This is a genomic window from Micrococcus sp. H39-S4, assembly GCF_027158145.1.
In the GTDB taxonomy this organism is placed as follows: Bacteria; Actinomycetota; Actinomycetes; order Actinomycetales; family Micrococcaceae; genus Micrococcus; species Micrococcus luteus.
This window is the reverse complement of the sequence record NZ_JAPVLT010000014.1, coordinates 1-46,741: the sequence shown is the minus strand read 5'-3', so window position 1 is coordinate 46,741 and position 46,741 is coordinate 1. Positions and strand designations below refer to the sequence as shown.

43 protein-coding genes, 4 tRNA genes and 1 riboswitch are annotated in these 46,741 nt (G+C 72.6%); of the genes, 17 read left to right on the top strand and 30 right to left on the bottom strand.

The features are described 5' to 3' along the window. Positions 1-112 precede the first annotated feature (112 nt). From O3T09_RS11220 to O3T09_RS11165, 12 genes are all read right to left on the bottom strand, one after another. The gene (locus O3T09_RS11220; RefSeq protein WP_122054294.1) at positions 113-397 is read right to left on the bottom strand and encodes a hypothetical protein; all 285 of its coding nucleotides are present in this window, start codon (positions 395-397) and stop codon (positions 113-115) included. Next, positions 394-525 carry a hypothetical protein gene (locus O3T09_RS11215; protein ID WP_020624531.1) on the bottom strand — a complete coding sequence of 44 codons (132 nt, stop codon included), beginning with the start codon at positions 523-525 and terminating at the stop codon, positions 394-396. Before O3T09_RS11215 ends, O3T09_RS11220 begins: the two co-directional genes overlap by 4 nt. A 418-nt stretch (positions 526-943) precedes the next feature. Continuing rightward, positions 944-1,426 carry a 6,7-dimethyl-8-ribityllumazine synthase gene (ribH, locus tag O3T09_RS11210; protein ID WP_144818466.1) on the bottom strand — a complete coding sequence of 161 codons (483 nt, stop codon included), beginning with the start codon at positions 1,424-1,426 and terminating at the stop codon, positions 944-946. Then, complete coding sequence (gene ribB / locus O3T09_RS11205; RefSeq protein ID WP_144818464.1) at positions 1,423-2,736, bottom strand: 3,4-dihydroxy-2-butanone-4-phosphate synthase; 1,314 nt, start codon at positions 2,734-2,736, stop codon at positions 1,423-1,425. Before ribB ends, ribH begins: the two co-directional genes overlap by 4 nt. After that, positions 2,733-3,389: a riboflavin synthase gene (locus O3T09_RS11200; protein WP_010078770.1), complete on the bottom strand. Its 657-nt coding sequence runs from the start codon at positions 3,387-3,389 to the stop codon at positions 2,733-2,735. Before O3T09_RS11200 ends, ribB begins: the two co-directional genes overlap by 4 nt. Beyond that, the gene (gene ribD / locus O3T09_RS11195) at positions 3,390-4,526 is read right to left on the bottom strand and encodes a bifunctional diaminohydroxyphosphoribosylaminopyrimidine deaminase/5-amino-6-(5-phosphoribosylamino)uracil reductase RibD (protein WP_144818462.1); all 1,137 of its coding nucleotides are present in this window, start codon (positions 4,524-4,526) and stop codon (positions 3,390-3,392) included. Next, entirely contained in the window at positions 4,523-5,227 is a 705-nt protein-coding gene (gene pnuC, locus O3T09_RS11190; RefSeq protein WP_004167571.1) for a nicotinamide riboside transporter PnuC, read from the bottom strand. Before pnuC ends, ribD begins: the two co-directional genes overlap by 4 nt. An 82-nt stretch (positions 5,228-5,309) precedes the next feature. Then, a riboswitch (FMN riboswitch) is annotated at positions 5,310-5,454 on the bottom strand. Positions 5,455-5,535: 81 nt separating this feature from the next. Continuing rightward, the gene (rpe, locus tag O3T09_RS11185) at positions 5,536-6,207 is read right to left on the bottom strand and encodes a ribulose-phosphate 3-epimerase (protein ID WP_036340795.1); all 672 of its coding nucleotides are present in this window, start codon (positions 6,205-6,207) and stop codon (positions 5,536-5,538) included. A 16-nt stretch (positions 6,208-6,223) separates the two neighbouring features. After that, positions 6,224-7,855, bottom strand: a complete 1,632-nt coding sequence (locus O3T09_RS11180; RefSeq protein WP_144818460.1) for an RsmB/NOP family class I SAM-dependent RNA methyltransferase — start codon at positions 7,853-7,855, stop codon at positions 6,224-6,226. After that, positions 7,852-8,952, bottom strand: coding sequence for a methionyl-tRNA formyltransferase (locus O3T09_RS11175; RefSeq protein WP_144818458.1), 1,101 nt, complete (start codon positions 8,950-8,952; stop codon positions 7,852-7,854). The genes O3T09_RS11180 and O3T09_RS11175 overlap by 4 nt, the downstream gene beginning before the upstream one ends. Next, positions 8,949-9,533: a peptide deformylase gene (gene def, locus O3T09_RS11170; RefSeq protein WP_073115354.1), complete on the bottom strand. Its 585-nt coding sequence runs from the start codon at positions 9,531-9,533 to the stop codon at positions 8,949-8,951. The genes O3T09_RS11175 and def overlap by 4 nt, the downstream gene beginning before the upstream one ends. Next, entirely contained in the window at positions 9,530-10,519 is a 990-nt protein-coding gene (locus O3T09_RS11165; RefSeq protein ID WP_073115356.1) for a cytochrome, read from the bottom strand. The genes def and O3T09_RS11165 overlap by 4 nt, the downstream gene beginning before the upstream one ends. A gap of 158 nt (positions 10,520-10,677) precedes the next feature. On the opposite strand from O3T09_RS11165, the gene O3T09_RS11160 reads away from it, so the two are divergent. From O3T09_RS11160 to O3T09_RS11145, 4 genes are all read left to right on the top strand, one after another. After that, a tRNA-Gly gene (locus O3T09_RS11160) sits at positions 10,678-10,751 on the top strand. Positions 10,752-10,769: 18 nt separating this feature from the next. Beyond that, positions 10,770-10,840 (top strand) — tRNA-Cys (locus tag O3T09_RS11155). 58 nt (positions 10,841-10,898) lie between these two features. Then, positions 10,899-10,970 (top strand) — tRNA-Val (locus O3T09_RS11150). A 28-nt stretch (positions 10,971-10,998) separates the two neighbouring features. Further along, positions 10,999-11,075 (top strand) — tRNA-Gly (locus O3T09_RS11145). Positions 11,076-11,172: 97 nt separating this feature from the next. Here the strand turns inward: O3T09_RS11145 and O3T09_RS11140 are convergent. Further along, positions 11,173-12,063 (bottom strand): siderophore-interacting protein, encoded by an 891-nt coding sequence (locus tag O3T09_RS11140; RefSeq protein ID WP_049147987.1) that lies wholly within the window; start codon positions 12,061-12,063, stop codon positions 11,173-11,175. A gap of 161 nt (positions 12,064-12,224) precedes the next feature. Between O3T09_RS11140 and O3T09_RS11135 the strand changes: the two genes are divergently transcribed. Genes O3T09_RS11135 through O3T09_RS11115 form a run of 5 tightly spaced genes read left to right on the top strand, consistent with a single transcriptional unit; the run spans position 12,225 to position 20,326 of the window. Then, positions 12,225-13,820, top strand: coding sequence for a pyridoxal phosphate-dependent decarboxylase family protein (locus O3T09_RS11135; RefSeq protein ID WP_051995184.1), 1,596 nt, complete (start codon positions 12,225-12,227; stop codon positions 13,818-13,820). Continuing rightward, the gene (locus O3T09_RS11130; protein WP_036313286.1) at positions 13,817-15,142 is read left to right on the top strand and encodes a lysine N(6)-hydroxylase/L-ornithine N(5)-oxygenase family protein; all 1,326 of its coding nucleotides are present in this window, start codon (positions 13,817-13,819) and stop codon (positions 15,140-15,142) included. The genes O3T09_RS11135 and O3T09_RS11130 overlap by 4 nt, the downstream gene beginning before the upstream one ends. Before the next feature lie 5 nt (positions 15,143-15,147). Further along, positions 15,148-15,792, top strand: a complete 645-nt coding sequence (locus O3T09_RS11125) for a GNAT family N-acetyltransferase (protein WP_227717895.1) — start codon at positions 15,148-15,150, stop codon at positions 15,790-15,792. Then, positions 15,789-17,624 carry an IucA/IucC family protein gene (locus O3T09_RS11120; RefSeq protein ID WP_144818456.1) on the top strand — a complete coding sequence of 612 codons (1,836 nt, stop codon included), beginning with the start codon at positions 15,789-15,791 and terminating at the stop codon, positions 17,622-17,624. Before O3T09_RS11125 ends, O3T09_RS11120 begins: the two co-directional genes overlap by 4 nt. Further along, complete coding sequence (locus tag O3T09_RS11115) at positions 17,621-20,326, top strand: GNAT family N-acetyltransferase (protein WP_269295550.1); 2,706 nt, start codon at positions 17,621-17,623, stop codon at positions 20,324-20,326. The genes O3T09_RS11120 and O3T09_RS11115 overlap by 4 nt, the downstream gene beginning before the upstream one ends. Positions 20,327-20,400: 74 nt before the next feature. Here O3T09_RS11115 and zapE read toward each other — a convergent pair whose 3' ends face one another. Beyond that, positions 20,401-21,456 (bottom strand): cell division protein ZapE, encoded by a 1,056-nt coding sequence (gene zapE, locus O3T09_RS11110; protein WP_036340820.1) that lies wholly within the window; start codon positions 21,454-21,456, stop codon positions 20,401-20,403. Between the two features lie 223 nt (positions 21,457-21,679). Between zapE and O3T09_RS11105 the strand changes: the two genes are divergently transcribed. From O3T09_RS11105 to O3T09_RS11095, 3 genes are read left to right on the top strand one after another with little or no spacing between them, the layout of a single operon-like run. Further along, positions 21,680-22,573, top strand: coding sequence for a sulfurtransferase (locus O3T09_RS11105; RefSeq protein WP_144818452.1), 894 nt, complete (start codon positions 21,680-21,682; stop codon positions 22,571-22,573). A 37-nt stretch (positions 22,574-22,610) separates the two neighbouring features. After that, positions 22,611-23,069 (top strand): SufE family protein, encoded by a 459-nt coding sequence (locus O3T09_RS11100; RefSeq protein ID WP_020624761.1) that lies wholly within the window; start codon positions 22,611-22,613, stop codon positions 23,067-23,069. Between the two features lie 7 nt (positions 23,070-23,076). Then, complete coding sequence (locus O3T09_RS11095; RefSeq protein ID WP_269295549.1) at positions 23,077-23,595, top strand: aminoacyl-tRNA deacylase; 519 nt, start codon at positions 23,077-23,079, stop codon at positions 23,593-23,595. Between the two features lie 25 nt (positions 23,596-23,620). Here O3T09_RS11095 and pgsA read toward each other — a convergent pair whose 3' ends face one another. The 5 genes from pgsA to O3T09_RS11070 all read right to left on the bottom strand — a co-directional run bounded on the left by pgsA (position 23,621) and on the right by O3T09_RS11070 (position 31,058). Beyond that, a complete protein-coding gene (pgsA, locus tag O3T09_RS11090; RefSeq protein WP_144825979.1) occupies positions 23,621-24,232 on the bottom strand; it encodes a phosphatidylinositol phosphate synthase in 612 nt (203 codons plus the stop codon). Further along, positions 24,232-24,912, bottom strand: coding sequence for an HIT family protein (locus tag O3T09_RS11085; protein WP_144919265.1), 681 nt, complete (start codon positions 24,910-24,912; stop codon positions 24,232-24,234). Before O3T09_RS11085 ends, pgsA begins: the two co-directional genes overlap by 1 nt. Beyond that, positions 24,909-26,927 carry a threonine--tRNA ligase gene (gene thrS / locus O3T09_RS11080; RefSeq protein WP_036340809.1) on the bottom strand — a complete coding sequence of 673 codons (2,019 nt, stop codon included), beginning with the start codon at positions 26,925-26,927 and terminating at the stop codon, positions 24,909-24,911. Before thrS ends, O3T09_RS11085 begins: the two co-directional genes overlap by 4 nt. 109 nt (positions 26,928-27,036) lie before the next feature. Further along, entirely contained in the window at positions 27,037-30,735 is a 3,699-nt protein-coding gene (locus tag O3T09_RS11075; protein WP_144818450.1) for a DNA polymerase III subunit alpha, read from the bottom strand. After that, positions 30,732-31,058, bottom strand: coding sequence for a DUF6504 family protein (locus O3T09_RS11070; protein WP_036338972.1), 327 nt, complete (start codon positions 31,056-31,058; stop codon positions 30,732-30,734). Before O3T09_RS11070 ends, O3T09_RS11075 begins: the two co-directional genes overlap by 4 nt. A gap of 474 nt (positions 31,059-31,532) precedes the next feature. On the opposite strand from O3T09_RS11070, the gene O3T09_RS11065 reads away from it, so the two are divergent. Together O3T09_RS11065 and O3T09_RS11060 are read left to right on the top strand one after the other, a co-directional pair. Beyond that, positions 31,533-32,252, top strand: a complete 720-nt coding sequence (locus O3T09_RS11065; protein ID WP_095353990.1) for a DUF6318 family protein — start codon at positions 31,533-31,535, stop codon at positions 32,250-32,252. A 464-nt stretch (positions 32,253-32,716) separates the two neighbouring features. Then, on the top strand, positions 32,717-33,217 hold the full coding sequence (locus O3T09_RS11060) for a PKD domain-containing protein (protein WP_230260529.1): 501 nt from the start codon (positions 32,717-32,719) through the stop codon (positions 33,215-33,217). A gap of 68 nt (positions 33,218-33,285) precedes the next feature. Here the strand turns inward: O3T09_RS11060 and O3T09_RS11055 are convergent, their stop codons facing one another. The 3 genes from O3T09_RS11055 to O3T09_RS11045 all read right to left on the bottom strand — a co-directional run bounded on the left by O3T09_RS11055 (position 33,286) and on the right by O3T09_RS11045 (position 35,296). Next, complete coding sequence (locus O3T09_RS11055; RefSeq protein ID WP_260849645.1) at positions 33,286-34,002, bottom strand: hypothetical protein; 717 nt, start codon at positions 34,000-34,002, stop codon at positions 33,286-33,288. Between the two features lie 213 nt (positions 34,003-34,215). Continuing rightward, a complete protein-coding gene (locus O3T09_RS11050) occupies positions 34,216-35,037 on the bottom strand; it encodes an SOS response-associated peptidase (protein WP_119217919.1) in 822 nt (273 codons plus the stop codon). A gap of 1 nt (position 35,038) precedes the next feature. Continuing rightward, entirely contained in the window at positions 35,039-35,296 is a 258-nt protein-coding gene (locus tag O3T09_RS11045) for a hypothetical protein (RefSeq protein ID WP_119217323.1), read from the bottom strand. Between the two features lie 205 nt (positions 35,297-35,501). On the opposite strand from O3T09_RS11045, the gene O3T09_RS11040 reads away from it, so the two are divergent. From O3T09_RS11040 to O3T09_RS11030, 3 genes are read left to right on the top strand one after another with little or no spacing between them, the layout of a single operon-like run. After that, complete coding sequence (locus tag O3T09_RS11040) at positions 35,502-36,596, top strand: S-(hydroxymethyl)mycothiol dehydrogenase (RefSeq protein ID WP_269295548.1); 1,095 nt, start codon at positions 35,502-35,504, stop codon at positions 36,594-36,596. Further along, a complete protein-coding gene (locus tag O3T09_RS11035; protein ID WP_036338953.1) occupies positions 36,596-37,252 on the top strand; it encodes an MBL fold metallo-hydrolase in 657 nt (218 codons plus the stop codon). The genes O3T09_RS11040 and O3T09_RS11035 overlap by 1 nt, the downstream gene beginning before the upstream one ends. 32 nt (positions 37,253-37,284) lie before the next feature. Continuing rightward, entirely contained in the window at positions 37,285-37,905 is a 621-nt protein-coding gene (locus O3T09_RS11030) for a uridine kinase family protein (RefSeq protein ID WP_113914437.1), read from the top strand. Positions 37,906-37,936: 31 nt separating this feature from the next. Here the strand turns inward: O3T09_RS11030 and O3T09_RS11025 are convergent, their stop codons facing one another. The 8 genes from O3T09_RS11025 to O3T09_RS10990 form a co-directional block, all read right to left on the bottom strand. After that, the gene (locus O3T09_RS11025) at positions 37,937-38,707 is read right to left on the bottom strand and encodes a lipoate--protein ligase family protein (RefSeq protein WP_269295547.1); all 771 of its coding nucleotides are present in this window, start codon (positions 38,705-38,707) and stop codon (positions 37,937-37,939) included. Then, the gene (locus tag O3T09_RS11020) at positions 38,704-39,570 is read right to left on the bottom strand and encodes a thioesterase family protein (RefSeq protein ID WP_036313183.1); all 867 of its coding nucleotides are present in this window, start codon (positions 39,568-39,570) and stop codon (positions 38,704-38,706) included. The genes O3T09_RS11025 and O3T09_RS11020 overlap by 4 nt, the downstream gene beginning before the upstream one ends. 87 nt (positions 39,571-39,657) lie before the next feature. Further along, positions 39,658-40,335 carry a methionine ABC transporter permease gene (locus O3T09_RS11015; RefSeq protein WP_036313181.1) on the bottom strand — a complete coding sequence of 226 codons (678 nt, stop codon included), beginning with the start codon at positions 40,333-40,335 and terminating at the stop codon, positions 39,658-39,660. Continuing rightward, positions 40,332-41,426 (bottom strand): methionine ABC transporter ATP-binding protein, encoded by a 1,095-nt coding sequence (locus O3T09_RS11010; protein WP_083325258.1) that lies wholly within the window; start codon positions 41,424-41,426, stop codon positions 40,332-40,334. Before O3T09_RS11010 ends, O3T09_RS11015 begins: the two co-directional genes overlap by 4 nt. 3 nt (positions 41,427-41,429) lie before the next feature. Further along, positions 41,430-42,335, bottom strand: coding sequence for a MetQ/NlpA family ABC transporter substrate-binding protein (locus O3T09_RS11005; protein WP_144818442.1), 906 nt, complete (start codon positions 42,333-42,335; stop codon positions 41,430-41,432). A 508-nt stretch (positions 42,336-42,843) separates the two neighbouring features. Next, the gene (nrdF, locus tag O3T09_RS11000; RefSeq protein WP_205810588.1) at positions 42,844-43,827 is read right to left on the bottom strand and encodes a class 1b ribonucleoside-diphosphate reductase subunit beta; all 984 of its coding nucleotides are present in this window, start codon (positions 43,825-43,827) and stop codon (positions 42,844-42,846) included. 192 nt (positions 43,828-44,019) lie between these two features. Further along, positions 44,020-44,769: a hypothetical protein gene (locus O3T09_RS10995; protein ID WP_136939769.1), complete on the bottom strand. Its 750-nt coding sequence runs from the start codon at positions 44,767-44,769 to the stop codon at positions 44,020-44,022. Continuing rightward, positions 44,769-45,947: a type ISP restriction/modification enzyme gene (locus O3T09_RS10990; RefSeq protein WP_269295551.1), complete on the bottom strand. Its 1,179-nt coding sequence runs from the start codon at positions 45,945-45,947 to the stop codon at positions 44,769-44,771. The genes O3T09_RS10995 and O3T09_RS10990 overlap by 1 nt, the downstream gene beginning before the upstream one ends. Between the last annotated feature and the right edge of the window lie 794 nt (positions 45,948-46,741).

The window sequence follows — 46,741 nt, the reverse complement described above, 5'->3', positions numbered from 1 at the left end:
GCGCGGCCGGTCCGGGTCGGGAGCATCGGGGCGATCAACTCCCATTGGGTGTCAGAGAGCATCTGGAACCGGGACATGTCCCCAGGGTCTCAGCTGACTCGTGCATCTATTCTCAGACACGCCCTAGGGCTTCGATGACCGCGGCCTGGCTGGGCGTTGCCGGGTTCGTGGCGGCCTCTCGACGCACCGCGTCGCGGATCGCTTCGGGCACTCGCACGTTCAGGGCCACGGTCGGCGCCCCACGCCGCGCCAGGGGCGCATACCCACCGGCCGGGTCCGAGGTCGTTGCCGGTTCTGCGGGGATCACCGCTCCGGGAGCCGGGGTCTGGGGGGCCGGGGTGGGCTTGCGTCGCTGTGCTCGCAGACTCAGGTCGGGCTCAAGCTGCTTCTCGTTCATGCGGTGATCCTTTCGAAGATGAGGCCGGCCAGGTCGGCGTAGGCGGAGGCGACGGGTTCGCGCTTCTCATAGTGGCCCAGCCAGTCGCAGGCCAGACGTGCACCGGGGACGATGGAGCGGGCCGGCACCAGGGGGGTGAGCAGCAGCCCGGTCTCGCGCAGCTCCCAGCAGGGCCATGGACTGTTTGAACGCGGCCACGCTGCGGCAGGCTCCGTGCACCCCGACGCAGTCGTCCGAGGCGGGGCGGGCCGCATAGATCACCCGTCTGCGGCGGTGAACGCGTTGGGGGTCAACGGCCCGCCCTGACGGTCGGGGCAGTGGACGACGAGCTGTGGATGCCGCGAGCGAGACGAAGGGCGGGGGCTTCGCGTCTCCGCCTCTATCGTCGGGTCCCCGCGCCCTCCGGCCGACCCCATCCATGACGGCGCGGGGCTGCCGGCGTTCCGGACGGGCCCGGTTGACCGGCCTGCGATCACCCCACCGGCCCCGGGGACAGGGTCCACGTCGAGAGCAGCCGACCCAGCAGGCAGCCCCGCCCGGCCACCCTCAGTCCCGCGGCGTGACCGAGCGCAGCGCGAGCTCGGTGAGCACCGCCGCCTCGAGGGCCTCGCGGCCCTTGTCCTCGCGGGATCCGGGCAGGCCCGCCCGGTCGCGGGCCTGCTGCTCGGTGTCCACGGTGAGCACGCCGAAGCCCACGGGAACGCCTGTGCGCACCGAGACCTCCGTCACGCCCTGGGTCACGGACTGGCACACGTAGTCGAAGTGCGGGGTGTCCCCGCGCACCACGACGCCCAGGACCACGACGACGTCGAATCGCTCCGCCAGCCGCGCCGCGGCGACGGTGAGCTCGACGGTGCCGGGCACGCGCACGAGCACGGTTTCCAGGCCCAAATCCGCCGCGGCGGCCTGCGCCCCGGCGATCAGCCCGTCCATGATCTCCGTGTGCCACTGGGCGGCGACGATCGCCACGTTCAGGCCGCTCGCAGCGGCGGGGTCGGGGGTGAAGGTCGGGGCTCCGGCGCCGCTCATGGGGTGTCCTCCTGGTGGGTGGGGTGGGTCGGGTCGGTGGTCGGGTCATCGGCCGGCGTGGCGGGGCCGCCGGTGGCCGTCGGCGGTTCGAGCACGCGGTCCGCCAGGGCGTGGGCCATGCGGTCCCGCTTGGTGCGCAGGTAGACCACGTTGTGCTCGGTGACGGGCGTGGGGGCCGGGACACGCTCGACGACGTCGATGCCGGCCGCCCGCAGCCCCGCGACCTTCGCGGGGTTGTTGGTGACGAGGCGGATGCGCCGATGGCCGGCGGCCGTGAGGACGGCGGCGGCCCCGGCCCAGTCGCGCGCCTCGGCGGGCAGACCGAGGGCGAGGTTGGCCTCGACGGTGTCCATCCCCTCCTCCTGGAGCCGGTAGGCGCGGATCTTGTTGGCCAGGCCGATGCCGCGTCCTTCGTGGCCCCGGAGGTAGAGGACGGCGCCGCCCTCGGTCGCCGCGCGGGCCAGGGCGTCCTCGAGCTGGGGGCCGCAGTCGCAGCGCAGGGAGCCGAGGACGTCGCCGGTGAGGCACTCCGAGTGCACGCGGACGGTGAGGGGACGCTCCGGGTCGGTCTCCCCCGCCACGAGCAGCAGGTGTTCGGCCCCGGTCTCGGCGTCCACGTGCACGCTCACGCGGAACAGGCCGTGCCGGGTCGGCAGGGTGGCCTCGGCGGGCACGGCGGTCAGAGCCGGCGTCGTCTCCTCCAGGTGGGCCACGAGGTCCTCGATGGAGATCAGCACGAGGCCGTGCTCGTCGGAGAACTCCCGCAGGGCGGGCAGGCGCATCATGGTGCCGTCGTCGTGGACGAGCTCGGCGATGGCGGCCACGGGCGCGACGCCGGCCAGGCGGCACAGCTCGACGCCGGCCTCGGTGTGGCCGCGGCGGGCCCGGACGCCGCCGGGGACGGCGCGCAGGGGGAACACGTGACCGGGCCGGGTCAGGTCGCCGGGGGCGGCACCGGGGTCGGCGAGCACGCGGAGGGTGCGGGTGCGGTCGGCGGCGGAGATGCCGGTGGTGACGCCGGCGGCGGCGTCGACGGACACGGTGTAGGCGGTGCCCTTGGGGTCCTCGTTGACGGTGGTCATGGGCGGCAGGGCCAGGCGGTCGGCCAGGCCGGCCGGCAGGGGCGCGCAGATGACGCCCGAGGTGTGGCGGACGGTGAAGGCGGTGACCTCGTCGGTGGCCAGGGCGGCGGCGTAGATCAGGTCGCCCTCGTTCTCGCGGTCGGCGTCGTCCACGACGACGACCGGCCGGCCGGCGGCGATCGCGGCGATCGCCGCGGGGACGGGGTCCAGACGGATGTGCTCGCTCACGGGCGGGCCTCCTCGGTGGGTGCGGCGGGGGCGGACGGGATGAGCGCGAGACGCTCGGCGTACCGGGCGAGCACGTCGGTCTCGAGGTTGACGCGGTCGCCCGGCCGCAGGGCGCCCAGGGTGGTGGCCTCGAGCGTGGCCGGGATGATGCCGACCTCGAACCAGTGCGCGGCCGCGCCCGGGTCGGAGACGGCGGTGACGGTGAGGGAGACGCCCTGCAGGGCGATGGCCCCCTGCGCGGGGACGTAGCGGGCCAGGCGGGCGGGCAGGCCGATGCGCAGAGTGGTCCAGGCCCCGTGCGGGGTGACCGCGAGGACCTCGCCGGTCCCGTCCACGTGGCCCTGGACCACGTGCCCGTCCAGGTGGTCGGTGGGGCGCAGGCAGCGCTCGAGGTTGACCCGGTCCCCCGGGGCGCGGTCGCCGAGGCTGGTCATGCGCAGCGTCTGGCCCATGAGGTCGGCACGGAACACGCCGGGGCGCTCCGTGGGCTCGTCGAGGGCCGTGAGGCACACGCCGTCGACGGCGAGCGAGCCGCCGGCGGGCAGCCCGTCGAGGGCGCCGCCGGCGTCGAGGGTCAGCAGGGCGGTGTCGGCGGCCGCGTCGTGCTCGAGGGCGACGACGGTGCCGAGATGGGTGACGATGCCGGTGAACACTCAGTCCTCCTGGAAACGGGTCGGGGCGGGGGCGGTGGGCAGGCGCGGGGCCGGCACCGGGCTCAGGTGGGTCCAGACGTCGTCGCCGAGGGCACGGACGGGGCCGCCCTCCGCGGGGTCGGGGTGCCAGCGCAGTGCCTCGGACAGCGTGGCGACGTCCAGGCCCGCGACGGCGGCGCGGCCCGGGCCGAGCAGCAGGGGCGCGGTGTAGACCATGAGCTCGTCCACGAGGCCGGCGCGCAGCCACGCGCCGAGCACGCGCGGCCCGCCCTCGATGAGCACGTGTGCCGGGCGGTCCCCGCTGCGGGGCCAGGGCCCGGGATGGGCGGCGAGCGCGGCGAGGACGGCGTGCGGGTCGTGGTCCGGCACGTGCAGCAGGACCGGGTGGGTGCGCAGGGCGGCGCCGTCGGGCACGGGCCGGTGACCCTGGACGACGGGCACGGGCTGGTGCGCGAGTTCGGCGCCGGCGGCGTCACGGGCGGTGAGGCGGGGGTCGTCGGCCAGGACGGTCCCCGTGCCGACGACGATGGCGTCGACGCGGGAGCGCACCTCGTGGGCGTGGACGCGGGAGTCCGGGCCGGTGATCCACTGGCTCGTGCCGTCGGCGGCCGCGGCGTGGCCGTCGAGGGACTGGGCGAGGTGTCCGGTCACCCACGGACGGCCTGCGTCGCGGACCTCGCGCCAGCGGGCGGTGAGCGTGAGGGCGGCCGCCTCGCCGGTGGGGCCGGTGACGTGCACCCCGTGCGCGGCGAGGCGGGCCGCGCCGCCGCCGTCGTGGCCGGTGGGGTCCGCGACGGCGTAGCGCAGTGCGCCGATCCCCGCGTCCAGGACGGCCTGCGAGCAGGGGCCGGTGCTGCCGGTGTGGTCACAGGGCTCGAGGGTGACGTGCAGCGTCAGGCCGGCGGGGTCGAGGGCAGCCAGGGCCGGATCCGCGGCGCGGGCGGCCCGCCAGCGGGTCAGGGCGTCGACCTCGGCGTGGGCGGTCCCCCGTCCGCGGTGGTGCCCGACGGCCAGGATGCGGCCGGCCGCGTCGGTCAGGACGGCCCCGACGAGGGGGTTGGCGCCGCGCACGCCGCGCAGCGCGGCGCCGACGGCGAGGTCCATGGGGTCGGCGGACGGGGTCTCGGCGGCGTTCATCGGGCGACGTCCCCCTCGGGGCCGTCCGGCAGCAGCGTCTCCACGGCGGGCTTGTCCCGGTCTGTGGCGCGCAGCCACACGAAGAAGCCGATCAGGGTGAAGGCGCCGTAGAAGGCGTACATCACGGCCGAGGCGTAGTAGCCGGTGCTCCACAGCAGGGGCACGCCGACGACGTCCACGGCCACCCAGATCAGCCAGAACTCCACCCAGCCGCGCGCCATGCCGTAGGTCGCCAGCAGCGATCCCACGAACGTCCAGGCGTCCGCCCACACCGGCTCCCACGAACCCAGCGCGCGGAACACGGGGGTGAGGGCGACGGTGCCGACCGCCATGGCCGTCACGAGGAACACGCGCCCGCGCCAGCCGGCCCACTCCGGGGTGATGGCGGGAGCGTCCTCGGCGTGGCCCCGGCGGGCCTGACGCCAGCGCGCCCAGCCGTAGACGGAGACGGCGATGAACATGACCTGTCGGCCGGCCTGACCGAGCAGGGTGGCGTGATCGGCCCCCGTGAACAGGGAGGCGAGGAAGACCGTCAGCAGGATGAGGTTGCCGAGGATGCCCACGGGCCAGGCCCAGACCCTGCGCGCCATGCCGCCCAGGGCGGAGGCGAGGCCGAAGACGTTGCCCAGCACCTCGCGCATGAGCAGGCCGCCGCCGGCGACCGGGATGGTCCAGTTGAACGCGTCCACCAGCCAGTCCATGACCGTGACGCCACCTCCTCGGATCGGGACTCCGAGGGGTGCGCTCCGCAGCCCTCCCGCGCAGGGCGCGGAACGGCTCCGCCGCGTGCCTCTCCCATCCCGACTGTACGGTCGGCACCGGAATTCCACCGGTCAGGCCGCTCGGCACCGCCTCGGATGAGGACGGGCCGCGCGGTTAGCGGGCTGTCACCGCCGGTGCGGACTTCCACCGCATCTCGGAGCACGTTGCTGTCCAGCAGTATCGCACGCCCGGCCGGCCGCGCATGCCGGACGTCGCCGGACGACGCCGGGCGACCGCGTCGCCGGGCTCAGTGGCAGGCGCGGGCGGCGGCGGTGCGCAGGCCGACGAGCGCGGCGTCGGGGTCCTCGGCGCCGAACACGGCGGAGCCGGCCACGAACACGTCGGCCCCGGCCTCGGCCGCGCGTTCGATGGTCTCCCGGTTCACGCCGCCGTCGACCTGGAGGGCCAGCGGGGCGGGCCCGCCGTCGAGGGCGCGGCGGGCCCGGCGGATCTTCGGCAGCACGACGTCGAGGAACGCCTGCCCCCCGAAACCGGGCTCCACGGTCATCAGCAGGAGCATGTCCAGCTCCGGGAGCATGTCCAGGTAGGGCTCGACCGCGGTCGTCGGCCGCAGCGCCATGCCGGCCTTCGCTCCGGCCGCGCGCAGCTCGCGGGCCAGTCGGACGGGCGCCGCCGACGCCTCGGCGTGGAAGGTCACGGACTCGGCCCCCGCCTCCGCGTAGCCGGGCGCCCAGCGGTCGGCGTCCTCGATCATCAGGTGGAGGTCCAGCGGCAGGTCCGTGGCGCGTCGGATCGCCTCGACCACGGGCAGGCCGAGGGTGAGGTTCGGGACGAAGTGGTTGTCCATGACGTCCACGTGCACCGCGTCTGCGCTGGGGATGCGGGCCAGCTCGTCGGCGAGGCGGGCGAAGTCCGCGGACAGGATCGAGGGGTGCAGGCGCGGGGCGCGGGCGGTCATGGGCGGGTCCTCTCGGTCAGGCGCCGGGGGCGCGCAGCAGGGCCAGGAACATGGCGTCGGTGCCGTGCCGGTGCGGCCAGAGCTGGGCCGTGCGGGCGACCACATCGGCCGGCTCCGGCGCGCCGGCGGGTTCGGCCTCGTCCAGGCGCAGGTCGTCGAGCGCGACGGTGTCGAGGGCGGTGCGGGCGTCGAGCACCTCCAGCTCGGGGTGGCGGCGCACGAGGTCCTGGACCTGGACGACGGTCTCCGCGACGTGCGGGGAGCAGGTGACATAGGCGAGCACGCCGCCGGGGGCGAGGACGGAGACCGCCGCGTCGAGCAGCTCGGCCTGCAGGCCGGTGAGCTCGGCGAGGTCGGCCGGGGTGCGGCGCCAGCGCGACTCGGGTCGGCGGCGCAGCGCACCGAGGCCGGTGCAGGGGGCGTCCACGAGGACGCGGTCGAACGCCGGGGCCGCCTCGGGGGCGTCGGCGATCGTGCGGCCGTCCCCGGCCCGGACGGTCCAGGCTCCGGCGGGCACGGCGGCGAGTGCCTGCCGGACGAGGTCGGCGCGGTGCGGGGCGACCTCGTTGGCCACGAGCGTCGCACCCCGCTCGGCGGCGAGGGCGGCCAGCAGGGCCGCCTTGCCGCCGGGGCCGGCGCACAGGTCGAGCCAGCGCTCGGCCCGCCCCTCGGCCGCGGGGACGGGTGCCTGGGCCAGGGCGCGGGCGGTGAGCTGGGAGCCGGCGTCCTGGACGCGGAGCACGCCCTCGCGCACCCCGGGCAGGCGGCCGGCGTCGCCGCCGGAGTGCAGGGCGGAGTCCGGGGCCAGCGGCCCGGGTTCGGCGCCGTCGTCGAGGGCCGCGGCGAGCGCTTCGGCCCCGCCGGCCACGGGCAGGGCGACGAGGTTGACCACGGGCGGGGCGTTGTTCGCCTCGAGCAGGGCGGCCAGCTCGGCGTCGCGGTCGGCGATGTGGCGGGTGCCGCGGTGGGCGGCCAGGGCCTGGCGCAGCGCGCGGACGATCCACACCGGGTGCGAGGTGCGGACGGCCAGGGCGGCGTCGCCGCCGTCGGCGGGGGCGACGTCGGCCAGCCACTCTTCGAGGGGGCGTTCGGCGACCCGACGCAGCACCGCGTTCACGAACCCGGAGGCGCCGGCCCCGATCTCGGCGCGCACGAGGGAGACGGTGGCGTCGAGGGCGGCGTGGGCGGGCACGCGCATGCCCAGCAGCTGGTGGGCGCCGAGCCGCAGGGCGTCGAGCACGGGTGGGTCGATCTTCTCGAGCGGGCGGTCCACGCAGCGGGTCAGGATCGCGTCGTACAGGCCGAGCCCGCGCAGGGTGCCGTAGGCGAGTTCGGTGGCGAAGCCCGCGTCGCGCCGGTCGAGGCGGGCCTGGCGGATGCGCGCCGGGAGGACCAGGTTCGCGTACGCGTCCTCGGCGTGGACGGAGCGGACCACCCCGAAGGCGACGCGGCGCGCCGGGTCGGCGGTGCGGGAGCGCTGCGACGGCGCCTGCGCCGAGTACTTCCGTCCGGCGCCGGAGCGACCCCGGTTGCGGGTGCGCCCCTGCGCGTCGCGGCGGTCCTGGGAGTCCGCCCGGGGTGCGCGGCCGCGTTCTCCGCGGGCCCCTCGCTCGCCCCGGCCCTGTCCTGGCTGTCTCTCGCGGCTCATGCGCGCGCCTCCTCGTCCTGTGCCGTGGCGTTCCGCGCGGCCTCGCGTGCCGCCGCCCGGGCGGCGGCCTCCCGGCGGGCCTGTTCTTCGTGGTGGGCGAGCGCCTCCCCGGCCAGCAGCGCGGCCCCGGCGGCGGCGCCGCGCGCCCAGTCGGCGGCCGGCATCAGCTTCCTGCCCGCCGGCTGGACTCGGGAGAGCCGGACGGCCCCGCCGGCGGTGCGCAGCCAGGCGGCCTTCGCGGCCACCAGGATCTGCCCGGGAGCCGCGGCATCGAGGGCGGAGGGCCAGCCGTCGTCGCCGGCGCTGACCGGGGCGACGCCGTCGAGCTTGAAACGGGCCGGGGCGGCGCCGTCGTCGGCGGTCAGCCAGCCCCAGGCGCCGGGCTCGGGGGTGACGCCGTTGATCCGGGCGGCCACCTCGGCCGCCGGGCGGGCGGGGTCCACCAGGCCGTCTGCGGCCGTGAGCTTCGGCGCGTGGGTGGGTTCGCCGCGCTGGGGCGTGGCCGTCGCGGTGCCGTCCGCCAGGCGGTCGAGCACGTCGATCACGAGCGGGCCGCCGCGCTCGGCGAGGTCGGTGAGCACGGTCCCGGCGGTCTCGTCGGCCGCGACGGGGCGGGTGAGTCGGGCGAAGACGGGTCCGGTGTCCAGGCCCTCTTCGAGCTGGAACACGTCGGCGGCGATCTCGGTCTCCCCTGCCATCACGGCGCGCTGGACGGGGGCGGCGCCGCGGTAGGCCGGCAGCGCGGAGAAGTGCAGGTTGAGCCAGCCGTGGCGGGGGGTCTGCAGGGCCTCGGCGGGCACGAGCGCCCCGTAGGCGACGACGACGGCCACGTCCGCCTCGAGGGCGCGGATCGCCTGGAGGGCATCGGCGCCCTCGGGTCCGCGGAGTCGGTCGGCCTTGAGCACGGGCAGGCGGGCCTCCTCGGCCACGACCGCGACCGGCGACGGGGTCAGCACCCGCCGGCGCCCGACCGGGGCGTCCGGCCGGGTGAGCACGCCGACGACCTCGTGGGGTGAGTCGAGCAGGGCGCGCAGCACGGGCACGGCGGTCTCGGGCGTGCCGGCGTAGAGCACGCGCAGGGGCGTCGGGGCGGTCATCGGGCGGCTCCTGTTCCGGCGGCGGGGGCGGCGGGGGCGCCGAAGACCGAGCTGACGGCGGCCGCGCGCGCGGCCCCGATGCGGCGAGCGGCGCGGTCCACCTCGCCGGCGCGCATGCGGCGGCGGGCCTCACGGCGTTCCTCGCCGTCGAGGCGGTCGACGTAGAGGATCCCGTCGAGGTGGTCGGTCTCGTGCTGGAGGCAGCGGGCGAGCAGGCCGGTCCCCCGGTGCTCCACCGGGTTCCCGTCCACGTCGGTGCCGCGGACGACGGCCTCCGCGGCGCGCGCCGGGTGGTAGCGCAGCCCGGGCACGGACAGACACCCCTCGCCCGGCTCCCGCAGCGCCTGCCCGGCGGTCTCGAGCACGGGATTGACCACATGCCCGGCGACGCCGGCAACGTCGAACACGAAGACCCGCAGGCCCACGCCCACCTGGGGCGCGGCCAGGCCCACGCCCCCGACGGCGTGCATCGTCTCGATCATGTCCGCCATCAGGGCGCGCACGTCCGCCCCCGCGGGCACGGGCGACGCGGCGGTGCGCAGGACGGGGTCGGGGACGGTGCGGACGGGCAGGACGGTCACGCCGTCACCCTATCGCCGCCCTCGGCGGCGGACGCCGGGCGCGACGACGACCCGTCGGGCGCCGCGTCCGGGGCGGCGTGGGAGCCGCCGCCGAACGCCGCGGCGCGCACGGCCTGCAGGCCGGTGGCCGCCGACGCCGGGACCGACGGCGGAGGCGGGCCGATGAGGCGGAGCGCGGGGCCGGCGTCGTCCACGGCCTGCGCGTGCTTCCAGACCTGGCGCAGGGCCCAGAACTTGTGCCAGTGGCGGGGCAGCACGCCAGGGTTGGCCTGGTGCACGGCGACCTCGGTCTCCCCCAGGGCGACGCCGAGCAGCATCTCGGCCTGGCCGTGTCGCCACTCCTCCCAGGTGCCGGCCTCGGGGTCCACGAGGGACTCCTCCGCCTTCAGGCCGGCGGTCAGCTGCATGACCACCTTGGGGTCGAGCGCCTTGACCCGTCCGTCCCGCCCCGTGCCCTTCGTCTTGTAGTCGATCAGACACAGCCGGCCGCCGATCCGGGCGACGAGGTCCAGGGTGCCCGCGTAGCCCACCGTGTGGTTCCAGACGGTGATCTCGGCCGCGATCGGCCGGACGTCGTAGAGGTCCCACCACTCGTCGAAGCGGTCCGCGTAGGCACCCTCACCGTGCTCGATCAGGCGCGCGCGGGCCTCCGCCATGGTGTGGGGACGGCCGAGGGCGCGCTGGGCGACCTGCTCGGCATAGTCGTGCACGCGGTCCCCGCGCTCGGCCGCGGCGTCCCGGTAGCGGGCCGCGGCGTCGGCGGACTGCCGGGCCACCTGTTTCAGGCGGGCAGCGGAGCCCACCGATTCCGCCAGGCGCGGATCCTGGGTCACGGACTGGGCCGCCATCCACCCGACCCAGCCGTCCAGGTCCGTCTTCTCCATGCCGATCACGGTGGTGATGGACGGGACCTCGGGCAGGCCCGAGAGGGAGCGCGCGTACATGCGTCCGTGGGGGGTCTGATGCGCGAGGCGTGGCTGGGTCATGGTCAGCCATTCTGGCAGGGTCCGCGGACCCCCGACGGGGTGGCCCGACACGCCTCCGGACGCCGATTTTGCATCCGGGCGGAGATGGCCTAGAGTTCTTTCTCGTTGGAAAACGCAGGTGAGCGGCTCGGACGAGCGGATCCCGGCGGCACCGACACGCGGATGTAGCTCAGTTGGCTAGAGCGCCACCTTGCCAAGGTGGAGGTCGCGAGTTCGAATCTCGTCATCCGCTCGCTCAACCTTCACCCCTGGTCGGGTGGCCGAGAGGCGAGGCAGCGGCCTGCAAAGCCGTATACGCGGGTTCGAATCCCGTCCCGACCTCGCAGGCTTCTCCGACCGGGAGTGGCGGCATGTTCACCACCTCCTCGGAGGTGGACGAGCGCGATTGGCGCAGCGGTAGCGCGCTTCCCTGACACGGAAGAGGTCACTGGTTCGAACCCAGTATCGCGCACGGAGACGATCCGTGAGGATCGACTCAGGCGGATGTAGCTCAGTTGGCTAGAGCGCCACCTTGCCAAGGTGGAGGTCGCGAGTTCGAATCTCGTCATCCGCTCCACACACGAAGGGCCCCTCCTGGCGGAGGGGCCCTTCGTCGTTCCGGGGCGTGCGGTCGGCCTCGTGCTCGGAGCACGGACGCCGACCGTCGGACGGGATCAGAGCCGCGGGCCGTCCACCCGCCAGTAGCCGCTGAACATGATCGCGCGCTTCGGTGCGATGCCGCGGCGGACGATCACCCGCCGCGCCGCCGTCGCGAGCGACTGCTCGCCGCACGCCCACACGTGGTCGCGGGGCGCGGCGGGGAGGTCCTCGAGGTGCGGCGTGAGCAGGGCGCCCGGCACGGCGTCTCCGCGGTGCAGGACCGTGAGCGTGGCGCCCTCCGGGACCTCGAGGGCGGGGACGTGGTCACGGCCGGGCACCTCCAGGACGACGTCCATCCGGCCCCCGCGCGGCGTGCGACGCTGCGCGGCGAGGGCGGCGGCGATGCTCGGGACTGCGGTCTCGTCCCCCACCACGAGGTGCGACTCCCCCGCCGCCGGCAGACGATAGGCGCCCGTCCCGGTGCGGAAGCCGGCGACGTCGCCCGGACGTGCGGTGCGCGCCCACGTGCCGGCGGGGCCCGCATGGTCGTGCACGACGACGTCGACGTCGATCTCACCGACGGAGGGCCGGTGCTCGGCGACCGTGTACCACCGCAGATCCGGCCGCACGTCCTCGGGGATCCGCCCGACCGCTCGCCGCGCATTGAGCGCCGCGGGATCGGGCATCACGAGCGCCCGCCCCGGGGGCGGGGTGAGCAGCCCGAAGTACTCGTCGCAGCCCTGCGGGGTGAACGTGCGGAACTCCTCCGCGGCGAACGTGAGACGACGCAGCCGGGGGGCGAGCAGCCACGTGGCGCGGACCGTCATGGTCCACTGCGGATACTCGTCGCGGTCAACGGGCATCGCCTGGCCGAGGGCCGCGAGCCCGCGGTAGGCCTTCATCTGCAGGGCCTCGACACGCGAGGGACGGGCGGCAGGCGGGGGGAGGACGGAGGAGCTCGTCATCCGGTCAGCATAGGTGAGCCTCACCTTTGCTGGAGTCCTCCCTTTGAATACGTCACGTCATTGTTGCGTATTTGCTTTCTTAGGTAAGGCTTCCCTACTGTGCGGGACGTCCGTGGCGCACGCCGCCCGGAGCCGACGACCCCCTCACGGAAGGCCCTCCCATGCTCCCTCGCCTGTTCGGACTCGGCGATCCCGCCGCCTACCTCGACGCCACCGGCAGGGCGGCCCGGGTGGCCGTCGACACCGCCTACGACCGCGCGGGGGTCCACCCGGACACCCCGTCGACGCACCTGGCCGACGCCGTCGGCGCCGTCGACTTCTCGCAGCCGACGGGCAGCCTCGACGACGCCCTCGCCGAGGTCGCGGAGCTCTACGCCCACCAGACCACCGCCTACCACCACCCGCGCTATGCCGCTCACCTCAACTGCCCGGTTCTGCTCTCCAGCACCGCAGCGGACACCGTGCTCGGGGCGCTCAACACGGCGGTCGAGTCCTGGGACCAGGCCCGCTCCGCGGCGCTCATGGAGCAGCGGCTCCTGGCCGAGGTCGGACGCTGGTGCGGGTTCGCCGCGGGCGACGGCGTCTTCACCTCCGGAGGGTCGGCCTCCAACCTGCAGGCCATGACGCTGGCCCGCGGCCGCGCCGTGCAGCGTCTCACCGGCCACGCCGGGCTCGCCGACCTGCCCGCCGAGGTGCTCGGCTCGCTGCGCGTCTTCGTCAGCGCGGCCACGCACTACAGCATCGCCAAGGCAGCCGGCCTGCTCGGGCTGGGCCGCCACGCCGTGGTCGTCGTCCCCACCGACGCCGCCGGGCGCCTGGACCCCGGGGCCCTGGCCGCGGCGGTCGAGCGTGAGGTGGCCGCCGGTGCCGTGCCGATGGCCGTCGTCGCGACGCTGGGGACCACCGACCGCGGCGCCATCGACCGGCTGCCGGCCATCGCCGACGTCGCCGAACGCCACGGGATGTGGGTCCATGCGGACGCGGCCGTGGGCGGGATCCTCGCCGCGAGCGCGGCGACGCGCCACGAGCTGCCGGCACTGCACCGTGCGGACTCGGTGACGATGGACTTCCACAAGACGTTCTACGTGGGGCTGGCCTGCAGCGCGCTGGTGGTGCGGGATGCCGAGAGCCTGCGCCATGTGACGGTGCACGCGGATTACCTGAACCCGGAGGACAGCGTCCATCCGAACTTGGCGGATCGGTCGCTGCAGACGAGCCGCCGGTTCGATTCGCTCAAGCTGTGGCTGACGCTGCGTGAGCATGGGGCCGAGGCGGTGGCGTCCCTGTTCGCGGGGGCGCGCGAGCGCACGCGGCAGGCGTGCGGGATCCTGCGGGCCCGGCCGATGTTCGCGGTGCTGGAGGATCCGACGCTGGTGACGGTGCTGTTCCGGGTGCGGGCCGAGGGACTGTCGGAGGAGGAGTGCACGGCGGTGCAGGCGGCGATGCACCGGGAGCTGGTGGCCGGCGGGCGCGCGCTGATCGCGACGACGGTGGTGGACGGGGTGCCCCATCTGAAGTTCACGATCCTGAACCCCGCGGTCACCTCGGGCGAGCTGGAGGCGCTGGTCGACGTCGTGGAGGAGGCGGCGCTGCGGCACGCCGACGCGGTGCGGGCCGGCCGTCACCGGAGGCGCGGGGCGGGGCGGAACCGTCCGCATGCCCCGTCGGCCTCCGTGTCCTGCACGCTTCCCTCGTCGGCGGGACCCCGTCCGTCCGCGGCGCGCGTGGTTGAGCACGGAGAGCAGGTGTGCGCATGAGCCCGGCGTCCACGTCCCCCCGCCGCGTGCTCGCGATCGGGCTGGGCCCGTTCGACCTGAGCCTGGCCGCGCTGGCCCACCCGCTGCCCGACGTCGAGGTGGAGGTGGTGGAGAGCCGCGACGCGTTCGTGTGGCACCCGGGCATGATGCTGCCGGGCGCGCAGATCCAGGTGCCGTTCCTCGCTGACCTGGTGACGTTCGCGGACCCGACCTCCCCGTACTCGTTCCTGGCGTATCTCAAGGCGATGGGCCGGCTTCACCGCTTCTACATCCGGGGTTCCTGGTACCCGCTGCGGCGGGAGTTCTCGGACTACTGCGCGTGGGTGGCAGCCCAGCTGCCCGGCATCGCCTACGGGACCACGGTGACGGCGGTGCGGTGGGACGAGCAGGCGGACGAGTTCGTGGTGGAGGCGGCCTCCGCGGCCGGGACCAGCACGCACCGGGCCGACCACGTGGTGGTGGGCACGGGCACGGTGCCATCCCTGCCCGCGCCGCTCGCGCGCGTCGCGGAGGAGGCGGTCCGGGTCGGCGCGTCCCCCGTGGTGCACACGGGCGAGTACATGGGCCGTCGCGAGGACATCGTTGAGGCCGGGTCGGTCCTGGTGGTGGGCAGCGGTCAGTCGGCGGCGGAGTGCGCCCTGGACCTGCTGAACGCGGGCCACCCGGACCTCACGTGGGTCACGCGCTCACCCCGGTTCTTCGGCATGGAGGTCGGCCAGCTGACGCTCGAGCTGACCTCGCTGGACTATGAGCGGCACTTCGCCACTCTGCCCCGGGCGCGGCGGGATGAGATCAACGCGTCCCACCGGTCCCTGTACAAGGGGATCAGCGAGCACACGATCGAGGACGTCTACCACGCGCTGTACGAACGCCAGGTGGGTCCGCTGGACCCGGCCCGGCTGTGGCCGGGCACGTCGGTGGCGGACGCCCGCCTGGTCGCGGGCCAGGGCGCGCCCCGGGTGGAGGTCACCCTGCGCGATGAGGAGACCGGGGTGACCGCGCGGCACGTGGTGGACCGCGTCGTCGCGGGCACGGGCTACCGCCACCCGGACCATCCGTTCCTGGAGCCGGTGCGGCACCTGCTGCGCGTGGAGGACGGTCGGACGACGGCGAACGCGGACCACGCGATCGACGTGAGCGGCCGCCGGATCTTCGTGCACAACACCGCCGAACAGCCCCTGGGGCTCACCGGCCCGGACCTGGGCATGGCGGCGGAGCACAGCGGCCGCATCCTCAGCACGATCGCCGGCCGCGAGGTCTACGCGCAGGCCGAGTCGATCGCGTTCCAGGACTTCGGTGCCGTCGCGGCGGGCGTCCGGTGAGCGCCGTGACGCCGCCGCAGACCACCGTGGACGGTGCGGCCGCGAGCGCGGCCCGTCGTGTGGAGCTCCGTCCCGTGGGCGCGCAGGACCATCCGCTGCTGCACCGGTGGGTGACGTCCCCGCACGCCGTGTACTGGGAGATGACGGAGGCGGGCCTGGCCGACGTCGTGGCCGAGTACGAGGCGATCGCCGCGCACCCGCACCACCACGCGCACGTGGGGCTCGTGGACGGGACCGCGACCTTCCTGGTGGAGGTCTACGACCCGGCCCACTCGGAGCTGGCCGGACGGTATGCGGGCGCGCCCGGCGACATCGGCCTGCACGTGCTCGTCGCCCCGACGGACACCCCGGTGCCCGGGACCACGGACCTGGTGATGGCCGCGGTGGTGCGCTGGTGCCTGGCCCAGCCGGGGGCGCGGCGCGTCGTCGTCGAGCCGGACGAGCGCAACGCCGCCATCCGGGCGAAGAACCTGGCCGCCGGGTTCACGGAGCTCGGTCCCGTGGCGCTGGGATCCAAGACGGCGATGCTCTCGATCGCCACGCCCGAGTCCTTCACTGCCAGCCGGATCGGCGTCCTCGCCGCCGGGCTGGACCTCACCCTCCCCGAGCCCCCGCTCCTCCTCACCCCCGACAGGCAGGTGTCCGCATGACCCCCGTCCCCCCGTCCTCCCCGTCCCGCCTGGACGCGCTGACGGCGCCGACCGCCCGGCACGCCCACCGGCTGCTCGTCGCCAAGGCGATCCGCGAGTTCACCCATGAGCGGCTCCTGACGCCGGTGCGCGGCGAGCGGGTCGACGACGCCGGCCGCCACGCCTACACGCTCACCCTGGGCGGGGTGCGGTGGACGTTCACCGCGCGTGCCCTCCCGCTCGAGCACCTCGGCGTGGATCCGGACTCGGTGTGCCGTGCCGGGGATCCGGACGCGGTGGCCGTCGACCGCTTCGTCCTCGACGCGGCCGAGGTGCTCGGGCTGGCCGGCGAGGCGCTGGACGTCTATCTCGAGGAGCTCGCCTCCACCTTCGCCGCCCGGTGCCACACCCTGGCCGGCGAGCGCCCGTCCGCCGCCGACCTGGTGGACGCGGACTACACGGCGGTGGAGGCCGCCATGAGCGAGGGACACCCGGGCTTCGTGGCCACCAACGGCCGCATCGGCTGGGGGGCCACGGAGTACGCGATGTTCGCCCCCGAGGGCGGGCGGGCGCTGCACCCGGTGTGGCTCGCGTTCCCCTCCGAGCTCGGGGGACGGTGGACCTGGCCCAAGACCGCGAGCGCGGGCGCCGCCGTGCCGGCGCCGCCCCCGCCGATCACCGAGGCGGTGGCGGGCCTGTGGGCGGAGCGGGCGGCGGCGCTCGACGTCGATCCGGAGGCGTACACGCTGATCCCGGTGCACCCGTGGCAGTGGGAGCACCGGATCCAGGTGGCGTTCGCCCCCGACCTCGCCGCGGGGCGGCTGGTGCACGTGGGCGAAGACCCGGACGCGTTCACGGCCATGCAGGCGGTGCGCACCCTGTTCAACGCGAGCGACCCGCACGCCCCGCAGCTGAAGACGGCGTTGTCCGTGCAGAACATGGGGTTCGTGCGCGGCCTCTCCCCCGCGTACATGTCCGTCACCCCGGCGATCAACGCGGTGGTGGCCGACCTCGTGGACTCCGACCCCCTGCTCGCGAGGTGGGGCTTCGGGGTGCTGCGGGAGTACGCCTCGGCCGGGTACACCGGGGACGCCTTCCATGCCGTGGGCTCGAAGGGCCCTCGCACGAAGATGCTCGCCGCCCTGTGGCGGGAGAGTCCGCTGCCGCGCCTGGCGGAGGGCGAGCGGGTCATGACCATGGCGGCGCTGCTGCACCGGGACGGCGGGGGCCGCTCCGTGGCGGGGGCGCTCGTGGAGCGCTCGGGGCTGACGGCGGCGCAGTGGCTGCACGGGGTGGTGACGGCCTACGTGACCCCGCTGGTGCATCTGGCCGCCGCCTACTCGACCGTGTTCATGCCCCACGGGGAGAACATCGTGCTCCGCCTGCGGGAGGGACGGGTCACCGGCGCCTTCCTCAAGGACATCGGGGAGGAGGTGGTGGTCGGCGCGGACGGCGTCCCGCTCACGGAGCAGACCCGGCGCATCCGCATCGACCTCACCGACGAGGACCTCTCCCTCTCCTTCTTCACGGACATGCTGGACGGCGTGCTGCGCCATCTGGCCGACGTGATGGACGCGGACGCCCTGCTGCCGGCGGAGGAGTTCTACGCCGTGGTGGGGCGGGTCCTCGCCGAGTACACGGCCCTGGGGCTCGCGGATGTGGAGCGCCTCGGCCTGGACGCGGAGGACTTCGCGCACTCGTGCCTGAACCGGTTGCAGCTGCGGAACGCCACGCAGATGGTGGACCTGACGGACCCGTCGGGCTCGCTGCTCTACGCCGGTCGCCTGGCCAACCCGGTGGCCGCGCCGCTGCGCCGCGCGCTGGCGGAGCTCCGGCAGGACGCCGCGGCATGAGCGCGGACGCGTGGACCGGGACGGCGACGGGTGACGTGGCGGGCCGTTGCCACCGGGACGCGCACGGCGTGCCGACGCTCGTGGCCGCGTCCCTGCCCGAGCTGGCCTACCTCCAGGGGTGGCACGTGGCGACGGAGCGGGCCTGGCAGGTCGACTGCGAGCACCGCCGGGTCACCGGCATGGGCGCCGAGGTGTTCGGCCCGCCGGCGGTGGCGAACGACGTCGCCGCCCGGCAGATGGACCTGGACGGCGCGGCCCGCCGGGCGTTCGACGCCCTCGACGACGCGGAGGACCGGGCCTGGTTCACCCGGTTCGCCGACGGCGTGAACGCGGGGCTGGACGCCGGGGCCCGGCGCGCGCCCGAGTTCGCCGCCCACGGGGTGAAGCCGCTGCCGTTCGACCCGCACACGGCGCTCGCCCTGCACCTGGGCTACAACGTCTGGCTGACCAACGCGCCGGCCGCCCTGTTCCGCACCCTGCTGGCCGAGCGCTTCCCCGCGCTCGCCGCGGCGCTGATCTCGCCGCGCCCCGACGCGGACGGCTCGAACGCCTGGGCGGTGCGCGTCGGCGCCGAGGGCGCTCCGCTCGTGGCCGCCGACCCGCACCGGCTGCTCGAGCTGCCCGGCGTCTACCAGCAGGTGCGCCTCGTGGTGGAGGCCGAGCGTCCCCGGGACCGCGTCGACGTCGTCGGCCTGGCCTTCCCCGGTGTGCCGGGCGTCCCGCATGTGGGGCAGTCCGAGCACGTCGCGTGGGTGACGACCTCGGCGATGGTGTCCTCGCTCGAGATGGTCCTCGAGGACGCCCCCGAGGGGCCGGAGGTCCTCGACGCCCGGACCGAGCGGGTGCACGTGCGCGGCGGCGACCCCGTGGACGTGCGGGTGGCCCACACCCCGCGCGGGCGGCTCGTGGACGTGCCCGGCGCCGGACCGGTGAGCATGCGGTTCCCCGCCTGGGACCGCGCCGACACCGGCCTGCCGAGCGCGCGCCGGCTGCTCACGGCCGCGAGCGCCGCGGAGGCCTGCGCGGTGCTGGACGGGCACGTCGAGCCGGTCAATCGCGTGATCGTCGCGGACCGGCGGACGGTGCTCACCCGGCACGCCGGGGCCGTGCGGCGCCGGGATCGACGCTCGGCCTGGGGTGCGGCGCGGGCCTCCGCGCTGGGCCGGGGCTCCGCCGACGGGTCCCTCGATCAGCGCTGGGTGCGCTGGCCCGCGCCGGCCGCGGCGGACGACGTCGTGGTGGCGGCCAACGAGCCCCACCCGGACACCGCCTGCCTCACCGTGGACGCGTGCGCGCCGTGGCGGTCCCGCCGCATCCGGGAGGCCCTCGAGGCGCTGGCACCGCAGGAGCGGACCGTGGACGCGATGGCCGCCCTGCAGACGGACACCCGGACCCCGGGCGCGCCGCGGGCCTGGCTCGCCGACGCCGTCGACGCGCTCGTCGCGGACGGCGTGCTGGCCGCGGAGTCCGTCCCGGCGTGGGCCGGCGACGCCGCCGCCGGATCGGCCGCGGCCCGCTGGTGGCTCCTCGTGGAGCACGAGGTGGCCGCCGCCCTGATCGCGCACCTGCCGCCCGCCTCGCGGGCCCTGCTCGGCGGCCCGTGGGCACCGTGGGGCGACGCCGCCGCATGGGTCGGCGCGGCGCTCGCCGAGCGCGGGCCGGAGCCGCTGCGCGCGGCCCTGGGGATCACAGCGTCGACGAGGGACCTCGTGCGGGCCGCCGTCGCCGCCGTCGACGACGCCGCCGAGCCGCCGGGCCCCGACGGCGCGGCCCGGACCTGGGGCGAGGCGCATGCCCTGACCCCGTTCCTGTTCACGCACGAGCATCCCGGCGGGCCGGACGTGCCGGGGCTCGCCGACGTGCTCGACACGATCGGGTCCGTCCGGGTGGGCGGCACCGCGGACGCGGTCTGCGCCACCTCGCACGCCCCCGGCCTGGCCGTCGGCACCCACCGCGGGCCGGTGGCCCGGGTCGTGTTCGACCTCGGCGACCGCACCCGCAGCCGGTGGGTCGTCCCGTTCGGCGCCTCCGGTCTCGGAGGCGGGCACGTGACGGATCAGCTGGACGCGTGGGCCGCCGGCCGCCTGCTGCCCGTGCCGTCCCGTCCCGTCCCCCCGTCCGCCGGCAGCGGCGTCGCACCCGCCCGCTCCGTCCCCGGCGGGGCCCCTCCGGGACGCATCGTGGCCGAGGTCGGCGTCGGGGCGTTGGGCCTGACCATGACGCGCGTCCGCCCGGCCCTGGACGCCCCGCTGATCCACGCACTCGTCACGGAGCCGCGGGCGGAGTTCTACGGGATGCGCGGGCACAGCGTGCAGGACGTCGAGGAGGTCTACGACTTCCTCGAGTTCCAGCCCACCCACGCGAACCACCTCGTGTGGCACGGCGGGACCCTCGTGGCCCTCGTGCAGACCTACGACCCTCGCGCGGAGGAGGTCGGCGGCGCCTACGAGGTGCGGGACGGGGACCTCGGATTCCATTTCATCACCGCCCCCGGCGGCCTGCAGGGGCGCGCCCGCGCCACGGCCTACCGGAGCATTGTGGACTGGTTGGGCGCACGCCCCGGCACGCGTCGGCTCGTGATCGAGCCGGACGTCCGCAACACGCGGGCCGTGAAGACCGCCCGGGCTCTGGGCTTCACGGTGGACCGGGAGGTCGAGCTGCCGGGCAAGCGGGCGGCGCTGTACTTCCGCGACGCACGCTGACCCGGCCCCGCACACGGCGACGGCGCGCACCCGCCTCGGTGCGCGCCGTCGTCGTGCCGGTCAGGGGCGGTGGCTCACTTGTGCTCGGCCACCCCCGTCTGGCCCTCCCGGACCAGGGCGGTCATGCGGGAGACCGTGCGGAAGTACTTCTTCATGTAGCCGCCGTGCATCATCTCCTGCGTGAACAGGGCGTCGAAGGGCACACCGGAGGCGAGGACGGGCACGTCCTTGTCGTACAGGCGATCCGCGAACACCACGAAGCGCAGGGCCGTGGCCTGCTCCGTGATGGTGTGCACGTCGTGGAGGGCGAGCACGTCCACGTCCTTGACGAGCTCGCGGTAGCGGGAGGGATGCACGCGGGAGAGCATCGCGGTGAGGTCCGCGAAGTCGTCCACGGCGAGCACACCCGCGTCGGGGAAGTTCTCCTGGGCGGTGGCCTCGACGGCGGCGTCGTCCAGCGGCGACGGGGCGGCGGAGAGGCCGCGGTGGCGGTAGTCCTCGCCGTCCACGCGGATGACCTCGAACTGGTCGGCCAGGACCTGGATCTCGCGCTTGAAGTCCTGCGCCGCGAAGCGCCCCTCGCCGAGCGAGCCCGGCAGGGTGTTGGAGGTCGCCACCAGGCGCACGCCGGCGTCGGCCAGCTCGCGCATGAGGCGGGACATCAGCACGGTGTCCCCCGGGTCGTCGAGCTCGAACTCGTCGATGCACACGAGGGTGTACTCCTTGAGCTCGTCCACCGCCTTGCGGAAGGACAGGGCGCCCACGAGGTTGGTGTACTCCACGAACGTGCCGAACGCCTTGGGCCCGGGGGCCGCGTGCCACGTCGAGGCCAGCAGGTGGGTCTTGCCGACGCCGAAGCCGCCGTCGAGGTAAATGCCGGCCGGCCCTGCCGCCCGCTTCTTCCCGCCGAACAGGCCGCCGAGGAACCCGCCGCCCGAACCGCCCCGGCCGAGGTCTGCCGCGAACCGGCGCAGCCGCTCCACGGCCTGTGCCTGCGAGGGGTGCGCGGGGTCCGGGATGTAGGTGTCGAAGGACACCGTGCCGAAGCGGTACGACGGGTGGAAGCCGGCCAGCAGCTGGTCCGGGGTGACCTGCGGCGAACGGTCGGCGAGGTGGACGATCTGAGCCACGGGACACTCCCAGGGTCGACGACGGGGATTCCGGGCCATGCTACCGGGCCGCGGACCCGACCCATGTGACCTCGCGTGTCCCGGACTGAGGGGCCCCTACCCTCTTACGTGACACCGATGTGCCGTAATCTGTCGCGCAGGGCACGGACACGGAACCCGCCGTCGTCGTGCCGCCCGCCCCGGGCCCGTGCGGGCCCGCCCCGACGCGAAGGAAGGCAGTGCCATGACCGATACCGCCGCGAAGTTCTCCGAGTACGCCCACCCCGAGAAGCTGGTGTCCACGCAGTGGGTCGCCGACCATGTCGGCGACGAGGACGTCGTGGTCCTCGAGTCCAACGAGGACGCTCTCCTCTACTCCACCGGCCACATCCCCGGCGCCCAGCGCGTCGACTGGCACACCGAGCTCAACGACCCCGTCACCCGCGACTTCGTCGGCCCCGAGGCCTTCGCCGAGTTCGCCGCCTCCAAGGGGATCTCCCGGGACACCACCGTGGTGTTCTACGGCGACAAGTCCAACTGGTGGGCCGCCTACGCGCTGTGGGTGTTCACCCTCTACGGCCATGAGGACCTGCGCCTGATGGACGGCGGCCGTGACAAGTGGATCGCGGAGGGACGCGAGACCACCCGCGAGGTCCCGACCGTGGCCCGCGCGGAGTACCCGGTGATCGAGCGCGACGACCACACCGATCGCGCCGCCCGCGAGGACGTCCTGCAGGCCATCGGGACCACCCCGCTGATCGACGTCCGCTCCCGTCCCGAGTACACGGGCGAGACCACGCACATGGCCGGCTACCCGCAGGAGGGCACCCTGCGCGGCGGCCACATCCCCACGGCGGCGTCCGTGCCGTGGGCGTCCGCGGCCAACGAGGACGGCACCTTCAAGTCCCGCGCCGAGCTGGAGCAGGTCTACCGCACCGACGCCGGGCTGCGGGAGGGTGACGACGTGATCGCCTACTGCCGCATCGGCGAGCGCTCCTCCCACACCTGGTTCGTGCTCAAGTACCTGCTCGGCCACGAGGACGTCCGCAACTACGACGGCTCCTGGACCGAGTGGGGCAACGCCGTGCGCCTGCCGATCGCCGTCGGCGAAGAGCCGGGCGAGGCCCCCGCGCGCTGAGCCCCCGGCACGGCGTGGATCACTAGACTGGGACACCATGACCGAGAACCACGCCGTGCCCGCCGCCCTGGCCGAGATCATCGACGACTTCGCCGGGGTGCCCGATCCCGAGAAGCTCGAGCTGCTGCTGGAGTTCTCGGACGAGCTGCCGGCGCTGCCGGAGCGCTACGACGGCCACGAGGCCGAGATGGAGCAGGTCGTGGAGTGTCAGACCCCGCTGTTCCTGGCCGTCGAACTCGAGGGTGAGCCCGGCCCGCAGGCCCCGGTCCGCCTCTTCATCACCGCTCCCCCGGAGGCGCCCACCACGCGCGGCTTCGCCTCCGTGCTCACCCAGGGCCTGGACGGGCTGAGCGCCCTCGAGGTCGTGGACGTGCCCGAAGACATCCCCACCCGCCTCGGCCTGGCCAAGGCCCTCACCCCCCTGCGCCTGCGCGGCATGTCCGCCATGCTCGGCCGCATCAAGCGCAACGTCCGCGAGCAGGCCGGGATCGCCTGAGTCCGCCGTGGGCCAGCGCAAGAAGGATCGCGGCGCCCGGAACGGGGCGGCCACGCCGGCCGTCGCCGCTCTCGAGGCCGCCGGGGTCCCGTACCGGCTGCACACCTTCGACGTGGCCCTCGACGCCGGCGGCGAGCGGTTCGGCGTCCAGGTCGCCCGGGCGCTCAGCGTGCCCGCCGACCGACTGTTCAAGACGCTGATGGTGGCGGACCCCGACGGTGCGCTCGCGGCGTGCGTGGTGCCCGTGTCCGGTCAGCTGGACCTGCGGGCCGCCGCCGCGGTGCTGGGCGTCAAGCGGCTCGCCCTGGCCGATCTGGCCGTCGTCGAACGCCGGACCGGCTACGTGCGGGGTGGCGTCTCGCCCCTGGGCCAGCGCCGGCCCCACCCCGTCGTCCTGGACTCCTCCGCTCTCGACGCGGAGCTCATGTACGTCTCCGGCGGGCAACGCGGCCTGGATGTGGAGATCGCGCCCGCCGACCTCGTGCAGGTGACGGGCGCCGTCGTCGCGGAGATCGCGGCGGGCTGACGGGCGGGTCCTGCGGCCGGGCCGGTCAGGCGTCGTCGCGCGCCTGGCGGCGCACCGCGGCCATGCGCTGGCCGACGGTGACCAGGGACGCGGCAGCGAGCAGCCCCAAGGTGACGGCCAGGACGACCGGGGGCAGACCGAGGCCGGTGAGACCGGCGACCACGAGGGTGACCACGAGCCGTTCGGCGCGCTCGGCGATGCCCACGTGCGCGCTCCAGCCGAGGGCCTCCGCCTTGGCACGCACATAGGAGACGAGCATGCCCAGGGCGAGGCAGGCCCCGGAGAGCGCGCCGACCGCGGGTGCGGCGCCGACGCCGAAGCCCCACAGGCACAGCCCGAGGAACACGGCCGCGTCCTGCACGCGGTCCAGGGTGGAGTCGAGGAACGCGCCCCAGCGGCCGGTGGACCCGGCCTCGCGCGCCATGATCCCGTCCACCAGGTCCGAGAACACGAACGCGGTGATGAAGAGCGTGCCCCAGAACAGGTGCCCCAGGGGGAAGAGCACGAGCGCGCCCAGGCTCACGCCGAGCGTGCCGACGACCGTCACGGTGTCCGGACTGACCCCGGCCCGCAGGAGCGTACGGGCCACCGGGGTGAACAGGCGGGTGGTGACGCCGCGCGCGTGACGGTCCAGCATCAGGCGGGGTCTCCGGCCCCCGGGCGAGGATGCTCGGCCGCGGCACGGGCGTTGGCCGCCTGGCGCACACCGTGGTCCTGGGCGGCCCGGTCCCAGACGTCCGCGAGGATCTGCCGGGTCTCCCCCAGGGTCTGCGACATGTTCTTGGTCCGGGCGATGATCGGCAGGAAGTTGCCGTCGCCGGTCCACCGCGGCACCACGTGCTGGTGCAGATGGGCTGCGATCCCGGCGCCGGCCACCGCCCCCTGGTTCATGCCGAGGTTGTAGCCGGACGCGCCGGCGGCCTGGCCGAGGGCCAGCATCGCCGTCTGGGTCAGCTCCGCCATCTCGGCGACCTCCTCCGTGGTGGTGTCCGTGTACAGGGGCACGTGGCGGTAGGGGCAGACGAGCAGGTGACCGGGGTTGTACGGGTACAGGTTCAGCACCACGTAGGCGGTGCGGCCGCGGTGGACGATGAGGGAGTCCTCATCGTCGCGCTGCGGGGCCGCGCAGAACGGGCAGGTGTGCTCGTCCTTGACCTGGCCCGTCCCCTTGGACACGTACGCCATGCGGTGGGCGTTCCAGAACCGCTCGAAGGCGTCCGGGGCGCCGGGCAGCTCGAAGCCGTCCGTGGCGGCGGCGTCCGCCGACGCGCGGGCCTGCGCCCGCGCGTCGGATCCGCCGGTGCCGGGGCTGGTCATGGGGTGACCTCGCGCTCGCGCACCGCCTTCACGATGCGTTCGATCGCCTCCTCCACCGGCACGCCGTTGTCCTGGGTGCCGTCGCGGAAGCGGAAGGACACGGCGCCCGCCTCCCTGTCCTCGCCGCCGGCGATCAGCACGAACGGCGCCTTCTCCTTGGCCGCGGTGCGGATCTTCTTCGGGAAGCGGTCCGAGGAGTCGTCCAGGCGCGCCCGGATCCCCTCGGCGCGCAGCTTCGCGACGACGTCGTCCAGGTAGTCGTTGAATGCCTCGGCCACCGGGATGGCCACGACCTGCTCCGGGGCAAGCCAGGCCGGGAACGCGCCGGCGTAGTGCTCGGTGAGGACGCCCAGGAAGCGCTCGATGGAGCCGAAGAGGGCGCGGTGGATCATCACGGGGCGCTGACGGGTGCCGTCGGCGGCCTGGTACTCGAGGTCGAAGCGCTCGGGCAGGTTGAAGTCCAGCTGGATGGTGGACATCTGCCACGTACGGCCGATGGCGTCCCGGGCCTGGACCGAGATCTTCGGGCCGTAGAACGCGGCGCCGCCCGGATCCGGGACGAGCTGCAGACCGGAGGCCTCCGCGACCTCGGCGAGGGTGCGGGTGGCCTCCTCCCAGATCTCGTCGGAGCCGACGAACTTCTCCGGGTCCTTCGTGGAGAGCTCGAGGTAGAAGTCGTTGAGGCCGTAGTCCTTGAGCAGGTCGAGGACGAAGTTGAGCGTGGTGGTCAGCTCCTCCTTCATCTGCTCGCGGGTGCAGTAGATGTGGGCGTCGTCCTGGGTCATGCCGCGCACGCGCGTGAGCCCGTGGACCACGCCGGACTTCTCGTACCGGTACACGGAGCCGAACTCGAACAGCCGCAGCGGCAGCTCACGGTAGGACCGGCCGCGGGAGCGGTAGATCAGGTTGTGCATGGGGCAGTTCATCGGCTTGAGGTAGTAGTTCTGCCCCTGGCGCGTGATCTCGCCGGTCTCGGGATCACGGACCTCGTCGATGTGCATGGGCGGGAACATGCCGTCCGCGTACCAGTCGAGGTGGCCGGACACCTCGTAGAGGTGCTGCTTGGTGATGTGCGGGGTGTAGACGAACTCGTAGCCGGCCTCGGTGTGGCGCCGACGGGAGTAGTCCTCCATCTCCTTGCGGATGATGCCGCCGCGCGGGTGGAACACGGGCAGGCCGGAGCCGAGCTCGTCCGGGAAGGAGAAGAGATCCAGCTCGGCGCCGAGCTTGCGGTGGTCGCGGCGCTCGGCCTCGGCGAGGCGCTCCTGGTAGGCCTTGAGGTCGTCCTTGCTGGCCCAGGCGGTGCCGTAGATGCGCTGCAGCTGCTTGTTCTTCTCGTTGCCGAGCCAGTAGGCGGCGGCGGAGCGGGTGAGCGCGAAGCCGTTGCCGATGAGCTTGGTGGAGGGCAGGTGCGGGCCGCGGCAGAGGTCGCACCACACGGCGTCGCCGGTCTTGCGGTCCACGTTGTCGTAGATGGTGATCTCCCCGGCCCCGACCTCCACGGAGGCGCCCTCGCCGGCGGTGTCCGCGGCGTCCTTCTTGCCGAGCAGCTCGAGCTTGTAGGGCTCGTTCGCCATCTCGGCGCGGGCGGTCTCCTCGTCCACGACGCGGCGGCGGAAGGTCTGGCCGGACTTCACGATCTTCTGCATGAGCGAGGAGATCTGCTTGAGGTCCTCGGGGGTGAAGGGCTCGTCGACGTCGAAGTCGAAGTAGAAGCCGTCCGTGATGTACGGGCCGATGCCGAGCTTGGCGCCCGGGCGCAGCTGCTGCACGGCCTGGGCCATCACGTGGGCGGTGGAGTGCCGCAGCACCTCGAGTCCCTCGGGCTCCGTGATGTCCACCGATTCGACGGACGCGCCGGCGGGGATCTCGCGGGCCAGGTCCCAGAGCAGGCCGTCCACCCGCATCACGGCGGTGGTCGGCTTCTCGCGGAAGAGGTCGAGGCCGGTGGTGCCGTGCGTCACCTCCCGCAGCTCTCCGTCCACGGTCAGCAGGATGTTCTTCGGCTCCGACACGGTGCTCCTTCGAGGTCTGGCTTCGGGATCGGTGGCGTACGGGGGCCACCGTCGGCCGCGTCCCATTCTAGGGGCGCGGCCGGACGGCGGGGCACGGAGGCGAGCGGTCTCATCTGTCCGGGGTGGGCAGCAGCTCCCACGTCTCCGGGTGGGGCACCGGGATCGGGGTGTGCTCCGGCGCGGGCCGATCGGGTGCCGTGCGGCCGGGGCGGGCCCCGCCGGCCGGTCCGACGTCGGTACGCACCTTCACGGGCCAGCCGCCCGTGCCGTGGTGCGGGATGTCCGGCAGGGGCTGCGCCCCGGTGCCCGCCCGGCCGCTGCGGCGCGCGGCGGCGGCTCGGCGGTCCGCCGCGAGCCAGTCCCGCCACTGCTGCCGGGTGGCGTCCAGGTAGTCGGGGTCCGGGAGCGTCTCGGGCCGGTGCAGGTCCCAGGCGCGCACGGCCTGGACGGACACGGCCCGGTCGCCGGTGCGCCGGACGGTGCCCTCGATCAGCAGGAGGCGGGCGGAGAAGAGCATCTCCCCGGAGGCGTGCTGGGCCTCGGTGAAGAAGGAGGCGTCCACGCATCCGGTGCCGTCGTCCACGGAGAGGAACACCACCCGCTTGCCGCTGCGCATGGGCGGGGTCTGGGTGGCCACGCGCACCCCGGCCACGAGCACCCGGGACTGCGTGCGCAGCCCGAGCAGGTCCTTCGCCCGGGTGACGCCGAGCGCGTCCAGGTACGGGGCGTGGGAGTCCATGAGGTGGGCGGTGACGTCCAGGGCGGTGAGCTCCAGCTCGGTGCGGACCCGGGCGGCCGGGGCCGGGTCCGGGAAGAGCGGGGCGAGGGCGGTGAGCTCGGTGTCCGGCAGGTCCAGGGCCAGCTGGCCCTCCACCTGCCGTGGACGGGCGGACCGCGAGCGCGGGGCGGTGCGGCCGGGGGCGGTGCCGCGGGTGGTGGAGTGCTGGAGTTCGAGGTGGTGGACGAGGTCGGTGCGGGAGGCGCCGCCGGGTGGGAGGAGGCAGTCGAGGGCGCCGAGCTGGGCGAGGCGTTCGAGGTTGCGGGCGGTGGGGCGGGCGCGGTCGCGGACGTCGGCGAGGGAGCGGTAGGGGCGGCCGGCGTCGAGGCGGTCGGTCTCGGCTTCGCTGAGTCCGGAGAGGCTGGTGAGGGGCAGGCGGATGCCCCAGCGGCCGGGGGCGCCGTCGTCGACCTCGGGGTGGGCGGGGACCCACTCGACGTGGACGTGGCGCGAGGAGGCGTTGACGTCCACGGGCAGGACGGGGATGCCCATGCGGCGGGCCTCGGCGACCATGAGGCGGGCGGGGTACATGCCGGGGTCGTGTTCGAGGATGGCGGCCATGAAGGCGGCGGGGTGGTGGGTCTTGAGCCAGGCGGAGTGGTAGGTGGGGACGGCGAAGGCGGCGCCGTGGGCCTTGCAGAAGCCGAAGGAGCCGAAGGCGGAGAGGGTGGCCCAGACCTCGTCGATGACGTCGAGGGAGTAGCCGCGGGCGAGGGCGCCGGTGCGGAAGGCCTCTTCGACGAGGTGTTCCTGCGGGCCGCCGAGGAGGCGGCGGTGCTCGTCGGCGCGGGCCAGTCCGCAGCCGGTCATGACGTCCATGGTGCGCAGGACCTGTTCGTGGAAGACGGTGACCCCGTGGGTCTCGGCGAGGACGGGCCGCAGGTCGGGGTGCGGGTAGTGGGCGGGTGCCCAGCCGTGCCGCTGTTCGAGGAAGGGCCGGACCATGTCGGACTGCATGGGGCCGGGGCGGAAGAGGGAGATGTCCACGGTGAGGTCGTTGAACTCGCGGGGGGCGAGTTTGCCGACGAGTTCGCGCTGGCCCGGGGACTCGATCTGGAAGCAGCCGAGGGTGTGGGTGGTGCGGATCATCGCGTAGGTGGCGTCGTCGTCGAGGGGCACCTGTTCGAGGTCGATGCGCTCGCCCGTGGTGCGTTCGACCTCGGCGATCGTGTAGGCGATGGCGGACTGCATGCGCACGCCGAGGATGTCGAGCTTGAGGAAGCCCATGGGGTCCATGTCGTGCTTGTCGAACTGGCTCATGGGCAGGCCCATGCCGGAGGGTTGGACGGGGGTGCGGTGCAGCAGGGTGGCGTCGCCGAGGATGACGCCGCAGGGGTGCATGGAGATGTGGCGGGGCAGGCGGTCGAGGCGTTCGGTGAGGTCGACGAGCAGGTCCAGCTGGCGGTCGCCCTCGGCGCGGCCGGACTCGATGCGGCGGGAGAGGCCGCCGAGTTCGGGCATGCGCTGGAGGGCTTCGCGGAAGTTCGAGGCGGAGAAGCGCCAGAGCTGCTTGGCGATGGCGTCCACCTCGGGTTCGGGCATGCCGAGGGCGAGGCCGGCGTCGCGGACGGCGCCGCGGGCCCGGTAGGCGTTCTGCATGCTCATGAGGGTGGTGCGCTCGGCGCCGAAGCGTTCGACGACGGCGTGGTAGATCTCGTGGCGGCGGGCGGACTCCACGTCGATGTCGATGTCCGGGAGGGTGGAGCGGTCGGTGGAGAGGAAGCGCTCCATGATCAGGCCGTTGGCCATGGGGTCGACATGGGAGATGCGCAGGGCGTGGTTGACGAGGGAGGAGGCGCCGGAGCCGCGGGCGGCCACGCGGATGCCCATGCCCTCGATGAGGTCGACGACGGCGGCCACGGTGAGGAAGTAGGAGGAGAAGCCGAGTCGGGTGATGATGCCGAGCTCGTGCTCGGCGCGGTCCTGCAGGTCCCGGGCCGCCTGGCTGGTGCCGGGGAGGCCTCCCCCGGTGTGGAGGTGGGGGTAGCGGGCGAGGAGGCCGGTGCGGGTGCGCTCGCGCAGCACGTGCTCCGGGGGGCCGTCGATGCCGATGACGGCGGCCTCCGGGACGCGGGGCACGCCCCAGCCGAGGTCGGTCTCGGGGTCGAGTGCGCAGGCCTCGGCGAGGCGGCGGGTGGCCTCGAGCAGGGGGGCGGGGCGGTCGTCGGCGGCGAAGGCGATCTCGTGGGCGATGCGGTGCATGGCGGCGGTGGACTTGAGCCAGCCCTGCCCGTTGGGCTGCAGGTCGTGGAGGGCGTCGAGGGAGCTGAGGGCACGGACGGCGTCGAGGACGTCCGCGGTGGCGGCACCGTCCGGGGCCGCGTAGCGCACGGCGTTGGTCAGGACGGCGGGGATGCGGGCCTGGCGGGCGGCGCGGAGGGTCTTCACGGCGTGCCCGGTGTCGAGGCGTCGGCCGGGGGCGGAGAGGTGGGTGACGACATCGGCGTGGGGGCTGCCTGCGGGCAGGGCCGCCTTCCAGCGGCGCAGGGCGGTGAGGCCGGCCGCGTACCGGCGGCGGGCCAGGTGGCGGCCGACGTCCGAGTCCGGGCCGAGGAGGACGAACAGCTCGGGGGTGGGCGGGTTGTCCCGGTTGGCGGCGGTGGGGACACGGCCGGCCGCCGCGGCGGCGAGCTCGGCGACGCTGGCCCACGGGCTGCCGCCCGCCGCTCCCCCGGTGGTGCGGGCGTGGGCGGCGGAGACGAGCTCGCACAGGGAGCGGTAGCCGGAGCCATGACAGCCTCCTCGGGCGAGCACGACCACGCGGCCGGCGTCCTCGTCCTCGCTCCACCGGACGGCCAGGTCCACGCCCACGATCGGGGTGATGCCGTGGCGCAGGCAGGCACCCACGTGTTTGGCCATGCCGTAGAGCCCGTCCCGGTCGGTGCAGGCCAGCAGGTCCATGTCCGCGGCCGCGGCGGCGGCCACGAGGTCCTCGGGCCAGCTGACCCCGTAGTGGGCGCTGAACGCGGAGGCGACGTGCAGGTGGGCGAAGGGTGCGGCGGTGCGTCCGGCCGCGGCGGCCCGGCTCATGCCGACCGCCTCAGGTCCTGGGCGTGCTCGTGGACGCGCACGAGCCGCCACCGGCCGGAGTCCAGGTGGTGGGCGACGTCGAGGGTCTGCAGGGGCGCGGCGCCGGCCCGGGCCAGGCGGACCTGCAACCGCCACATCTCGTGGTCGACGAGACCGGCGCCGCGGCCCTTCTCCGCGCGGACCTCCTCCGCCCACCAGCGGCGCCGCTCGAACCAGCGCACGGGGCGCTCTGCGAGGACGTAGTCCCGCCCGTTCCAGCGCAGCCCCTGCGGGGTGCCGTCTGCCCCGCACTCCACCGCCACCGACTGTGTGAGGACTCCCATTCTGCTTCTCTCCCTGTGCACTGCTGACCGGACCGACGACGGGGTGCCGTCGGGCGATGGGAGCGCGGCCCGTCCGGCGGACCGGACGCGGGGAAGAAGTGGGAAGGTGGGGCCGCACACCCGATCGTACTCGAACATGTGTTCGAATGCGATGGGTGCGAACGTAGGGCGCCCGCCGGACACGTTAAGGACGCATCGCCCCAGACGGGCGAGGCCGGGAACGCCCTTTTCGTGAGGCCGGCTGGCCGAGTCCTGGCCGTAGGCCTCAAACCCGACCTTGGGGCGCACACGCACGAGAAAATCGTCTCTTGGGCCGGAAGAAGTGCGCCGGCACGGTCCTGTGGACAATGCGAGCAGGACCACAATCCGTCTGCGTATACTCCGAACCAACCGGGCCTCGCATGCCACGGGCACCGCGTTGCGGGATCAGCGCGGGAGGCGCGGACACACGACGGACGTCCAGTTGGAGGGGAAATGTCTCTCACCGCACCCGGGCGCGCCCTGCGCCGCCACCGATTCGCCCAGGCCGGCACGCTCAGCGTGGCCTTGGCGCTCGCACTGACCGCCTGTGGCGGGCAGTCCGAGCCCGCCGAGTCGTCGACGACGTCACCCTCGTCCGCCAAGCCCGCCGTCGAGACGTCCGCGCCCGCGAGCACGAGTGAGACCGCAGGCGTCAGCTCATCCCCCACGGCCACGGAGAGCGGGTCCGGCGAATACGTGCCCGCGTCTGCCGACGGCCCCGCGCGGAACGTGCCCAAGCCGGAGATGCCCGCCGCCATGAAGGAAGAGACCAAGGAGGGCGCCGAGGCGGCAATTCGCTATTTCTGGGAGGCCATTTACTACACTGACCAGACCGGAGAAACCGCTGATTTTGATTCGACATACAGCGAATACTGCGAGCTTTGCCAAGCCGTATCCGACTCAACTGCCCAGCACTACAAAGAAGGTGGCTGGTCGACGGGAGAGCACACCTCGATCAAATCGTTGACTCTCACCCCGTCAGAGTTTGGCTACACCGCTACTCTTGTTCGTGACGCATCCGCTGTAGAGGTCTTCGACTCACAGGGCGTTAGAGACGACTCTGCCAGTGGGGTGGAAACTCACGACGAGACCTGGCTGGCCGACGTAGTCTACGAACCCTCCAAGGGCCACTGGGTGATCGATGAGATGCAAAATCACCAGGATGCTCAATAATGCCTTCCATCTCGCGTATTTTGATTGCGATAGTAACTGCTTGCATTGCCCTAACGCTGATTCAAGCGCCATCGGCACACGCACAGCGCGCGAAGCCCTGCACCGATGTTCCCATTAGTGGCAAGCGAGAAGACGTCGAATTTAGGATTCGAACGCAGTGCAAGAAACAGTCGCGAACACAGCCCCCTCAGCCGGCCTCCGAACCGGTATCCGAAGTTGCCGCTCCAGGAGCCAGAGAAAAGCCGGCAATCGAGCAGCGCACTGTAGACGCCTGTTTTCCGAATCAAGAGAATAATTCCGATTTTGGGACGTGTCGCGAACAGACCGAGGCCTTTTGCCCAGAAGGGGCATGGGTACGTGAGCAGTTCGTCGACACAACTCGCCCAGATAGGGATCCCTATTACAGCCGGCCGGAATGCGTTACTGCGGGTTCGCCAGCCCCAGCAGCAGACGGCGCCCCGCCCGTGTCCATCGACGAGGTCCGCACGCTCCTCGTGCTGGAGCCTGAGATCCGGTCGGACAACGGCGGACGCGGGATCCGCAATGCGGAGACCAACTTCTACGCAGACGCCGAAACACGCACGCTCGTCACCACCCTCAACGGGGTCGAGGTCGAACTCCGCGCCACGCCGGTGAGCTTCCACTGGGATTACGGGGACGGGTCCCCCACCAAGACCACCTCGGTCGCAGGCCAGAGCCAGCCGGAGTTCAACGTCCCCACCCCCACGAGCCACGTGTACGAGGACACCGGGCAGTACACGGTCCGCCTCACCACCGTGTACATCGGCGAATACCGGGAGGCCGGGGGCGAGTGGGTGCTCATCCCAGGCACCATCAGCCTCGACTCGGCCCCCGTCACCGCGAACATCTGGCGCACCATCACCCGCAATGTCGCCGATGACTGCAGCGTCGACTCCTCAGCCTGGGGCTGCACCGGCCCCATCGAATCCGCTCCGGCCGGCTGAGCACAGACCGCGGGGCGGCCGACGGTCTCCCGTCCACCGCCCCGCGGCCCACTCATCGGCCGGGTGTGTCAGACCCGGCGCACCCGCCCCCGGGCCGTGAGCACGAGTCCCGCACCGAGGGCCGCGAGCGCTCCGAGCGCACCCGCCGGAACTTCACGCCCGGTCTCGACCGTGTCCGGGGTCGTGTGGGTCTCCTCCCCGCCCGTTCCCTCCCCCGGTTCCTCCCCGGCCACGGGAGCCGGAGTGTCGACGGGCTCCTGCTCGGCGGGCGGCACCGGGTCCGCCTCGCCGGGAGACGGGGCGTCCTCCCCCGCCGGCACGTTCAGGGCCCAAGGCTTCTGCCCGTCCGCGAGCAACTCGACGAGCGCGAAGACGTCGGACCGCGCCGCGTCCTGGGTGATGATGACGTCCTCACTCTTGGTCATCCCGTCCAGCGACCAGTCGAGGACGAGGCGGTCGTCGGTCGGGTATGTCGCGTCGGCGAGGTAGTGAAACCCGGTGAAGGAGTCCACCGTGGTGTCGCGCCAGAGGGCACCCCAGCGCGGACCCCACGAGAGTTCCGCGACCGCCGCGTCGTCGCCCAGGCCTTCGGACCGGAACGGCAGCAGCACGCCCGACTCGGCGTGCTCCAGCGTGAAGAACCACTCGGGGTTGTCCCCGAACACGGGGTCGGCCAGGCTGTGCTCCCCCCACGCGTAGACGAGCCCGGCAGAGGGGCCTCTGTTGCCCTCCGGAGTGCCGGCGGCCTCATCGTAGAGGGCGGCGGCCACCGGGGTGCCGTCCACGGACAGGGCGAACAGGAGATGGCCGTCTCCGGCCTCGCCGTGGCACCCCTCCGAAAGATGCGGCGCTCATACCGGCCCGGTGACACCCACGCTACGCAGAGCCCATTCTCAGGGGGAGTTCAGAACGGTCTCGGATCCGTCTCGATCCGATCACGATGCCGCGGCACCGCGTTCCCGCGCCTCACGGGCAGGTCATCCCCGTCGCCCCGTCCTTCAGAGCAGCGTTCCCTGATGCTCTCTCATCTCCTGGATCAGCTCCGGCCCGTTGTTCCGCACGTTCCCCACGGCGCCCCCCACGGGCCGCAGCGACCAGCCCGCCGCGACGTCGTACGCGCCGGCGCACACCTCGCCCACGAGGGCGTCGGCTTCTTCTGCGGACCCGAGCGTGTCCGGGGCGAGCCACCGGTCCATCGCCTCGGCGTCCATGGGCACGGGCATCCGGTCGTGCAGCTGGCCGAGTGCGGCGAGCACCGGATCGTCGTCGTCCGCGTCGGGCGCGGCCATGGTGAGGATCGTCGTCGAGAGGACCCAGGCGTCCTCCCCCGCGGCCTTGGCCTCGGGGTCCTGCCACCACTCGTACAGGCCGGCGAACCAGATGACCGGCCCCTCGCCGTCCCCGGCCCCGGCCGGGTGCACGTAGTAGGGCTGCTTCTTCGCGGCCCGCCCGTCGGGACCCTTGGCGCCAGGCTCCGGCGTCTTCCACTCGTAGTAGCCCTCCACCGGCACGGCGCAGCGTCGAGCGCGGACGGCGGCCCGGAACGTCGGCTTGGAGGCCACGGTCTCCGAGCGCGCGTTGAACGCACGGGACCCCACGGACAGCTCCTTCGCCCACGGCGGCACCAGGCCCCAGCGTGCCACGTGGATCCGCCGGGTCACTCCGGCGCCGACGTCGTCCGCATGCGCCACGAGGATCGGCACCTCGGCTGTCGGCGCCACGTTCCAGCTCTGGCGCAGCACCAGCTCCTCATTCGTCTCGGCATCGCCCAGGGCCACCAGGTCGCTCGTGGCGCGGGCCATCACGTAGCGGCCGCACACGTCAGCGGTCCCTCCCGTCCCGGCCACGATCGACATACATCCACGCGATGCCGAGGGCGAAGCCCATCATCGCGCAGCCGAGCACAGTGCCCCAGGGACTCTCGGTGCCCAGTCCGAACACCACTCCCAGGCCGACGCCGATCAGCAGCCCCACCAGCGGGATGCGCCACTGAGCGAGCGTGCCGGCACCGGCCGGAGCCCCGGCTGGAGCCTCCGGAGCCTCGTACGCCTCGTCCTCGTCTCTGCCATGTCCTGCCACGGTTCGCCCCTCCGTTCACATCGGTGTTGCGGGTCAGGTTGCAGTCTCCCCCGGCCGCCATGGTGACGCCATACACCAGGCCCCCCGGCTGCTCACCGATGCGTCGCACAGGGTCCTGTGATGGGATGGGCAGAACGAGCCCGCCCGCCGCGCCGCCTCACGCATGCGCGGCCTCGGGCAGATCCCCACCACCAGGAGGAACAACGTGTCCCAGAAGGTCCGCGGCGTCGTCGCCATGGCGAAGGACGCCCCCGTCACCATCGAGACCATCGTCATCCCCGATCCGGGACCCGGCGAGGCCGTCGTCGACATCAAGACCTGCGGCGTCTGCCACACGGATCTGCACTACCAGCAGGGCGGGATCGGCGACGAGTACCCGTACCTGCTCGGCCACGAGGCCACGGGTGTGGTCTCCGCGATCGGCGAGGGCGTCGACCACGTCCAGGTCGGCGACACCGTGATCCTCAACTGGCGCGCCGTGTGCGGCGAGTGCCGCGCGTGCCGCAAGGGCGAGCCGAAGTACTGCTTCAACACCCACAACGCGACCCAGAAGATGACCCTGGAGGACGGCACGGAGTTGTCCCCGGCCCTGGGCATCGGGGCGTTCGCGGACAAGACGCTCGTCCACGCCAAGCAGTGCACCAAGGTCGACGGCGTCGACACTCCCGAGGAACAGGCCGCGGTCGGCCTGCTCGGATGCGGGATCATGGCCGGCATCGGCGCGGCCATCAACACCGGCGAGGTCAAGCTCGGCGAGTCCGTGGCCGTGATCGGCTGCGGCGGCGTCGGCGTGGCCGCGATCGCCGGGGCGAAGCTCGCCGGCGCCACCACGATCATCGCGGTGGACATCGACGCCAAGAAGCTCGCGAAGGCCGAGGAGCTCGGCGCCACCCACACCGTGAACTCGAAGGACGAGGACCCCGTGGAGGCCATCCGCGCGGCGACCGGCGGCTTCGGCGCCGACGTGGTCATCGAGGCGGTCGGCCGCCCGGAGACCTACGAGCAGGCGTTCTACGCCCGGGACCTGGCCGGCCGCGTCGTCCTGGTGGGCGTGCCCACCCCCGGCATGGAGCTGAAGCTGCCCCTGCTGGAGGTCTTCGGCCGCGGCGGCGCGCTGAAGTCCTCGTGGTACGGCGACTGCCTGCCGGAGCGCGACTTCCCGATGCTCGTGGACCAGTACCGCCTGGGCCGCCTGCCGCTGGACGAGTTCGTCACGGAGACCATCGCCCTGGACGAGGTGAACGAGGCCTTCGAGACGATGAAGTCCGGCGAGGTCCTGCGCTCGGTGGTGGTGCTCTGATGGCGCGCATCGATCACCTGGTCACCTCCGGCACGTTCTCCCTGGACGGGGAGACGTTCGACGTGGACAACAACGTGTGGATCGTCGGCGGCGCGGAGCAGTGCGTCGTCATCGACCCGGCCCATGATGCCTCGGCCGTCTGGAAGAAGGTGAACGGCCGCCAGGTGCTGGCCATCGTCCTCACCCACGGCCACGACGACCACATCCGCCAGGTCCAGGAGTTCCGCCAGATGGTGGACGCCCCCGCGCTGCTCCACCCCGCCGACCGCATGCTCTGGGACGACGTCTTCCCCGACGAGGAGCCCGATGGCGCGCTCGCCGAGGGCGACGTCCTGCGCGTGGCCGGCGTCGAGCTGCGGGTGCTGCACACCCCCGGCCACTCCCCCGGCTCGGTCTGCCTGTACGCCCCCGCCCTGGGCGAGGCCGGCGACGACGGCGCCCCGACCGGCGTCGTGTTCTCCGGCGACACCCTGTTCCAGGGCGGGCCCGGCGCCACCGGCCGCTCGTACTCGGACTTCGACACGATCATCGAGTCCATCCGCGAGCGCCTGCTCTCGCTGCCGGAGGCCACCGTGGTCCACACCGGCCACGGCGACTCCACCACGATCGGCACGGAGAAGCCGCACCTGCAGGAGTGGATCGACCGCGGCCACTGAGGACGCGCCGAGGTGGGGAAGAATGGTCCCCCGTGACCATCCTCCCCGCCTCGCCCCCTCCCTCCGTGATCCTGCTCGGCGGCGCGTCGGGCTCCGGCAAGTCCTACCTGGCCCGGCGGCACGGCCGGCCCCACCTCTCGCTCGATGCGTTCTACCGTCCGCAGTCCGACGACGGCGCCGCGGGCGGGCCCGGCCCCGTGTTCCCGCGCACCCCCTACGGCGAGATCGACTGGGACCACCCCGGAACATGGGATGAGCAGGCGGCCGTGGACGCGGTCGTCGAACTGCTCGAGGAGGGCGCCACGCGTGTGCCCGACTACGACATCTCCACGTCCTCCGTCCGCGGGCACAGCACCGTCGCGCTCGAGCCGGGCGGGGTGATCGTGGCGGAGGGCATCTTCGCCGAGCGCATGCCCGCCGCCCTGGACCGGGCCGGGGTCGGCTACGCGGCCTGGTACATCGACCAGGCGCGGACCACGACGGCGGCCCGCCGGTTCGTGCGCGACGTCGCCGAACGCCGCAAGCCGCTGCCGTTCCTCGTGCAGCGGGGCTGGTCCCTGTACCGGACGGACGCGGCGCGCCGGGCGGCGGCCGTGGCGGCCGGCTTCACCCCGCGACGCAAGCGGGAGATCATCGCGGATCTCACGGCCTGACGGCCCGCCCGCAGTCTGGCCGCCCGTGCCCTCAGCCGGAGGTGCCCGCAGCGAGGACGGCGAGCTGCTCGTCTACCACCTCGAGCCCGGCGGCGGCCGCCCACGCCGTGTACTCCTCCCGCAGGGCCGCGGCGAACGCGGGGACGATCACCCCGGGGCGCACGTCCTCGGCCGCGCCCGCCGTGCGGGGGTCCATGTCCAGACCGAGCTCCCGGTAGACGTCGACGAGCACGGCCCGCAGCGGAGCGGGGTCGGACACCACCACGTGGGTGGAGAACAGGAACGCCCCCTTCACCACGCGCTGCGCGGAGCCGGCCAGCTTCACCGGGTATGTCGGCGCAGGGCCCTGCACGGAGAACTCGCCCGGGCAGTACTCCCCCGGGATCTCGCCCACGGAGGCGGGCACGTCCACGCGCGCGAACGCCCGCACGAACAGGTCGGCGAACTCGGCGAACCGGGCCTGCTGCGTGAGTGCCGCGTCCTCCTGCTGGCTCAGGTGGTCCACCACCAGGCAGCCGTGGTGGTAGGCCGCCGCCCGTCCGCCGGCCCGGCGCACCACCGGCTCGAAGCCGTGGGCGCGGGCCGCCGCGGCCGCGGCCGCGAAGCCGGGCAGCCGGGCGTCGCGCTGGCCGAACGGGACCGTCGGTTCGGGCACGTAGACGCGGATCAGGTCCTCGAGGGCCCTTCCCTCGGCCGCGGCGGCGCGGAAGACGGCCAGCTCGTCCATGGCCCAGTCGAGGTCTTCAGCGGCCCCGAGGGTCCGCTCCTGCACGGCCCAGCGCAGCCGGGGAGCTGCGCTCACAGGCCGCCCTCGGCCGGCCAGGAGCGCAGGGTGAGGGTCTGCTCGGCGTGGGCGAAGGGGCCGTCGTCGTCGTGGAGGACGGTGCTGGTCAGGCCCACGCCGTCCGGGCCCACCGTGACCTGCCCCGCGAGGCCGAGCCAGTGGCCGGTGGGCTCGCGGTACAGGTGGATCTGCAGGTCCACGTTGGGGAAGAACCACCCGCCCGGTTTCGCCGGCAGGGCCGGGGCGATCCCGTTGGCCGCGTCGGTGAGGCTGATCAGGCGCACCAGGTCGCTCGTGCTCTCCCCCGCCACCATCTCGCGGTCCGTGGTGAGCCACACCCGGCCGTGGCCCGGCCCGTGGCCGGGCAGGACGACGCCGTCGAGGGAGGCGATGTACCCGCCTCCCCATCCGTGGAGCGCGTTGTGCGACTGCGCCTGCGAGCGCGGCGGGAGGGGCTCGTCCGGCAGCTGAGCGACGGCGGAGGTGTCCGAGGTGGACAGCAGCCAGGCGCGCAGGGTCAGCACGGTGCGGCCCCGGGCGTGGAGCACGGACTCGACAAGCTCGATGGTGCGGCCCGGACGCAGGGTGCGCGTGACCACCTCGAGCTCGCCCGACCAGAGCGTGCCCAGGATGTCGTAGGAGAGCCGTCCCACCCGCAGCCCGGGAGTGGTCTCGTGCGCAGCCACCTCGTGCAGCAGCAGGCCCGAGACGGCGGCCATGTGCATCTCCTCTTCCCGCCATGCGCCCTGGGCGTGCACGGTGGAGCGCACGCGGGAGGTGCGGACGCCGTCGGCGTCCACGGTGGGCTCGCCGAGGCGGACGTAGAAGGCCAGGGGATCGCCGGCGACGGAGGTCGCGGGGGTGGAGGTGATGTCGGTCATGGGCCGAAGTCTGCCAGAACGACGACGACGGCCGGTGACGTCCCCGCGGGATGTCACCGGCCGTCGTCGTGCGGACCGAGCCGGGGTTCAGCGGCGCATGACCTTGCGGGCGATGCCGTTGCCGATCAGCTGCAGCGCCTGGACGAACACGATCACCACGATCACGGCCAGCCAGGTGACCTCCGGACGGAACCGGTTGTAGCCCTCCACGATGGCGAAGTTGCCGACGCCGCCGCCGCCGATGATGCCCGCCATCGCGGACATGTCCACGAGCGAGATGATCACGAACGTGAAGCCGAGGATCAGCGGGCCGAGGGCCTCGGGCAGCACCACGGCGCGCACGATCCGCATGCGGGAGGCGCCCATCGCGCGGGCGGCCTCGATCACGCCGGGGTCCAGCGAGACGAGGTTCTGCTCCACGATGCGGGCGATGCCGAACGTGGACGCCCAGATCATGCAGAACACCACGGCGGTGTTGCCGATGCCGGTGCCGAGCACCGCGATGGTCAGCGGCTGCAGGGCGGCGATGAGGATGACGAACGGGATGGGCCGGATGAGGTTCACGATGAAGTTCGTGACCAGGTAGACGGCACGGTTGGCGAAGATGCCGCCCGGGCGCGTGGTGTAGAGGACGAGCCCGACCAGCAGGCCGAGGATGCCGCCGAGGATGAAGGACCAGCCGACCATGTAGAGGGTGTCCCCCACGGCGGTCATCAGCTCGGGGCCGTAGTACCCCCAGTCGAGGTTCTGGAATCGGTCGATCACTGGTGCACCTCCTGCACGTCTCCGGCGCCGGCCAGGTCCGCGACAAACGCGTCCACCGCGGCGGCCTCGCCCGTGAGCGCCACGGTGAGCAGGCCGTACGCGGAGTCCTTGGTGGCGGACATGCCGCCGTGGACGATCTCGAAGCCCACGCCGCGCGTCGATGCGGTGCCGAGCACCGCCGAGACCGCGGCGGAGTCCTTGAGCGAGACCATGATCAGCCGACCCTCGGTGCGCGCCCGGATGCGGGCCACCTCCTCGGCATTCGGCCGGTCCTTGAGCGCCGTGGCCACGAAGGACGCGGCGTCGGCGGAGTGGGCGGGCCGAGAGAAGAGGTCGTAGACCTTGCCGGACTCCACCACGCGGCCGCTGTCCATCACGGCGACGCGGTCGGCGATCGAGCGGATGACCTCCATCTCGTGGGTGATGGCCACGATCGTGACCCCGAGCTCCTCGTTGACGCGGCGCAGCACGGAGAGCACCTCGTGCGTCGTCGAGGGATCCAGGGCGCTGGTGGCCTCGTCTGCGAGCAGGATCTCCGGCTCGGCGGCCAGGGCGCGGGCGATGCCGACGCGCTGCTTCTGGCCGCCCGAGAGCTGCTCCGGGTAGTGCTTGGCCTTGTCCGCCAGGCCGACGAACTCGAGCAGCTCCGCCACGCGAGCGCGGCGTTTGGACCGCGGCCAGCCGGCCGTGTCCAGAGCGAACTCGATGTTCCCGGCCACCGTGCGGGAGGTCAGCAGGTTGAACTGCTGGAACACCATGCCGATGCGGGTGCGCAGCGGACGCAGCTTCGCTTCGGAGAGATGGGAGACCTGCTGGCCCAGCACCGTGACGGTGCCCGACGTCGGCTTCTCCAGCCCGTTGATCATGCGGATCAGGGTGGACTTGCCGGCGCCGGAGAAGCCGATGACGCCGAAGACCTCGCCGCGGTTCACGGCGAGCGAGACGTCGTCCACGGCCTTCACACCGGCACCCTTCTTGGTGGCGTAGACGCGGCTGACGTGGTCGAAGACGATGACCGGCTCCCCCGGGGCGCCCGCGGAGGGGCGCCCCGGGGTGACCGCGTCACGGTCGGACGTATGGGAACCTGCCATGGATCAGGCGCCCTGCTTCGCGATCGCGTCCTGGTACTGCTTCAGGGTCTCGTCGATCTGGGCGGTGTCGAGCTGCACCGGCACGCTCGTGTCGGAGGAGAGCTTCGCGGACTCATCCAGCACGGGCTGCTCGTGGTACAGGGCCGCGATCTTCTTGTAGGTCTCGTTGTCGCGGTCCTCGCGACGCACGGCGAAGCCGTTGACGTACGGCTTGGCGGAGTCGTCCTTGGGATCGTCCTTGAACAGGGCGGTGTTCGTGTCGATGCCGGCGTCGGCCGAGAAGGTGTTGTTGATGACCGCGCCCTGGACGGACTCGAGCGCGTTCACGGTCTGCTGGGCGGCCACGGTCTGGACCTTCACGGTGGAGGCGGCCTCGTCGATGTCCTTCGGCTCCGGGCGGATGGTCTCGTTGGACAGCTTCAACAGGCCGGCGGCGACGAGCACGTTGATGGCGCGGGCCTGGTTCACGGTGTCGTTCGGGATGGCGACGGTGTCGCCCTTCTTGAACTCGGAGACGTCTTTGTACTTCTTGGAGTACAGGGGCAGCGGGATGATCTCGGTGGTCCCGATCAGCGTCAGGTCCTTGCCGGAGGCCTGGTTGTAGTCGGCCAGGTAGGCGATGTGCTGGAACCAGTTCATGTCGATGTCGCCGTTGTCCAGCGCCGGGTTCGGCTGCGTGTACTCGGTGAAGTTGCGGATCTCGACGTCGATGCCGTGCTTCTCCTTGGCGAGCTTCACCAGGGCGCGGTGCGTCTCGTTCTCGGACACGACGCCGATGCGCACGGTCTGGGCGCCGTCGTCGCCCTTCTTCTCGGCCTGCGAGTTGCAGGCGGTCAGGGCGAACGCGCCGACGGCGGCCAAGGACAGGCCGGCGAAGGAGCGGCGGGAGATGTTCGAGGGGGTCGTCATGGGGTTCTCCTTGGAGGACGGTGCGACGTCGCCGGCGCGGGTGGGCACGGCGGGTGCGGAACGGTGCGGGGTGGGCCGTGCGGTGGGTGATTCCCCGCGGGGCACAGCACGGCGGGCGGGGGGCGAGAGACGCCCCGAGCCGGAGGCCGGGATCCTTTCGAACGCTGCTCTTGCCCGTCCCCCAGTCACCGCGGGCTCCCCTCGAGGGGTCTGCACGCAGCGGAGGCGGGCCGCTTCTCGGTCCGTTGCCACCCGTGAACATGGGGTTGGCGAGCGGCTCGTCGTGGGACCACGTGGACCCGCCGAGGCGGGGTCCACAGCCGCTTCTCCTGAAGCTGGGCCCAAGCCTATCGCAGCGTGTGCGCTCCATCGGGCAGGGCGGTGACGCGCAGCGTCATACTGCGGGGCCCGGGGCCGACGTGTGATGCCTCTCGCGGGACGACGACGGCCGGGCGCCTCCGCGGGGAGGCGACCGGCCGTCGTCGGGACGGGGCTCAGGCGGACGGGATCAGAAGTCCCAGTCCTCGTCCTCGGTGTTCTCGGCCTTGCCGATCACGTAGGAGGAGCCGGATCCGGAGAAGAAGTCGTGGTTCTCGTCCGAGTTCGGGGAGAGTGCGGAGAGGATGGCGGGGTTCACGTTCGTGGTCTCGGCCGGGAACATGGGCTCGTAGCCCAGGTTCATCAGCGCCTTGTTCGCGTTGTAGTGCAGGAACTTCTTCACGTCCTCGGCCAGGCCGACGGCGTCGTAGAGGTCATGGGTGTACTCGACTTCGTTCTCGTACAGCTCGAACAGCAGCTCGAAGGTGAACGCCTTGAGCTCCTCCCGCTTCTCCTCCGGCAGAGTCTCGATGCTCCGCTGGTACTTGTAGCCGATGTAGTACCCGTGCACGGCCTCGTCGCGGATGATCAGGCGGATCAGGTCGGCGGTGTTGGTGAGACGGGCGTGCGCGGAGAGGTACATGGGCCAGTAGAAGCCCGAGTAGAAGAGGAAGGACTCGAGCAGGGTGGAGGCGATCTTCTTCTTGTACGGGTCCTGGCCGTCATAGCGCTCCACGATCAGGCCGGCCTTGGCCTGCAGGTTCCGGTTCTCACGGGACCAGCGGAACGCCTCGTCGATCTCCGGGGTGGAGGCCAGCGTGGAGAAGATCGAGGAGTACGACTTCGCGTGCACCGACTCCATGAACGCGATGTTCGTGAGGACGGCCTCCTCGTGCGGGGTCATGGCGTCCGGGATGAGGGAGACGGCGCCCACGGTGCCCTGGATCGTGTCCAGCAGCGTCAGGCCCGTGAACACGCGCATGGAGAGCAGCCGCTCCTCATCCGTGAGGTGGGACCAGGACTGGACGTCGTTGGACAGCGGCACCTTCTCCGGCAGCCAGAAGTTGTTGACGAGGCGGTTCCACACCTCCACGTCCTTCTCGTCCTGAATGCGGTTCCAGTTGATCGCCTCGACGAGGTGGGACTGCTGGGTCTCGGTCACGGCAGGGCACATCCTTCAGAAGAATTCGTTGAGAATCCGCGGATTCCGGGGGCTCACGGGAGCACGGTCATCGGGGCGCGGGTCCCGGACAGTCTAGGCGCTGGGTGCCGCTGGGGCCATGGAGGCGAGGGTGTGGTCGGCCACCCTGGCGCGAAGTCGCTTCCACCCCGCTGGACCGATGCCGGTCCGACACGTCCCCAGGTTCTAACCCTCGCCGCGCTCCGCCATGCTGGCGACGGTGAGTGCTCGTTCGAGCTGGGCATGCGCCATCGGCGCGTCGATCATGCGCCGGATGGATTCAGGATCCGAAGCCTTTCCAGGGGCCCGGAGCGCGTCAGCCACGATCCGTGTCACGTCGTCCGATTGGAGTCGGGCCACTGCCTTTTCCCACTCGTCGCGACGCACCACTGAGGCATCGGTCTTGTCGGCACCGGCAGCATCCGCTGTCGCCATCCGATCGCGCAGGGCGAGGCCGAGCATGAAAACGCTGACAAGATTCGCACGGGCCGCCTGCCCACTCGGGTCATCCCGGATGGCTTGGAGTGTGTGTTCCACAGACCGGCGGAAGGCCTGAGGTGACATGGCTGCAACAACCTGCACCTGCCGGACCTGCTGCAGTCGTTCGGTCCGCGTCAAACGGGCCCAGAGTGCTCGAGCCTTGGGAACGGCGACTGCGCCTGCCCAACGCCCAACGGCGGGTAGGGCATAACGGATGCCGACACGCACGAGCGCACCAGCTGCCAGCACAAGGAGCGCCTCCCACTCCTGGGCGGCCTGGCCGCCAATGCGGTGGCTGGAGGCCCCGCCCGTCGGCCCGTCCTCGACCCACCGCCATGCCGCATGACCGCGGAGTTTCCCTTGATCGTCGAAAAGGTGACCGGTCTTGGCCCCGCCGCCATTCCTGGCATTTCCTAAACGCAACCCATCCGGAATCTCCGGCTCCCAGCGTCCCATCACTCCACCTCCAGCGTCGGCAGTGCATCGACGATCTTCATGGTCTCCACGCTTACCGTCACGATGCGGCCGAGGAGATCGCGGATGTAGCGAGGGTCGCCGTGCTCGAGACCCCAGTCATTCGGGTCATTGACGATACCCGAAGCCTTGTCCGTCTTCACCTGGTAGCGCTCGAGGATCCAGTCCACGGCAGACCGGGAGCCGAGCGTGTACCGCTGGGCCTCTTCCGGCAGCCCGGTCAGGGTGAGGTAGCCGTTGTACTTCACGGTGGTCTTGTCCCACGCGCCAGCCTTGCCGCCGTACTTCATCTGGGTGACGCGGTAGCGCTCGACCTCGTTGAGCGCCTCCGGATCGATGGCCCAGTGCTCCTGCAGCGAGTAGGGCTCCACGGACTCGTAGCCGATATGCAACTCGGAGAGTGCCCGGCCTACATCGGAGAACGCCCGGAAGTCCGACGACGGCACCTGCGGGATGCGGGGCAGCATCTTCCTCAGGTCCGCTGCGAACCTCTCCCGGTAATCGGGCGAGTGCAGCACGCCGTAGACGTAGTAGAAGATGTCGTCCTTGGCCACCGCCTCGCCGTATTTGGCACGGTAGGACGCCAGGGTGGCGTCCGTGATGTTGTCCACTCGCGTGTAGGCCGCACTGCCCGAGGTTGTCATCGCGGCTTCGGCAAACAAGTCACCCTCAGACTCGACGTGGGTGTAGCGAGGAAAGAACTGACCCTGTCCAGATCCCCAATAGGCGAGATCCGGCAGAGCGTCCGTCGCCAAAACACTGAACCCCTTATCGCTACCAGGACCCACCATATAAAAACCTACGTTTTTCGAATTCTCATCCGGAAAAAATCGTCGCATAGCGGCCGGGCGGTGGATCAAATCGAGATTTGCTATGACGTAACGCTTGTTGAATGGGCGATACGACGCCGGGTGGAACCGAATCGGGTTGACGCAGATCTTCCGGCCCGCCTCGTGACGCGCAACGAGTGACGAGCTCCAGCTAACGTGGCTGGGGTCCATGTCGCGTTGACCAGCTTCTATGCCAGCATTGAAGTAATCAGAAATACGTTTCACTTTCTCATGAAGGGATTCCTTTGAATCAGAGTAGACCCAGGCATCACGATTCGTCTGGAGTCCAGCGCCATTGGACGCAAAAATTGCGTTGCGACCGTCTTTCATGGACAGCGGATGGAATGTGTGGAACCGTTCATCCCGCTGATTGATCCAATCACCCTCGGCGTTCGGGGTGATCTCCTGCCAGTTCAGAGACCCCAGCGTCGCCTGATCCACCAGGTTCAGTTTGGCCTCCCGGTCTAGGTAGTCGCCGATGTCCTTGTAGTGCAGGCGCGCCGCCTCCACATCTCCGGGCCGCTTCACCAGCAGAAGCACGGCCACGGTTGCCCTACTGCCCGGACCAAAGATCTGCCCACCTTCGCGACGAGCTCTCTCCCCAGACGTCCGTGTGTTCCCCCGGAGGTTATACACGTAGACCTCGTGGAACTCGGAGTACAACGTCTTGCGCAGACCAGCCGCCGTGTTCCCGTCGATGTACCCGCCGTTGGACACATAACAGAGCACTCCGCCCTGCTCCGATTTCAGCAGCCGGTCAGACCCCCACCGAATGGCCCGGATGTACGAGTCATAGAGCGAATTCTTGTTCTGCGCTGTCGAGAGCTTCGCGTAGCTGTCCCGGATGGATGCGTCCAAGGTCGGGTAGCTCAGGTTCGCGTTGTCGTCGTTGCCGGAGGTCTGCCCCACCGAGTACGGCGGGTTGCCGAGGATCACCCGGATGTCCAGGTTGTTCTGCGCCACCACGCGGTCGTTATTGGAGCGGAACACCTTCTCAGGGCGTGTCAGATGGTCTGTGTAAGCCGTACCGAGAGGAACGGTAAGAATCATGACCATGATCGACGAGAAGAACCCAGGCGAGCCCTCGGGCCAGGACCTGGTCGAGCAGCTGAAAGCCTCAGGGC

What these genes read in the sequence shown, in the direction of transcription:
- O3T09_RS11115 (WP_269295550.1), top strand. Translation starts at nt 17,621, where the DNA reads ATGAGCGCGGACGCGTGGACCGGGACGGCGACGGGTGACGTGGCGGGC.
- O3T09_RS11140 (WP_049147987.1), bottom strand. Translation starts at nt 12,063, where the DNA reads ATGACGAGCTCCTCCGTCCTCCCCCCGCCTGCCGCCCGTCCCTCGCGT.
- O3T09_RS11010 (WP_083325258.1), bottom strand. Translation starts at nt 41,426, where the DNA reads ATGGCAGGTTCCCATACGTCCGACCGTGACGCGGTCACCCCGGGGCGC.
- nrdF (WP_205810588.1), bottom strand. Translation starts at nt 43,827, where the DNA reads ATGTGCCCTGCCGTGACCGAGACCCAGCAGTCCCACCTCGTCGAGGCG.
- O3T09_RS11105 (WP_144818452.1), top strand. Translation starts at nt 21,680, where the DNA reads ATGACCGATACCGCCGCGAAGTTCTCCGAGTACGCCCACCCCGAGAAG.
- rpe (WP_036340795.1), bottom strand. Translation starts at nt 6,207, where the DNA reads ATGACCGCCCGCGCCCCGCGCCTGCACCCCTCGATCCTGTCCGCGGAC.
- pnuC (WP_004167571.1), bottom strand. Translation starts at nt 5,227, where the DNA reads ATGGACTGGCTGGTGGACGCGTTCAACTGGACCATCCCGGTCGCCGGC.
- O3T09_RS11005 (WP_144818442.1), bottom strand. Translation starts at nt 42,335, where the DNA reads ATGACGACCCCCTCGAACATCTCCCGCCGCTCCTTCGCCGGCCTGTCC.
- O3T09_RS11085 (WP_144919265.1), bottom strand. Translation starts at nt 24,912, where the DNA reads ATGACCAGCCCCGGCACCGGCGGATCCGACGCGCGGGCGCAGGCCCGC.
- O3T09_RS11220 (WP_122054294.1), bottom strand. Translation starts at nt 397, where the DNA reads ATGAACGAGAAGCAGCTTGAGCCCGACCTGAGTCTGCGAGCACAGCGA.
- O3T09_RS10990 (WP_269295551.1), bottom strand. Translation starts at nt 45,947, where the DNA reads ATGAAAGACGGTCGCAACGCAATTTTTGCGTCCAATGGCGCTGGACTC.
- O3T09_RS11075 (WP_144818450.1), bottom strand. Translation starts at nt 30,735, where the DNA reads ATGAGCCGGGCCGCCGCGGCCGGACGCACCGCCGCACCCTTCGCCCAC.
- O3T09_RS11020 (WP_036313183.1), bottom strand. Translation starts at nt 39,570, where the DNA reads ATGACCGACATCACCTCCACCCCCGCGACCTCCGTCGCCGGCGATCCC.
- O3T09_RS11100 (WP_020624761.1), top strand. Translation starts at nt 22,611, where the DNA reads ATGACCGAGAACCACGCCGTGCCCGCCGCCCTGGCCGAGATCATCGAC.
- O3T09_RS11070 (WP_036338972.1), bottom strand. Translation starts at nt 31,058, where the DNA reads ATGGGAGTCCTCACACAGTCGGTGGCGGTGGAGTGCGGGGCAGACGGC.
- O3T09_RS11120 (WP_144818456.1), top strand. Translation starts at nt 15,789, where the DNA reads ATGACCCCCGTCCCCCCGTCCTCCCCGTCCCGCCTGGACGCGCTGACG.
- O3T09_RS11165 (WP_073115356.1), bottom strand. Translation starts at nt 10,519, where the DNA reads ATGACCCAGCCACGCCTCGCGCATCAGACCCCCCACGGACGCATGTAC.
- O3T09_RS11065 (WP_095353990.1), top strand. Translation starts at nt 31,533, where the DNA reads ATGTCTCTCACCGCACCCGGGCGCGCCCTGCGCCGCCACCGATTCGCC.
- O3T09_RS11175 (WP_144818458.1), bottom strand. Translation starts at nt 8,952, where the DNA reads ATGACCGCCCCGACGCCCCTGCGCGTGCTCTACGCCGGCACGCCCGAG.
- O3T09_RS11180 (WP_144818460.1), bottom strand. Translation starts at nt 7,855, where the DNA reads ATGAGCCGCGAGAGACAGCCAGGACAGGGCCGGGGCGAGCGAGGGGCC.
- ribD (WP_144818462.1), bottom strand. Translation starts at nt 4,526, where the DNA reads ATGAACGCCGCCGAGACCCCGTCCGCCGACCCCATGGACCTCGCCGTC.
- O3T09_RS10995 (WP_136939769.1), bottom strand. Translation starts at nt 44,769, where the DNA reads ATGGGACGCTGGGAGCCGGAGATTCCGGATGGGTTGCGTTTAGGAAAT.
- O3T09_RS11035 (WP_036338953.1), top strand. Translation starts at nt 36,596, where the DNA reads ATGGCGCGCATCGATCACCTGGTCACCTCCGGCACGTTCTCCCTGGAC.
- pgsA (WP_144825979.1), bottom strand. Translation starts at nt 24,232, where the DNA reads ATGCTGGACCGTCACGCGCGCGGCGTCACCACCCGCCTGTTCACCCCG.
- O3T09_RS11135 (WP_051995184.1), top strand. Translation starts at nt 12,225, where the DNA reads ATGCTCCCTCGCCTGTTCGGACTCGGCGATCCCGCCGCCTACCTCGAC.
- O3T09_RS11130 (WP_036313286.1), top strand. Translation starts at nt 13,817, where the DNA reads ATGAGCCCGGCGTCCACGTCCCCCCGCCGCGTGCTCGCGATCGGGCTG.
- ribH (WP_144818466.1), bottom strand. Translation starts at nt 1,426, where the DNA reads ATGAGCGGCGCCGGAGCCCCGACCTTCACCCCCGACCCCGCCGCTGCG.